General features: G+C 60.2%; 39 protein-coding genes and 1 pseudogene (1 of these 40 running past the window's edge). 19 read left to right on the plus strand and 21 right to left on the minus strand.

All coding sequences use genetic code 11. The features are described 5' to 3' along the window. Positions 1-103 precede the first annotated feature (103 nt). Together RYA97_RS19805 and uraH are read right to left on the minus strand one after the other, a co-directional pair. Entirely contained in the window at positions 104-856 is a 753-nt protein-coding gene (locus tag RYA97_RS19805) for a GntR family transcriptional regulator (RefSeq protein WP_002552803.1), read from the minus strand. A gap of 111 nt (positions 857-967) precedes the next feature. Beyond that, entirely contained in the window at positions 968-1,321 is a 354-nt protein-coding gene (gene uraH, locus RYA97_RS19810; RefSeq protein ID WP_117139965.1) for a hydroxyisourate hydrolase, read from the minus strand. A gap of 388 nt (positions 1,322-1,709) precedes the next feature. Between uraH and puuE the strand changes: the two genes are divergently transcribed. The 6 genes from puuE (at position 1,710) to RYA97_RS19840 (ending at position 7,400) form a co-directional block, all read left to right on the plus strand. Then, positions 1,710-2,639 (plus strand): allantoinase PuuE, encoded by a 930-nt coding sequence (gene puuE, locus RYA97_RS19815; RefSeq protein WP_004658400.1) that lies wholly within the window; start codon positions 1,710-1,712, stop codon positions 2,637-2,639. After that, positions 2,636-3,151 carry a 2-oxo-4-hydroxy-4-carboxy-5-ureidoimidazoline decarboxylase gene (gene uraD / locus RYA97_RS19820; protein ID WP_016982377.1) on the plus strand — a complete coding sequence of 172 codons (516 nt, stop codon included), beginning with the start codon at positions 2,636-2,638 and terminating at the stop codon, positions 3,149-3,151. Before puuE ends, uraD begins: the two co-directional genes overlap by 4 nt. A gap of 41 nt (positions 3,152-3,192) precedes the next feature. Further along, entirely contained in the window at positions 3,193-4,188 is a 996-nt protein-coding gene (gene alc, locus RYA97_RS19825; RefSeq protein ID WP_016982378.1) for an allantoicase, read from the plus strand. 242 nt (positions 4,189-4,430) lie between these two features. Next, a complete protein-coding gene (locus RYA97_RS19830; protein WP_004643995.1) occupies positions 4,431-4,943 on the plus strand; it encodes an ureidoglycolate lyase in 513 nt (170 codons plus the stop codon). 5 nt (positions 4,944-4,948) lie between these two features. Next, positions 4,949-6,223 carry a urate hydroxylase PuuD gene (locus RYA97_RS19835; RefSeq protein ID WP_016982379.1) on the plus strand — a complete coding sequence of 425 codons (1,275 nt, stop codon included), beginning with the start codon at positions 4,949-4,951 and terminating at the stop codon, positions 6,221-6,223. Positions 6,224-6,614: 391 nt separating this feature from the next. Further along, positions 6,615-7,400, plus strand: coding sequence for an outer membrane protein OmpK (locus RYA97_RS19840; protein WP_002552796.1), 786 nt, complete (start codon positions 6,615-6,617; stop codon positions 7,398-7,400). Positions 7,401-7,578: 178 nt separating this feature from the next. Here the strand turns inward: RYA97_RS19840 and RYA97_RS19845 are convergent, their stop codons facing one another. Both RYA97_RS19845 and RYA97_RS19850 read right to left on the minus strand, forming a co-directional pair. Then, positions 7,579-8,487: a DUF808 domain-containing protein gene (locus tag RYA97_RS19845; RefSeq protein WP_044294515.1), complete on the minus strand. Its 909-nt coding sequence runs from the start codon at positions 8,485-8,487 to the stop codon at positions 7,579-7,581. Between the two features lie 149 nt (positions 8,488-8,636). Further along, positions 8,637-9,143, minus strand: coding sequence for an Lrp/AsnC family transcriptional regulator (locus RYA97_RS19850; RefSeq protein WP_004658394.1), 507 nt, complete (start codon positions 9,141-9,143; stop codon positions 8,637-8,639). Positions 9,144-9,329: 186 nt separating this feature from the next. Between RYA97_RS19850 and RYA97_RS19855 the strand changes: the two genes are divergently transcribed. The 3 genes from RYA97_RS19855 to RYA97_RS19865 all read left to right on the plus strand — a co-directional run bounded on the left by RYA97_RS19855 (position 9,330) and on the right by RYA97_RS19865 (position 11,019). Further along, on the plus strand, positions 9,330-10,346 hold the full coding sequence (locus RYA97_RS19855; RefSeq protein ID WP_002552793.1) for a 1-aminocyclopropane-1-carboxylate deaminase: 1,017 nt from the start codon (positions 9,330-9,332) through the stop codon (positions 10,344-10,346). A gap of 159 nt (positions 10,347-10,505) precedes the next feature. Beyond that, positions 10,506-10,745, plus strand: coding sequence for a CopG family ribbon-helix-helix protein (locus tag RYA97_RS19860; protein WP_029241049.1), 240 nt, complete (start codon positions 10,506-10,508; stop codon positions 10,743-10,745). After that, positions 10,735-11,019 (plus strand): type II toxin-antitoxin system RelE/ParE family toxin, encoded by a 285-nt coding sequence (locus RYA97_RS19865; RefSeq protein WP_004658391.1) that lies wholly within the window; start codon positions 10,735-10,737, stop codon positions 11,017-11,019. Before RYA97_RS19860 ends, RYA97_RS19865 begins: the two co-directional genes overlap by 11 nt. A 36-nt stretch (positions 11,020-11,055) precedes the next feature. Here the strand turns inward: RYA97_RS19865 and RYA97_RS19870 are convergent, their stop codons facing one another. After that, positions 11,056-11,910: a LysR family transcriptional regulator gene (locus RYA97_RS19870; protein ID WP_016982382.1), complete on the minus strand. Its 855-nt coding sequence runs from the start codon at positions 11,908-11,910 to the stop codon at positions 11,056-11,058. Between the two features lie 74 nt (positions 11,911-11,984). Here RYA97_RS19870 and RYA97_RS19875 point away from each other — a divergent pair, with 74 nt between their 5' ends. After that, positions 11,985-12,917 carry a DMT family transporter gene (locus RYA97_RS19875; protein WP_016982383.1) on the plus strand — a complete coding sequence of 311 codons (933 nt, stop codon included), beginning with the start codon at positions 11,985-11,987 and terminating at the stop codon, positions 12,915-12,917. 30 nt (positions 12,918-12,947) lie between these two features. Here the strand turns inward: RYA97_RS19875 and RYA97_RS26625 are convergent, their stop codons facing one another. The 3 genes and pseudogenes from RYA97_RS26625 to RYA97_RS19885 all read right to left on the minus strand — a co-directional run bounded on the left by RYA97_RS26625 (position 12,948) and on the right by RYA97_RS19885 (position 16,272). Continuing rightward, positions 12,948-13,820: a methyl-accepting chemotaxis protein gene (locus RYA97_RS26625; RefSeq protein ID WP_371911635.1), complete on the minus strand. Its 873-nt coding sequence runs from the start codon at positions 13,818-13,820 to the stop codon at positions 12,948-12,950. Positions 13,821-13,853: 33 nt separating this feature from the next. Then, positions 13,854-14,876: pseudogene (locus RYA97_RS26630) on the minus strand (methyl-accepting chemotaxis protein); the annotation flags it as partial. 268 nt (positions 14,877-15,144) lie between these two features. Beyond that, the gene (locus tag RYA97_RS19885) at positions 15,145-16,272 is read right to left on the minus strand and encodes a saccharopine dehydrogenase family protein (RefSeq protein WP_016982384.1); all 1,128 of its coding nucleotides are present in this window, start codon (positions 16,270-16,272) and stop codon (positions 15,145-15,147) included. Positions 16,273-16,425: 153 nt separating this feature from the next. On the opposite strand from RYA97_RS19885, the gene RYA97_RS19890 reads away from it, so the two are divergent. Continuing rightward, positions 16,426-16,941: a GNAT family N-acetyltransferase gene (locus RYA97_RS19890; protein ID WP_005783120.1), complete on the plus strand. Its 516-nt coding sequence runs from the start codon at positions 16,426-16,428 to the stop codon at positions 16,939-16,941. Positions 16,942-16,982: 41 nt separating this feature from the next. Here RYA97_RS19890 and RYA97_RS19895 read toward each other — a convergent pair whose 3' ends face one another. From RYA97_RS19895 to RYA97_RS19910, 4 genes are all read right to left on the minus strand, one after another. Beyond that, positions 16,983-17,852: a TauD/TfdA dioxygenase family protein gene (locus RYA97_RS19895; protein ID WP_057405135.1), complete on the minus strand. Its 870-nt coding sequence runs from the start codon at positions 17,850-17,852 to the stop codon at positions 16,983-16,985. Between the two features lie 98 nt (positions 17,853-17,950). After that, complete coding sequence (locus tag RYA97_RS19900; RefSeq protein WP_198673259.1) at positions 17,951-27,106, minus strand: non-ribosomal peptide synthetase; 9,156 nt, start codon at positions 27,104-27,106, stop codon at positions 17,951-17,953. Then, complete coding sequence (locus RYA97_RS19905; RefSeq protein ID WP_316892975.1) at positions 27,106-31,218, minus strand: amino acid adenylation domain-containing protein; 4,113 nt, start codon at positions 31,216-31,218, stop codon at positions 27,106-27,108. The genes RYA97_RS19900 and RYA97_RS19905 overlap by 1 nt, the downstream gene beginning before the upstream one ends. Continuing rightward, positions 31,215-40,250 (minus strand): non-ribosomal peptide synthetase, encoded by a 9,036-nt coding sequence (locus RYA97_RS19910; RefSeq protein WP_316892977.1) that lies wholly within the window; start codon positions 40,248-40,250, stop codon positions 31,215-31,217. The genes RYA97_RS19905 and RYA97_RS19910 overlap by 4 nt, the downstream gene beginning before the upstream one ends. A 619-nt stretch (positions 40,251-40,869) precedes the next feature. Between RYA97_RS19910 and RYA97_RS19915 the strand changes: the two genes are divergently transcribed. Beyond that, positions 40,870-41,388, plus strand: a complete 519-nt coding sequence (locus RYA97_RS19915) for a GNAT family N-acetyltransferase (protein WP_002552781.1) — start codon at positions 40,870-40,872, stop codon at positions 41,386-41,388. Between the two features lie 25 nt (positions 41,389-41,413). On the opposite strand, the gene RYA97_RS19920 is transcribed toward RYA97_RS19915, so the two are convergent. After that, complete coding sequence (locus RYA97_RS19920) at positions 41,414-42,136, minus strand: haloacid dehalogenase type II (protein ID WP_002552780.1); 723 nt, start codon at positions 42,134-42,136, stop codon at positions 41,414-41,416. A 157-nt stretch (positions 42,137-42,293) separates the two neighbouring features. On the opposite strand from RYA97_RS19920, the gene RYA97_RS19925 reads away from it, so the two are divergent. Both RYA97_RS19925 and RYA97_RS19930 read left to right on the plus strand, forming a co-directional pair. Further along, a complete protein-coding gene (locus tag RYA97_RS19925) occupies positions 42,294-43,289 on the plus strand; it encodes an aldo/keto reductase (RefSeq protein WP_044320592.1) in 996 nt (331 codons plus the stop codon). A 288-nt stretch (positions 43,290-43,577) separates the two neighbouring features. Continuing rightward, entirely contained in the window at positions 43,578-45,218 is a 1,641-nt protein-coding gene (locus RYA97_RS19930) for a methyl-accepting chemotaxis protein (protein ID WP_005744289.1), read from the plus strand. A gap of 60 nt (positions 45,219-45,278) precedes the next feature. On the opposite strand, the gene RYA97_RS19935 is transcribed toward RYA97_RS19930, so the two are convergent. The 7 genes from RYA97_RS19935 to RYA97_RS19965 all read right to left on the minus strand — a co-directional run bounded on the left by RYA97_RS19935 (position 45,279) and on the right by RYA97_RS19965 (position 51,534). Beyond that, positions 45,279-46,478 (minus strand): MFS transporter, encoded by a 1,200-nt coding sequence (locus RYA97_RS19935; protein ID WP_029241050.1) that lies wholly within the window; start codon positions 46,476-46,478, stop codon positions 45,279-45,281. A 250-nt stretch (positions 46,479-46,728) separates the two neighbouring features. Next, positions 46,729-48,021 (minus strand): PQQ-dependent sugar dehydrogenase, encoded by a 1,293-nt coding sequence (locus tag RYA97_RS19940; RefSeq protein ID WP_016982392.1) that lies wholly within the window; start codon positions 48,019-48,021, stop codon positions 46,729-46,731. Beyond that, positions 48,018-48,446, minus strand: a complete 429-nt coding sequence (locus RYA97_RS19945; RefSeq protein WP_002552775.1) for a DUF2231 domain-containing protein — start codon at positions 48,444-48,446, stop codon at positions 48,018-48,020. The genes RYA97_RS19940 and RYA97_RS19945 overlap by 4 nt, the downstream gene beginning before the upstream one ends. Positions 48,447-48,592: 146 nt before the next feature. Beyond that, on the minus strand, positions 48,593-48,736 hold the full coding sequence (locus tag RYA97_RS19950) for a DUF2256 domain-containing protein (protein WP_004658371.1): 144 nt from the start codon (positions 48,734-48,736) through the stop codon (positions 48,593-48,595). Further along, entirely contained in the window at positions 48,733-50,271 is a 1,539-nt protein-coding gene (locus tag RYA97_RS19955) for a cryptochrome/photolyase family protein (RefSeq protein ID WP_042916473.1), read from the minus strand. Before RYA97_RS19955 ends, RYA97_RS19950 begins: the two co-directional genes overlap by 4 nt. A 253-nt stretch (positions 50,272-50,524) precedes the next feature. Next, positions 50,525-51,109 carry a glutathione S-transferase gene (locus RYA97_RS19960; RefSeq protein WP_316886881.1) on the minus strand — a complete coding sequence of 195 codons (585 nt, stop codon included), beginning with the start codon at positions 51,107-51,109 and terminating at the stop codon, positions 50,525-50,527. Further along, positions 51,106-51,534 (minus strand): VOC family protein, encoded by a 429-nt coding sequence (locus RYA97_RS19965; RefSeq protein WP_005731427.1) that lies wholly within the window; start codon positions 51,532-51,534, stop codon positions 51,106-51,108. Before RYA97_RS19965 ends, RYA97_RS19960 begins: the two co-directional genes overlap by 4 nt. Positions 51,535-51,649: 115 nt before the next feature. On the opposite strand from RYA97_RS19965, the gene RYA97_RS19970 reads away from it, so the two are divergent. Together RYA97_RS19970 and RYA97_RS19975 are read left to right on the plus strand one after the other, a co-directional pair. Next, a complete protein-coding gene (locus RYA97_RS19970; RefSeq protein ID WP_316886882.1) occupies positions 51,650-52,558 on the plus strand; it encodes a LysR family transcriptional regulator in 909 nt (302 codons plus the stop codon). Positions 52,559-52,743: 185 nt separating this feature from the next. Beyond that, the gene (locus tag RYA97_RS19975; RefSeq protein WP_316886883.1) at positions 52,744-54,912 is read left to right on the plus strand and encodes a TonB-dependent siderophore receptor; all 2,169 of its coding nucleotides are present in this window, start codon (positions 52,744-52,746) and stop codon (positions 54,910-54,912) included. Positions 54,913-54,962: 50 nt separating this feature from the next. Here RYA97_RS19975 and RYA97_RS19980 read toward each other — a convergent pair whose 3' ends face one another. Beyond that, positions 54,963-55,646 (minus strand): ArsR/SmtB family transcription factor, encoded by a 684-nt coding sequence (locus RYA97_RS19980; protein WP_117139958.1) that lies wholly within the window; start codon positions 55,644-55,646, stop codon positions 54,963-54,965. Between the two features lie 73 nt (positions 55,647-55,719). On the opposite strand from RYA97_RS19980, the gene RYA97_RS19985 reads away from it, so the two are divergent. The 3 genes from RYA97_RS19985 to RYA97_RS19995 all read left to right on the plus strand — a co-directional run. Further along, on the plus strand, positions 55,720-56,946 hold the full coding sequence (locus tag RYA97_RS19985) for an MFS transporter (protein WP_316892981.1): 1,227 nt from the start codon (positions 55,720-55,722) through the stop codon (positions 56,944-56,946). Between the two features lie 297 nt (positions 56,947-57,243). Continuing rightward, the gene (locus RYA97_RS19990) at positions 57,244-57,492 is read left to right on the plus strand and encodes a hypothetical protein (protein ID WP_002552767.1); all 249 of its coding nucleotides are present in this window, start codon (positions 57,244-57,246) and stop codon (positions 57,490-57,492) included. Positions 57,493-57,551: 59 nt separating this feature from the next. Further along, positions 57,552-57,671, plus strand: the 5' end (the start) of a protein-coding gene (locus RYA97_RS19995) for a beta-glucosidase (RefSeq protein WP_316892986.1). The gene runs 2,571 nt beyond the window's last position; the window shows 120 of its 2,691 coding nt (coding positions 1-120); its start codon is at positions 57,552-57,554; its stop codon lies off the right edge, out of view.

The following is a 57,671-nucleotide window of genomic DNA, read 5'->3' on the forward strand; positions in this document are numbered from 1 at the left end:
CCGCGTGGGAATGCGGGTCTCGACGCTCTGCGTCGCAAGAGGACGCGGAGCGTCCGGAACGGCATGCGACGCAGAGCGTCGCACGATAATTGTTCATCCAGCCTCAACGCCCGGTCTTTTTCCGACCCATGACGTGCGAGAACACCGCATGCAAATCGTCCGAGGCACTGTCCTGGTCGAGGTTGAGCTTGCCGTCAATGTGGTCCATGTGATGCATCATCAACTCGACGGCGAGCGGCGCATCGCGCGCTTCGATAGCGTCGATCAGCTGAGTGTGTTCGTCATAGGAACAATGTGTGCGGTTGCCGGTTTCGTACTGGGCAATGATCAATGAAGTCTGCGATACCAGGCTGCGCTGGAAGCTGATCAGCGGCGCGTTTCTGGCGGCTACGGCCAGTTGCAGATGGAATTCGCCAGAGAGACGGATGCCTGCACCTCGATCACCGCGGGCAAAGCTGTCGCGCTCGTCGCTGACCATCTGACGCAGTTCGGCCAGTTGCTCGGCAGTGGCGTGCGCGACTGCCAGTTCAGTGATTGCCTTCTCGACCATGCGCCGGGCAAAAAATACCTGGCGCGCCTCTTCGACGCTGGGGCTGGCGACCACCGCGCCACGATTAGGGCGTAACAGCACCACACCTTCATGCCCCAACCGCGATAGAGCGCGACGAATGATGGTGCGGCTGACACCAAAGATCTCGCCCAGCGCCTCTTCACTCAATTTGGTGCCCGGCGCCAGCCGCTGCTCCAGAATGGCATCGAAAATATGCTCGTAAACGACATCGTCCTGAGTAACGCTGCGGCTGGCGCTGGTCGTGCCGCGCGGCTGTTTCTTGAGAGGCAGGGACTGGTCGTTCATGGGCACTCGTGCGCAGATGGATTACGGCGTTGGGACTGGCGCATTGTACACAGGGCAAAACCGGAAACGCGCGCAAAAAAAGGCCCGCAGTGTGGGGCGGGCAAGAGGCACTTAGCTGCCCCGATACGTCGAGTAGCTGTACGGCGAGATTAACAGCGGTACATGAAAGTGTTCCTGACCTGCATCAATGCCAAAGCGCAGCACCACTTCATCGAGAAAGGCCGGTTCATTCAATACCACGCCTCGCGCACGGTAATAATCGCCAGCCTGAAAGTGCAGTTGATAAACCCCGGACTGATAAGTGTCTCCCTGCAACAGGGGCGCATCGCAACGTCCGTCGCTGTTGGTGACAGCGCTGACAACGTGCAGAAGCTGCTGGCCTTCGACCCGATACAATTCAACGCGGATGGCACTGCCTGGGCAACCGTGGGCAGCGTCCAGCACGTGTGTGGTCAATTTCCCCAAAACTTCACTCCTCACATCCGGCGATGGTGAAACAGTGCACCAATGAAGTGCTCTGCATGGTGCGATTGCGACCGATTAAGACACTTTCGCAAAAACCTGTACACAATAAAATCTTCAGTGGATTGCAGCTGACGCCTGTGCTGCTCGCCAATCGTCGAATTACCTGAAAAGAAAGGAAGCAAAGGAAAAATATCAGATTTTTTTCGATTAGCTGACCACTCAGGCAGGTTTCTTGCTTGCTTTATTTGAACCGGCACAAATCGGTAACGAAACCTACAGGGTTACAAGCCGAAAATAAAATTGTATACAATCTGCGCATTGCAGTGCCTTGTCTGCCATTCGCACCGCACCTGGCTTAACGCACATAACGCACAAAAGGAAGCTTGCAGTGAGCGCTGACTACCCACGCGACCTGATCGGTTACGGCAACAACCCGCCTCATCCACGCTGGCCGGGCAACGCGCGCATTGCCTTGTCATTCGTGCTGAATTACGAGGAAGGTGGCGAGCGCAATATTCTGCACGGTGACAAGGAATCAGAAGCCTTTCTGTCCGAGATGGTTGCTGCGCAGCCATTGCAGGGCCAGCGCAATATGAGCATGGAATCGCTGTATGAATATGGCAGCCGCGCAGGTGTCTGGCGCATTCTCAGGCTGTTCAAGCAGTTCGATATTCCCCTGACCATCTTCGCCGTAGCCATGGCCGCGCAGCGTCATCCCGAGGTGATCCGCGCCATGGTCGCCGACGGTCACGAAATCTGCAGCCACGGTTATCGCTGGATCGACTATCAGAACATGGAAGAAGCCGACGAGCGTGAACACATGCGCCAGGCTATTCAGATCCTCACCGAGATCAGTGGCGAACGGCCGCTGGGCTGGTACACCGGGCGCACCGGGCCCAATACGCGGCGACTGGTGATGGAGGAAGGCGGTTTTCTCTATGATTGCGACACCTACGACGACGACCTGCCGTACTGGGAGCCGAACAACCCCACCGGCAAGCCGCATCTGGTCATCCCCTACACGCTGGACACCAACGACATGCGCTTCACCCAGGTGCAGGGCTTCAACAATGGCGAGCAATTCTTTCAATACCTCAAGGACGCGTTCGACGTGCTGTATGCCGAAGGCGAAGACGCGCCGAAGATGCTTTCCATCGGTCTGCATTGCCGCCTGATCGGTCGCCCTGCCCGGCTGGCCGCGCTCAAGCGTTTCATTGAGTACGTCAAAGGCCATGAGCAGGTGTGGTTCACCCGACGTGTCGATATCGCCAGGCACTGGCACACTGAACATCCGTTTACCGGCAAGGCCGAGCAATGAGCACGTTTAAAACACTGACACCTTCAAGCCTGGGCCGGGACGCATTCATCGCAGCCTTTGCCGATATCTACGAACACTCACCGTGGATCGCGCAGCAGGCTTTCGACGAGGGTGCAGGCCCCGAACTGGATAAGGTCGAGGCCCTGCACGCCCGCATGAGCAAACTATTGCTCGGTGCCCCTCACGCGCAACAGCTGGCGCTGATCAATGCCCACCCGGACCTGGCCGGCAAGGCGGCTATCCAGGGTGAGCTGACTCAGGCCAGTACCGATGAACAGGCAGGCGCCGGTATCCACCACTGCACGCCTGAAGAGTTTCAGCGTTTTACCGAGTTGAACGAGGCTTACAAGGCACGTTTCGGCTTTCCGTTCATCATGGCGGTCAAGGGCAGCGACAGACATAAAATCCTGGCGGCGTTCGAGCAACGCATCCATCACTCGCCCGAGGCCGAGTTCGCTTGCGCCTTGGCCGAGATCAACAAGATCGCACTGTTTCGTCTACAGGCGCTTTGAGCGTCGCCGTTATCAACCTGTTCAGAAGGCAGACAAGAAGCATGAAAGTTTACGCCGCACCGTTCGAGAAGTTCGTGAACCTGGCCGACGCGCGCCTGGGCACCAAAATCCTTTCGGTCACCGATGACTGGTTCGCAGATGCCAACCGGTTGTTCCAGCCGACCCCGGCGGTCTGGAAAGAAGGCGTGTTCGACGACAACGGCAAGTGGATGGACGGCTGGGAGTCGCGCCGCAAGCGTTTCGAAGGATACGACAGCGCAGTGATCCGCCTCGGTGTAGCTGGCACCATCAAGGGTGTAGACATTGATACCTCGTTTTTCACCGGCAACTTTCCGCCTTCCGCTTCGCTGGAAGCGTGCTTTCTGGCCTCTGGCGAACCCGATGAAAACACCGCCTGGACCGAAGTGCTGCCGTCTGTGGAGCTGCAAGGCAACAGCCATCATTACCACGAGATCACCAACGATCAGGCGTTCAGCCACCTGCGCTTCAATATCTACCCGGACGGCGGCGTAGCGCGCCTGCGGGTCTACGGCGTGCCGCATCGCGACTGGTCGAAAGTCAGCGAGGACGAGCAGATCGATCTGGTGGCGGCACTCAACGGTGGCCGGTCGATTGCATGCTCGGACGAGCACTACGGCAGCATGAGCAACATCCTCAACCCCGGCCGTGGCGTGAACATGGGCGACGGTTGGGAAACCGCCCGCCGTCGCACACCGGGCAACGACTGGGTCATTGTGGCGCTGGGGCACAAGGGCGAAGTCGAGAAAGTCATTGTCGACACTCTGCACTTCAAGGGCAATTACCCGGACAGCTGCTCGATCCAGGGTGCTTTCGTCAAGGGCGGTACCGACAGCCAGATCGAAACCCAGAGCCTGTTCTGGCGCGAACTGCTACCAAGCCAGAAGCTGACCATGCACGCCGAACACGAGTTCGCCGAGCAGATCAGCGCCATCGGCCCGATCACCCATATCCGCCTGAACGTATTTCCGGACGGGGGCGTGAGCCGCCTGCGAGTGCTGGGCAAGGTGTCCAGGTAACAACGTGTGAACTCTCGTTCCCACGCTCCGCATCATACACAGGCCTGATTTGGATTCTGGCCGAAGGCTGTAGGAGCGAACTTGTTCGCGAAGGCTTTGTTCCAAACGGTACATCTTCAGGGGGTGTACCGGCCCTTTCGCGAACAAGTTCGCTCCCACGCCCTTCGGGCAGAAGCAGGCGAGAACCGTATTCCAGGCGCGCCAAGTGCGATAAACCCTGAAGCCATTGAAGAAGAATCCGCATGCGCAAATTGATAATCGAGCCACTGACCAAGGAAGCTTTTGCGCCATTCGGTGATGTGATCGAAACCGATGGCAGCGATCATTTCATGATCAATAACGGCTCGACCATGCGCTTTCATCGTCTGGCTGAAGTGCAGACCGCGCAACCGGATGACAAGGCGATCATCAGCATATTCCGCGCCGAAGCGCTGCCGATGCCGTTGACCATTGGCATGCTGGAGCGTCACCCGCAGGGCAGCCAGGCCTTCATCCCGCTGCTCGGCAACCCCTTTCTGATCGTGGTCGCGCCGGTTGGCGATGCGCCTGAATCAGAGCTGACCCGCGCCTTCGTGTCGAACGGCAGGCAGGGTGTCAATTACCATCGCGGCGTCTGGCACCATCCGGTGCTGACGATCGAAAAGCGGGATGACTTCCTGGTGGTTGATCGCAGTGGCGAAGGCAACAACTGCGACGAGCATTACTTTGCCGAGAGCCAGTTGCTGGTTCTCGATCCCAACCCACTGGAAGGGTAAAAACCGTGCTGGCACATATGATGGAATGGCTGAATCTGGGCGTACGCTGGATTCACATGATTGTGGGCGTGGCCTGGATCGGCGCATCGTTCTACTTTGTCTGGCTGGAGAACAACCTCAACCGCAGCAACCCGCGTGAAGGGTTGTCCGGTGATTTATGGGCGATCCACGGCGGTGGCATTTATCACCTGGAGAAGTACAAGCTCGCGCCGCCGACCATGCCGGAGAATCTGCACTGGTTCAAATGGGAAGCGTATTCAACCTGGCTGTCGGGCGTGGCCCTGTTGTGCGTGGTGTTCTACGCCAATCCGACGTTGTACCTGTTGGCGCCGGGCAGCAGCCTCAGTGGTGCCGAAGGCGTGCACATTGGTCTGGGTTCCTTGTTTGTCGGCTGGTTCATCTACAGTTTTTTGTGCGACTCGCCACTGGGCAAGCGCCCTGCACTGCTGGGCCTGATTCTGTTCCTGCTGCTGGTGGCCGCGGCGTACGGGTTCAGCAAAGTGTTCAGCGGTCGCGGTGCCTATCTGCATGTGGGCGCGATCATGGGCACCATCATGGTCGGCAACGTGTTCCGCATCATCATGCCAGCCCAGCGCGCCTTGGTGGCGGCAATTGCCGAGAACCGCACGCCTGACCCAAGCCTGCCCGCCAAGGGCCTGCTGCGCTCGCGTCACAATAACTACTTCACCCTGCCCGTGCTGTTCATCATGATCAGCAACCACTTTCCGAGCACATACGGCAGTGAGTACAACTGGCTGATTCTGGCGGGCATCGCACTGCTGGCGGTCCTGGTGCGCCACTATTTCAATACAAGACATGACAGCCATCGATTCGCCTGGACCCTGCCGGTCGCTGCGCTGGGCATGCTCTGCCTGGCGTACGTCACCGGCCCTGCGCAACCTCCCGCGAAAATCGTCTACCAACCGCTGCCCGGCACCGCAGTTGGCGGTCATCGGGCCGACGAGAAACCTCCGGAGCCGGTCACCGCGCCGGTCGAGGCCAAGCCTGCCAGTACCGGCGCGGACTTCGCCAAAGTGCATGAAGTGATTCAGCATCGTTGCACGGTGTGCCATTCGGCCACGCCTACCAGTCAGTTGTTCAGCGTTGCGCCTGCGGGAGTGATGTTCGATACGCCAGAACAGATTCAGCAGCAGGCCCCGCGCATCAAGGCGCAGGCCGTCACCTCGCCGATCATGCCATTGGGCAACATCACCCAGATGACTCAGCAGGAACGCGAACTGGTCGGTGCCTGGGTCGATCAAGGCGCACGCACTAATTGAGCCCCTCGCTAACCAAGCGCCCCTGAAAAGGGGCGCACTCGCCCCACTTTCGCTCCAGACGCCCTGCGCTGGAGCACTTGAGCCAGACAACGCAAGTCAGTATTCTCCGCCGCCGCTGCAAAACCGGACAACCGCTCCTTGTACGCTGACTTTGACCGAACAGCCAACTAGCTGACTGTACGGTCAGGACTCTGTCGACCCGGAAAAATGACTTGAAACCGACACGTTGATGCCGGTTTGGGGATTACTTCAACTTTTTTCGCTGTTTGGCGCAGCTCTTGCTAACAACACAAAGCTGACCAGACAGACAAATTACTGCAACCACAGACAAGGCGTCATTTAGAGAACGCCAGTCTGAAAAAATCACGATCTACTTCAAGGGACTCACCGCATGAACCGTACGTTTTCCAGCGTGTTACTGGCCAGCAGTCTGCTGGCCGCTGCGCCAGCCATGGCCGGGGATATCTTCCAGTGGCAGAGCAATAGCCTGACCTATCTCAATGGACGAGACTTTGCCGTCAACCCGGCAAACCAGCAGACGTTCACCTTTGAACATGCTGACAGCTGGAAGTACGGCGACAACTTCTTCTTCGTCGACAAGATCTTCTACAACGGCAAGGGAGACGCAACGGCTGGCGATAACACCTATTACGGTGAGTTCTCGCCACGCTTGTCGCTGGGCAAGATATTTGGCCAGAAGTTCGAGTTCGGCCCGATCAGCGATGTGCTGATTGCGGCAACTTACGAATTTGGCGAAGGCGATAACGAGTCTTACCTGATCGGCCCGGCGTTCGATTTGAAGATCCCGGGTTTCGACTACTTCCAGCTGAACTTCTACCAGCGCCAGACCGAAGGCAACCGTCCGGGCGATGGCGTATGGCAGATTACCCCGGTGTGGTCCTACACCATCCCCATGGGCAAATCGGATGTGCTGATCGACGGTTTCATGGACTGGGTAGTGGACAACGACAAGACGTCGCGTGGTACTTACCACTCCAACCTGCACTTCAACCCGCAGATCAAATATGACCTGGGCAAGGCACTGAATTACCCTGAGCGTCAGCTGTACGTCGGTATCGAATACGATTACTGGACCAACAAATACGGCATCAAGGACAGCCGCTCGTTCGACACCGACCAGAACACCGCGAGTTTGCTGGTGAAGGTGTTCTTCTAAGCACGATCCGGTTGTGACGCTCGTTCCCGCGCTCAGCGCGGGAACGCATTTCTGAAGCCCCTGCGCCCAACCTTGAGAGGGTGTTGCTGCGCAGATCTGTGACGCGGAGCGTCACGGGATGCATGCCAACGCGGAGCATTGGCACGATATTCAACTCCTGCGCGGCGCCCGCCTCCACTCACTCCCTAGCCGCTTTCCAGACCTTGCCAATCAGCGTTACGACCAACACCAGCACCGCGCCAGCGATAACCCCGGCGACCGCATCGATCAGCGTCGGGACGACCATCGACAGCCCGCCCACCGCACCGGCTGCAGCTTCGGTCACGCCTTCGACCCAATGGTGAGCAAATGGCAGACCGTGAACCAGAATCCCGCCGCCGACCATGAACATGGCCGCAGTACCGACAATCGACAGTACCTTCATCAATACCGGCGCAAGCCATAGCAAAGCACTACCGATTTTCTGCGCCGCAGAGCTTGCAGTCTTTTTCAGGTACAGGCCCAGGTCGTCAAGTTTGACGATACCTGCCACCAGTCCATAGACACCCACGGTAATCAGCACAGCGACAATAACCAGTACACCGACCTGATCCATGAACGGTCGGGCCGACACTACGCCCAGCGCCAGCACGATGATTTCTGCCGAAAGAATGAAGTCGGTGCGAATCGCGCCTTTGATACGGTCCTTTTCGAACGCCACCATGTCCACTGAAGCATCCGTGGCCGCCTGCTTGCGCTGATCATGCTCTTCGCCGGTTTCGGGATGCAGCCATTTATGGGCGATTTTCTCGAAACCTTCAAAGCATAGGAACGCGCCGCCGATCATCAACAAGGGAAGAATCGCCCAGGGCGCGAAGGCGCTGATCAACAGTGCCGCCGGAACCAGGATTGCCTTGTTGAGCAACGAGCCCTTGGCCACGGCCCAGACAACGGGCAGTTCGCGATCGGCTGAAACTCCGGTGACCTGCTGGGCATTGAGCGCCAGATCATCCCCCAGCACACCCGCGGTTTTCTTGGTGGCCAGTGCCACGTCATCCAGCAGGGTGGCAATATCGTCGAGCAGGGTAAGCAAGCTTCCAGCAGCCAAAATAAAAATCCTTGAGCAAGTAAAAAAAGGAAATAGCACTGATTGAATCATGCGCCAGGGTCAATCGTGTGGCAGTCAACAACTCTGACCTTCATCAGACGTGAACGTTTGACGCTGCGTAGTACAAGCAGGCCACGTCGAGCAACCGGTTAAATGGGTAATTGCGTGGTCGACACCACCTGACGCAGTCCCATGAACGAGCGGATCTGTCTGACACCGGGCAAGTACAGCAGCTGTTCGGCATGCAGGCGGTTGAAACTCTGACTGTCTTTGGTGCGCAGCAGCATGAAGTAATCGAACTCGCCGGTGACCACATGAAACTCCATGCAGCCGGACACCTTCTGCGCGGCTTGTTCAAATTGGGCAAATGAGTCCGGTGTCGAGCGGTCCAGCACCACACCGATCAGCACCACCATGCCCGCGTCCAGAACGTCGCCATTGAGCAACGCTACCACGCCCTTGATAACGCCCGCCTCCTTCAAACGCTCGACGCGCCGCAAACAAGCAGGCGGACTCAGCTTGACCTTCTCGGCGAGTGCCACGTTGGAAATCGAGGCGTCACGTTGCAGGGTCTTGAGAATGGCGCGGTCAATCCTGTCCAGCAGCGGTGCTACATCGCCAGCGGACTTTTTAGTGCGTTCATTTATTGCTTTCATGATGAATTTCACAAAATAAAAGTTTGTATTAGTGGCATGACACTAACGCTGATTTTGCAAATAGACAATTCTTTGCAACCACGATTATTCAGCTATTTCCTATGATAGGAACCACTTCAGGCACACCGTTCAAACGTCGAACTCATTCCTTGCAGGCCTGAATCAACTTATCAACGGAGCCCCGATATGAACCTGAGCAAGTTCAAGCGCTACCCTCTGACCTTCGGCCCCTCGCCCATCACCCCTCTGAAACGCTTGAGCGAGCATCTGGGTGGCAAGGTCGAGTTGTATGCCAAGCGCGAGGATTGCAACAGCGGTCTGGCCTTTGGCGGTAACAAGACCCGCAAACTGGAATACCTGGTGCCGGAAGCCATCGACGGCGGCTACGACACACTGGTGTCGATCGGCGGCATCCAGTCCAACCAGACCCGTCAGGTGGCGGCTGTAGCGGCGCATCTGGGCATGAAGTGCGTGCTGGTTCAGGAGAATTGGGTCAACTATTCCGACGCGTTGTACGACCGGGTCGGCAATATCGAGATGTCGCGCATCATGGGCGCCGATGTGCGCCTGGACTCGGCAGGCTTCGATATCGGCATTCGGCCGAGCTGGGAAAAGGCCATGGCCGACGTCGAGGAAAGCGGTGGCAAGCCGTTCCCGATTCCTGCGGGCTGCTCGGAACACCCTTATGGCGGCCTGGGATTCGTGCGTTTTGCCGATGAGGTGCGTCAGCAGGAAGAAGAACTCGGCTTCAAATTCGACTACATCGTGGTCTGCTCGGTGACCGGCAGCACTCACGCAGGCATGCTCGTCGGCTTCGCGGCCGATGGCCGGGCACAGCGTGTGATCGGTATCGATGCGTCGGCCAAACCGGAAAAGACCCGCGCACAAGTCCTGCGCATCGCTCAGAACACCGCAAAGCTGGTGGAACTGGGCCGCGAAATCACCGCCGAAGACGTGGTGCTCGACACCCGCTACGCCTACCCCGAATACGGCCTGCCGAACGATGGCACCCTTGAAGCCATTCGCCTTTGCGCGCGCCTTGAAGGCGTATTGACCGACCCGGTCTACGAAGGCAAATCCATGCACGGCATGATCGACATGGTGCGCAATGGTGAATTCCCCGAGGGCTCAAAAGTGCTCTACGCACATTTGGGCGGCGTACCGGCGTTGAATGCCTACAGTTTTCTGTTCAAGGACGGTTAAGCCATCCCGAAAGTTGCCTGAATGGCCCGCGAATTCGCGGGCCATTTTGCACCTGCTCAAAAAGCCGACAGACCTGAAACGGAAACTGCATCCACAGGTGTATTCACATGTATTACACTGCACCCTTATGTAATACAAATAACTACGTGTGAGGTGTATATGTCCACAATGTCTCTACGTCTGCCGGACGAAATGGCGGATACCCTTGCACACCTTGCAAAGGCGACCGGGCGCAGCAAGTCATTTTTGGCCCTCGACGCGCTCCGCGAATACCTGACTCGCGAGGCATGGCAGATTGCCGAAATTCAGCGCGCGATTGAAGAAGCCGACGCTGGCGAGTTCGCCAATACAGAGGACGTAAAAGCTGTCATGGACAAATGGTCTGGCAATGCAGGTTGAGTGGCTTAAAACGGCGCTAAAGAATCTGGATGAGGAGGCAGCGTATATCGCACAGGACAATCCAGCTGCTGCCGCAGCTTTCGTGAAAGCAATTCAATCAAGCGTGACGCAGCTCGCGAGCTTTCCCGCCATGGGCCGGGAAGGACGGATTGCCGGAACCAGAGAATGGCCTCTGCCAGACCTGCCTTACCTGATTCCATATCGCATCCGTAGCGGCCGGCTACAGGTTCTAAGGATTTTCCACACCAGAAGACAATCGCCCCCCGTGTGGTGAACCGCAGACACGTTTACTGTGCACACAGCTTCACTATCAAAGCCAAAAATACTTCTGCAGCGCCTGCGCCAGCAGGCTCACCGCCTCGTCGTTCTGTGACGACGGCGAGCGCAGGAAGACGATTTCGTGCTCGGGAATTTCAGGCAGGTCATCGAGAATCTGCATGGCTTCCGTGACTCCGCTCCGATCAATAAGGCTGATCGCCAGGCCCGCTTCCACACAGGCTTTGATCGCCTGATTGGACGGGCTTTCGAGAACTACACGGATTTTGCGGCCGTTGTCTTTGAGTGACGCCATCATGGCTTCACGATAAGGACATTGCGCTGCGTGAATGGCCAGCGGCAACGGGTCCGCAGGTCCCAGTGCGACGCTGGCCGGCCCGACCCAGACCGGCTTGGTAGATACCAGAAACTGCGTATCAGCACTTGGCTGCCCTTTGGGTTGCGCGATCACTGCTGTCTGCAACTTGCCGCGCGCAACCTGCTCGCGCAGGGTGTAGCTGGGTGCGGTTTTCAATTCCAGCACCACATTGGGCCAGGCCGCAGCGAACACCGGCAGGATGTCGCGGATGACATGAACGGCGTACTCATCCGGAACACCCAGTGTGATGCGCCCAGCCAGATGAGTCCCTTGCAGGTCAGCCAGCACGCGGTCATGGGTGGACAGCAATTCCGTCGTCGAGACCAGCAAACGCTTGCCCAGCGCAGTGAGAGACACCGCCTGGTTGTCCCGATTGAGCAAACGCCCGCCCGCTACCGCCTCAAGCCGCTGGATATGCACACTGACTGCCGCGGGGCTTTTGTGAAGTTGCTCGGCAGCCGCAGAAAACTTCCCTATTCGCGCCACGGCATGAAAAGTACGTATCAGTTCGATATCGAGAATTGCGCTCATGATTCATAAAACCTGAACAACTACTGCACTTAATTTTGATTTATTAGATTACGCTGACTTCGTAACCTGTGTCCATGAATCAGCACCTATCGATTTCTCCGAGCGTAACGCGGCCTGCCTGGCATCAGGCCATTCCCCTTATCTTGCTGGAAGCAGCCCTTGTCCTGACCTGGAGCTCGGGTTTCATCGGCGCACGGTTTTCGCTTAATTACGCACCACCATTGCTGGTGGTGTTCTGGCGTTGTGTGGTGGTCACGTTGATCCTGCTGCCTTTCGTCGCGAGGCAACTGAGATCGATACCGCCTGCCACGCTGTTGAAAAATGCGGGCATCGGTCTGCTGGCCATGGCGGGCTATGTCGCAGGCGTTACGCAGGGCATCGCGCTGGGCGTACCTGCGGGACTCGCGGCGCTGTTTGCCGACTTGTTGCCGATGGGCATGGCACTGCTGGCTGCCGCAGTGCTCGGGCAGCGGCTTGTCTGGCAAATCTGGGCAGGGCTGGTGGTCGGTCTGGTCGGCGTGGTGCTGGTCACGTACAGCGCGCTGGCGGTGGGAGATGCGCCATTGTGGGCCTACGGCCTGCCACTGCTGGGTATGTTATCGCTGGCCATTGCGACGCTGTGGCAGAAGCGTTCGACCCACATGCAGCCCATGGACCTGCTTCCCAACCTGTGGCTGCAATGTTTTATATCGAGCTTCGCGTTCGCCATCATCCAGGGAACACAGGGCAGCCTGGCCCCCATTCCCAGTACCGGGTTTGCGTTGAGCGTGATCTGGACAGTGGGGCTGGCGACGCTTGGCGGCTACGGACTTTACTGGGTGTGTCTGCGCCGCGCATCAGCCACCCGCGTTGCCAGCGTACTGTACCTCAGCCCACCGGTGACAATGCTCTGGGCCTGGGTGATGTTCAACGAGCCGCTGTCCTGGCAGATGGCGTCAGGCATGGCGGTGTCGGGTGTCGGTGTGTGGATGGTCGTACGGGCGGAAGCGCGGCAGGTCGCCTCGTGACCGAGTCACAAGGCGCCTGATGCAGGGAAGTTAAATCTTGAAACGCGCCACCATGCTCTGCAAATCGCTGCCCAAACGGGCCAGTTCTACAGTCGATGCGGCGCTTTGCTCGGTTGCCGAAGCCGATTGATCGGCAATGTCGCGCACGCTAAGCACGCTGCGGTTGATTTCGTCGGTCACGGCGCTCTGCTGCTCGGCCGCGGCAGAAATCTGCTGGCTCATCTGCTCGATCGTACCGATGGACTGATTGATCTCAACCAGTGCCTGCTCGGCCTGACGAGCCAGCACGACTGTGCCTTCGGTGCGTTGCAGGCTGGCATCCATCAGACCCGATGCGGCACCTGTACCTTTTTGCAACGCCTGAATCAGCGCTTCGATTTCCGTGGTGGAGTTCTGGGTACGCTGAGCCAGCGAACGTACTTCGTCAGCCACCACCGCAAAACCACGGCCCTGCTCACCCGCACGTGCAGCCTCGATGGCCGCGTTGAGCGCCAGCAGGTTGGTTTGTTCGGCAACGGCCTTGATCACGTCAATCACGCTACCGATCTTGCCACTGTCTTCGGTGAGGCGCTGCATGGCTTCGCCCAGCTGTTTCACTTCACCGGCCAATTGGCCGATTTCGCGAGTGGCGTGCTGCACCACACTGCTACCGTGAGCGGCACGTTCGCTGGCCTGTTTGGCCGCCAGCGAAGCGTCTTCGGTATTGCGTGCTACTTCCTGCACGGTCGACGCCATTTCGTTCATGGCGGTGGCAACCTGGTCGACTTCGTTTTTTTGCAACGTGACGCCGGCACTGGTCTGTTCGCTGACAGCAGACAATTGTTCGGCCGCCGTGGCGATCTGTGTCACACCGTTGCCGATGCCACCGATCAGGCCGCGCAGAGAAACCGTCATGTGCTGCATGGTGTTCTGCAACAGGCCCAGTTCGTCCTGGCGGGTGGTGCTGCTGTCATGGGTCAGATCGCCGTCGGCAATCCGGCGCGCCGCAATTACGGTGCTGTTCAACGGCACGGTAATCTGACGTGTGATCAGGAACGCAGCAAAGATGCCGACCAGCAGCACGACCAGCGCTACGCTCAGCAATTGCACCACAGCGGTTTGTTGTTCCTTCTTGGCACTGATGACCTGCAACGCCGCCAGATCATCGGCACGGGCAGCGGTCGCTATGGATTGCTGTTGCAGATCGGTACGGACTTGCTCGGTCTGCTGCAGCATGTCCGAAATCGACGACATCAGGACCTTGTATTGTTTCAACGCCACCAACGCGGCATCCACTGCAGCATTTGCCTCGACAGGCAATTGGCTGCGAGCGGCGTCCACTTGTGCGATCAGGGCGTCGGCGGCCTTATAGGTGGCCTGACGGTTGTCGGCATTCGGAACGCTCAGGTAGCGGCGAAACACCAGACGGAAATTGGTCATGCCGTTACGCAGGTCGCCAGCGATCTTGACCTGCCTGATGCCGGTTTCATTCGGCGAACGCAAGGTGTCGTCAATGGTCTTGTTCAGCAAATTCTCAAAGGTCGCGCTGACGTCATCGGACACCTTGATGATCGGTTTCAACGCCTCGTCGACTTTCTGATTGATGCCGACCAATTGGTCGAACGTCTGCTTCAGACCGCCCACCTGCTCCTTGATCTCGCGCAGCTTGGCCAGGTTGCTCGAGATCACGAACACCTGCAGGCCCTGATCCACACTGCGGCTCAAGGTATCCAGCGCGCTGGCGTAGTTCTGCACACCTGCGGCGGTAGGACCGGTCGCATAGGCTTGCGCAGCGATCCGGGCATTCAGGACGTCAGCCTTGATCTCGGCGACCTTGCTGCTTTTGCCCATGCGCTCGATCAGCAGGTTGGTGCTGGAGTAGCCGATGACGGTGACGGTCAGTACTCCGAGCAAAATAGCGGCAAAGCCCAGTCCGAGCTTCTTGCTGACTTTCAGATTGTCCAACCATTTTGCGCTCATTACGTGTGTGCCTTTGATTTTTCGGGATGCACGTGAATCGGCGCTGAAAGATTTAACTTGATAGTTAACGTTATCGGAATCACGCACGCGCCAATCGAAGGCACCCTGAAGCCCAAGAATTACGTGGCCGGAGCGCGATGATGAATATTTATTTAAATCGCCTGAGCAGAATTTTTCCGATGATTGGCACCGCGCGAAACCGGAAGATCACGCAATGAAACTGCCTTGATCTTCGCCTGTACGGAGCCATCGGAGATTGGCAACAGCGTCAGACGTTGCGGTCGGTGAAATGAACATCCAGCCGGATGTTTTCCGGCTCGTTGATCGCTGCCAGGTACTCGTCTACGGTGATTTCTCCGACGCAGGCCCGTGCGCCCGGTTGTGGGCGATAGCCACCGGCCATTTTGCCGCTCAGCGCGACGGCAGCACTGCCGGGGATCTCTGGGCCCTTGTCGTTCAGTGCAGTCAATTGCGCACGCATGTGCAGCGGCTGGCCGGTGAGGTCGACGCCATCGACATCGATGTACATCGCGCTCTTTCGATCACCCCAGTGTTCAAAGCGCGCGCCCCAACGGTACAGGCGCTCGGCCCACGACGCAGGATCGCGCAGCAGCCCACAGCGAATCGCCAGCGCCAGCAGCCAGGTCGCGATGCCGCCGGCCTTGAGCGCGGAGCCGGCCTTGAAGCTCAGATGCTGCGCGGCATAACGTGTCGCGAATACATCCAGGTCCGGGACGTCGACATTGGCCACCAGCCGTGTGCCCATGCCGGGCATCCGGCGCAGGGTCAGGTCCATCCAGCCATGGACTTCGTGGACCTTGCCGTTGCGCAGTTGCCTGATCGGCCGCCCGGCATTGGCCAGCACGCCACGCACGGTCGACAGACCGGGCATTTTCGCTGCCGAGGAGATGCCATGCTCTATCGAATCGATGCGCAGAAAACGCTGGCGATGCTGATCGATGATGGCCGCCGAAAGCGTCGGCACCGAGCTGCAACCGCTCAGCACACAGACGCCCGCCTCACGCGCTAAGGCATCCAGAGTGGCGATACCGGAGACGAAGGTCCGGCAATCCGACAGGTCGCAATAATTCACACCCGCCGCGATGCAATGCCGGGCCACGGCATACGACTGCCCCTGAAAAGGCCCCGCCGTGTGGATAAGCAGATCAATGCCCAATTCACCCAGCTCACTGCCCGCGCCGTCCTGCATGATGTCCACGCACCAGCTCTCGCAGAATCTGCCAGCCAGCGTTTGCAGTGCGGCAACCTTTTCCGCCAGCTTGCGCGGGTCGCGACCGGAGATGACCAGTTCGATGTCCGGCATCATCGCCAGATGATTGCAGATAAGGCTGCCGAAGTTGCCGTAGCCGCCGATGACCAATACGCGAAATGCCATTGACTCGTCCCTGAAATGCTGAAGGGTATGACCATGCCTTGCTACTCAGCGATTGCCGCGAGCGATGGCGATGAAATGCGCGTGCATTATTGATCATTGGCCGAATGCCGAGTACAAAACCCTGTGCCTTTTTGATCGTGCAAGGAGCAACGGATGCTGAAACTACACACCGAACGACTTTATCTGCGGACCCTGCTCGCCAGTGACTGGCCGTTGTTTCTGAGGCTGCACTCCGAGCCTCAGACCATGCAGTACGTCTTCGGGGAAATCGAAGAAGCACAAGTTCGCAAAGGCTTTGAGCATCGCCTTCCGGTGTGGACGCCAGAGTCCGATCACTGGCTGTGCCTGGTGGTCGTCGACAAGCAGAGCGGCGTGGAGCTGGGGGTCAGCGGCTTTCGCATCATGTCGCCAGGGCATGCCGAAGTAGGCTGTCTGTTGCTGCCGGAACATCAAGGCAAGGGCTTCGGCACCGAATCCCGCCGGGCAATCATCGACTACGCTGCCGCCATCGGCCTCGATTCACTGGAATCGACCGTGACCGATGGCAACATTGCCTCCTGCAAGGTGCTGGAGAAATGCGGTTTCTCTTTCGAACGCCGTGTCCCGCATGCCTATCAGATCGGCGATCAGTGGTTCGATGACCTGAAATATCACCTGCGACTGAGGTGACAAGCCCGCAGCCAAGCGTTAGCCAGGCTGCGGCAAGCGGCTCAGGCTTTGGGCCGCCCTCCCAGAATCGTCACTCGCTCGCCATAGCGCGAGTGCGGGAAGTAATCCCACACCGCGTGATGCTGGGTGCAGCGGTTATCCCAGAACACCAGCGTGTTGGGCTCCCAGCGCACGCGGCAACTGAGAGAGGGTTCACGGGCGATCAGGTCGAACAGCATGTTCAGCAGCGTGCGGCTCTCTCCTGCGGACAGTTGCACGATATGCGAGGTGAAACCGGAATTGACGAACAGGCTGCGGCGTCCGGTTTCAGGGTGGCGAGCCACCACAGGGTGCTCGCTTTTGGGAAGGTTGGCAGGCGGCTGATAGCCCTTCCACGGAATCTCGCCATCGTGAATGGCCGTCAGTTCGCCAAGAAACGCCTGCATCGCAGGCGAGAGCATTTCTATGGCCAGGTGCATGTTGGCAAACAGCGTGTCGCCACCGGTTCCAATGGCGGGCGTCTCTTTGACATACAGCATCGAGCCCATCGACGGCTCCAGGTCAGCGGTGCCATCGGTGTGCCACAGCTCGCCAGCAGCGAAGCGTGACTGGGCGTTGGCGCGCACCACGACCAGCTCCGGGTCATCGCCATCAATGCTTTCTACCGGCAAGGCACGTAACGGTCCAAACAGCCGGCCAAAGGCTTTGTGCTGCTCGACCGTCAGGTGCTGATCACGAAACACCAGCACGTGGTTTTCCAGAAAAGCGCGGCGAATTTCCTTCAGTTGCTCCGCACTGAGTGGCTGCGACAGGTCGACCCCGCCGACTTCGGCACCGATGATGGGTGTCAGGCGGTTGACCGTGATGCTGTGATACGGCGCGCGAGGCGCCCCCGCGATGCCTTCGATGGCCTTGAGTGCCATTTGATCCATGATCCCTCACCCTTGAATGGTTGGCATGGCCGATCACCATGTCCGTGGTTCGTCTACGGGAACGTCAGCCCCGCCTGAAAAACGTGCCGCTAACGCGCTCAGCCCTCCCCTGCTGGCAGGTCTGCGTTGATCATCTCGGCAATCAATTGCGCCCACGGCGCTGCGACAATGCCGTAATGATCAGTGTCCAGAGGCTGCCAGCTCAGCAGGTGCGGCAACAGGTCTTGCCAGGCACGCTGCAGGTCTGCCATTTGCCAGGCGCTGCCCATGCCATATGGATTGGGACGCGTAGCAATGAACAGTCGTGCCTTGGTATCAGGCAGTTGCGCGGGCCGATGATCAGCCATGCTCGCCATGTTGTTCTGGCAGCAGACAATCAGGCTTTGCAGGTAACGTGACGCGTCTTCGCTGGCCGTGCTGGCGGCAGTGTTGAGGGCCCGCCGTGCAGAAAACTCGCGCTGGAAGACCTGCTGAATACGTTCTTCGTCGATCCGCGCCAGCTCGGTCCCGGCATCCGGCGCAGGCGGATCGATCAGGTACAACAACGGCTGCTCGCAACCGTCCGCCAGCAGGTTGCACATCGCCTGCGCCACCCACGCGCCGAACGACCAGCCGGCCAGCCGCCATGCTGTGCCGTCGGGGTGATGGGCCTGCAACGCGTCGAGATACAGCTGCGCCCGTTCGGCCAGGCTGATATTCGGCAGCTCGGGCAGGCGCAAGGTCGGGTCGGCAATTACCCACACACCCAGATCAGGGTGCAGCGCCGAGGCCAGCTCGCGATACGCCTGAACATCGCCGCCCACCGGATGGATCAGGTACAGGCGCTCGCGGTCAACCCCCGCATGCCATTGGTCAATCCTAACCGCGTCGGTCCATTGGTCTTCGACTGCAGCCGCACCGCCCTGCGCTGACTGCACCAGCGCCAGTACCTCGCGCAGGCTGACCTTGTGGCTGAACTGTGACAACTGGAATACCACACCCGTCGCGGCCTGCAATTCGTCGATCAGGTCCAGCAAGGTCAGGGAATCAGCCCCCAGCTCGTACAGCGAGTCATCCGGATCCAGAGCGCTTACGCCAAGCCATTTGCACAGGCAGCCATGCAGACGCTCCGGCAGACCGGTTTCTGCCGCAACGGCTGGCGCAGTGTCGACCAGCGTCAAGCCAGCACCGCTATGACGAGCCGGGTAAAACTGGCGTGCGGTGTTCAGATCGGTCGTCGAAATCAACAATTGCGGCAGTTGTGCAGTCATGGCGGCGTCGAATACTTGGCAGCCCTCTTGCGCCGACATGCCGACCGCGAGATGCCGCTGATGCGCTTCATCACCGATGCCGCTGGCAGCGGCCATACCGGTTTCCCTCCAGATATCCCAGTTGATACCCAGGCGCACGCAGCCATTTTCGCCATTCGGGCGGTAATGGGCGAAGCCGTCGAGCACCGCACTGGCGGCGGCGTAATCCAGATGTCCGGCACCGCCGAACAGTGCCGACATCGATGAGCAGTACAGCACAAACCCTGGCGTCATCTGTTCGATCAACGCTTCGACCGCCAGCATGCCGCGGGTCTTGCTCGCCATCGCTTCAGACAACAGGTGAGCATCGCGCTGACGAATCAGGCTGCCCGCTCCGGTCCCGGCAGCATGGATTACCCCGTCGAAGTGTCCATAACGCTCGCGCAGTTGCTCAAGCACCTTGGGCCAGCGTGCCAAATCGGCGATATCCGCCTGAACGCTATCGATACGCGCGGCATAATCGCCCAGCTCCTGCGGACATTCCCCACGGCGCGACAGCAGCACTACCCGCCGCTGGCTTGATTGCAGCAAGTGTTCGCACAACGTACGGCCGATACCGCCTGTACCGCCGAGTACCAGAAACGTGCCGTTTACCGGCAACAGATTCGAAACGACCGTTGGCAGCGCGAGCGAGCTCGGCTGCAACTGTGGCTGCCACAGATAACCGTCACGAATGGCCATGCGCCGTGGCAGCGACGTCAGTTCGGCGAGCAGCGTCGCCAGTTGCCGAGCCTGTGTGCCCCATTGCGCAGTGGGCAGATCCAGCCAGTGACAGCGTATCGGGTACTCCTGCGGGGCCACTTCGGTAATACCTGCCAGCGCCGCCAGCTCCGGACGCATGACCTGACCATTTACCGGGCACGCCTGCCAGGACAGCAGCCAGAGTCGCAAAGCGGTCTTTTGTGCGCGTTGCCCCCAGGCCTGCAAAAACGCGCTGACCGTGTCCAGACACGCCCATTGCGCGGCGGCAAGGCTTTGCTCGTTGACCACCCCGCCAACCGAGAGTGGCAAGGCATGCAGCCAGTCGAGTTCGGTCGCCGCCTGCCCACTCTGATCAAGCTCGGTGATCAGTCGGCTAAACGCTAACGGGTCCAGTGGATCAAGCTCATAAAGGTTCGGGCCAAGCTGCTGATAACCATTACCGGCCTGCACCTCGATGACGTGTCGATAAACGCCCTGCAGGCAGCCAAGCAGTGCGGCATCAACGCGCTCGTGACTGCACACCACCAGCCTGTCGCGACGTTCGCCAATCGGTTGTGTGCCCAGACGACGCACACGCTGCCACTGGCGTTGATAAAACCAGTCCGCCATCAGCTCGCGCTCAGCGGTTTGCGGCGGCTGCGGCTCGACAGCGGCGGATGGCTTGAAGCGGAAGGTCTGTAAGTCGAACGCCGACGGCGGCAAGTTCCACGGTGGCGGTGCCGAACGCGTCGCCACCTCGATACTGGCCCCTGCATACCAGGCTTCCAGCAACGCCTGCGGCGAGTGTTCACTGGCCTTCAGACGCAGGTCCGAGATCGTCACCCGTTTGATCGAAGAAGGTTGCAAACGCAGCGTTTGACCCGGCTGGCAGATCACCGCAAAGCGCCAGGGCAATGCGCGTCGCCCGTTTTGCAGGTAACGCAGCAGCGCGGTCTGTTGTTCGGGAAAGGTATTGAGCCAAGCGTCGATTGCCGCGACGTCCCGCTCCAGCGCTGTACGGCTGTGTGCCGACAGCAACAGGCACGGCGGGCATTCCTCGGCGCTGTCTGCCTGCGATGGCGGCGCGCCGACAATCACATGCGCGTTGGTGCCGCCGATACCGAAACTGCTCACCCCGGCCAGCCGCCGACGGCCTTCGGGCCATGGCCGTGAGGTGGTGGGTATGTAGAACGGTGAGTGCTGCAGGTCGATTTGCGGGTTGATCCGGGCAAAGCCCAGATTGGGCGGGATCACACCATGAAATACCGCAAGCGTCGCACGAATCAGCCCGACCACACCCGCCGCCGCGCCCAGATGACCGACCTGGCTTTTCACTGACGCCAGAGCGCAACTGGCAGCGGGCGTTGCACCGAACGCCTTGCTGAGTGCGGCCACTTCAATAGGGTCGCCCAGCAGCGTGCCTGTGCCGTGGGCCTCGATGTAGCCCATGTCAGCCCCTGTGACACCCGCCTTGCGCAGGGCCTCGCTGATCACCGCGCTCTGCCCCGCCACCGAAGGCGCGGTGTAGCTCATCTTGGCCCGGCCATCGTTGTTCAGCGCAGAGGCCTCGACCAGCGCATAGATCCGGTCGCCATCGGCCTGGGCGCGGGCCAGCGGTTTGAGCACCACCACCCCGTAGCCGCTGGCCCCGATGGTCCCGCTGGCATCGTCACTGAAAGGACGGCACAGCCCGTCACGAGAGAAAATGTGTTGCGGGCGATAACGGTAGCCATCTGTCAAAGTCGGGTCGACGAGCACCCCGGCGGCCAGCATTACATCACTGTCGCCCTGGCGCAGCATCGCCGCCGCAAGGTGCACGGCAATCAGCGAACTGCCGCACGCTGCCTGAACACTCAGCGCCGGGCCGCCGAGGTCCAAGTGGTACGCCGCCTTGGTGGCCAGAAAGTCCTTGTCGTGGTGCAGCGCCATCTGAAAGCCGTCCAGCAGATCACCCTCAGCAGTTTCGCGCAGCATTTGCTGGAAATACGTGGTTTCGCCGCAACTGGCGATCAGGCCAATGCGTGGGCCATCGGCTGTGGGCGTGATTGCAGCATGTTGCAGCGCCTGCACACAGCCCATCAACAGGTGCCGTTGTTGCGGGTCCATCAGCCGTGCTTCCTGAAGGCTGATGCCGAAGTATTCCGGGTCGAAATCCAGCATCCCCGCCAATTGACTACGCGCGCCGACCAACCCATCGGCGGCGTCGAACAGCTCGATGCCCGACTCGTTTCCCTGGACCATTGCCCAGAACTCGGCGAGGTTGCCGGCCCCCGCCACATTTACCGACATGCCGATGATTGCCATCGGTTGCTCGCCAGCTACGGAGCCTTGCGCACGCGCCACTGAAACCGATGGCGAGGCCGAAAGATGCTGCGCCAGACGGCGCACAGTGACATGTTCGAACAGCGCTGCCATCGCCACTGGTTGTGGCAGTTGTTCGTTGAAACGGGCATGCAGGCGCATCAGGCCGAGGCTGGTGGCACCGGCCTCGAAGAAGGTCTGATCAAGCTCGATATCACGGCCGATGACCGCCACGAACAACTCGCTCAGTTGCTGTTCAAGCGCGCTCAGCGGCACTTGCGCAAGTGCACTGCGACGCCGTTGCAGTGCCTCGCCCAGCGAACTCAACGCCTTTCGGTCGATCTTGCCGCTGGGCGTACGCGGCCAGGCATCGACACAGCGGTATTCGTCGATACGCACATGCGCAGGCAAGTGCAGCGTGACCTGGCGATCCAGCTGCTGCACGTCAGGCGGCGTGCCTTCGACCTGCAACCAGGCCACCAGACGTGGCGGTTGGCCGTGCATGGCCACCACCGCATTGCTCACCTGAGCGTCCTGCACCAGTGCGGCTTCGATCTGCCCCAGCTCAAGACGCTGGCCACTCACCTTGACCTGTTGGTCGTCACGGCCAAGGTAGTGCAGGCAGGCATCGGCATCAGCCCGGGCGAGGTCGCCGGTGCGATAGAACAGCATGTTGCCCTCGGGCTGCGGCAACTCGACAAACCGCGCGGCATTCAGCGCCGGGTCGGCCAGGTAGCAGCGCGAAATCATCGGCCCCGCCACCAGCAGATAACCCCGGCTGCCACCTGGTACTGGCTGGTCGTGTTCGTCCACCAGCAGCAGCCGCGCGTTGTTCACCGCCAGCCCGATGGGCGCTCGCAGAGGCCAGTCCTGAACTGCCGCTGGCAAACGCCAGGCGCTGACCACGTGGGTTTCGGTCGGCCCGTAATGATTGAACAGACGCGCCTGCGGCATGCCCCCAAACCAGCTGCGCAGTGCATCGGTGCAGAGCAGTTGCTCGCCGGCCGTGATCACCTCACGCAACGCCTGCGGGTAAACGTCCTGGCTGACCGCCGTCTGCGCCAAGTGCTGCAAGGCCACGCACGGCAGGAACAGCCGCTCGATGCGCGCCTGCTGCAGATAGCTCAACAATGCCTGGGCATCCTGCCGCCAGCGTGGGTTGATCAGGTGGTAGCAGCCACCGCCGCAAAGCGTGCTGAAAATCTCCTGAAACGACACATCGAACGACAGCATGGAAAATTGCAGGGTTACCGATCTGGCTGGCAAATGACCTTGGTTACGCTGCCAGTGCAACAGGTTGCAAAGGGTTCGGTCCGGCACCTGAACGCCTTTCGGCGTACCCGTCGAGCCGGACGTGAACAGCGTGTACAAAGGTCGCTCGCCCGCATGATGGCGACGTTCGAATGACCGTGGCGCAGCGCTCAGGTCGACCCGATGACGGGCCACCCGACCAGCATTCAATTCATCCAGTGCCGCCTCGGTGACAGTGCTGTACAGCAGGCAACACGGCTGTGCCTGCTGCATGACCTGACGCTGCACCGCCAGTGGATAACCAGGGTCCAGCGGCACGGCCGTCAGGTTGAGTCTGGCCAGCGCCAGCAAGGCCACGATGTGCTCGACCGACGCTTCGAGGTACAGCACCACTTGCAGCGGTGCGTCATACCCTTCCGGTAATGGGCATTGCTCGACCAGAGTCGCCGCCAGGGTGTCGGCCAACGCATCCAGTTCGGCGTAGCTGATACGCTGCTGATCAGCGACCAGCGCCGGGGCATCCGGTGTGCAATTGACCTGATGTTCGAACCAGTCGGCCAGGGTTCCGAACGGCGCCGCATCGCTGCCACCCTGACTGGCGGGCGGCAGGCTGAAGCGGTACGGCGTGAGCAGATCGTCAAGGATGGCCGAAGGTTTTTCCAGAAGCAGATCAAGACCCTGTTGAAACACCTGATTGACGGAAGTCATTTGTGCGGCGTCGAAATAGCTGCACTGGTATTCCCACCAGCATTCCAGTTGCGAACCGACATCGACCACTGACAAGGTCAGCGGGCATTTGGCCTGCACGGTCTCGGTGAGTTCGAACGTCGCTCGCAAGCTGGTACGGGCGAGTCTGGCGTAGTCGGTATTTTCCAGCACGAACATGAAATCGAACAACGCACTGCTCGACGACAGCCGCAGGTCTTCGACCAGATCAGCCAGGGCGACGTCCTGCAAGGCCAGCACCTCGCGCACTGTGGCAGTCTGGCGGTGCATCTGCTGGTCGAGCGTCATGCTGTTGTCGAGCACCGTCGGGATCAGCACGGTGTTGGCAAACATGCCGATTGCGTCTTCGAACTCGGTCAATGGACGGTTGGAGACCGGGCTGGCGATTCGCGGCCGTTCGCAGCCGGTCAGCGCGTACACGCTCCAGGCATAAACGCTGAACAACACTTCATAGCGGGTGACGCGTTGCTGGCTGCAAAACCGATCCAGTGCGGCACTGCGCATGGCACCCAGCGGCTGGCGGTACAGCCGTGCCTGCGGGCCTGGTTCACGAACCGCCACCAGCGGTGGAGAACATGCTGGCTGCTGGCGATGCAACCCGGCCAAGGCACGGCGCTGGTCGCGATAGCGCGGGTCGACACGCCATTGCCGTTGCCAGAGCGCAAATTCCAGCGTGCCCAGCCCAGGCAAAGGCTCCGCATTTGCCCGCCCGTGCAGCGCATCGTCGTACAGTTGCACCAGATCATCGAACAACAGGTTCATCGACCAGCCATCGATGACAATGTGGTGCAGGTTCATCAGCAAGCGACAACTGCCATCGGCAAACGGCAATAGCCAGGCCTGGCACAGGGCTGATGTCGCCAGATCGAAGGGTGTATCGAACACCAGCGTCGCGAAGCTACGCCAGGTCTGTTCGCTGAACGCCCCCACAGCAAAGGTGCGGCACAGCACGTCGCGCTCGCAAACCTCCTGATAAAGCCCGTCAGCCCCGGACACGAAGGCCGTGCGTAACCCGCTGTGTCGGGCCAGCAGGCGCTGCACGGCTTCAGCCAGCGCGGGCAATTGAATGCCTGCCGCCAGGTGCAGAATGAGCGGCACGTTGTAGGCCGTGGCTTGCGGCGTGCGTTGCTGCATCAGCCACAAGCGGCTTTGCTCGGCAGTGGCTGGCGCACGCCCGACCCTGTTGACGGGTGGCGCGGGTGGATAGGCAGACGCAGCGCCCTGTTCATCGCTCAGGCGTTCGGCCAGTGCTGCGAACGATTCGCCCAGCACCGCGCCCAGCATAATTTCGCGTCGCCAGTGCGTGCGGATTGCAGAGCGCAGGCGCATGGCCTTGAGAGAGTCGCCACCACTGCCCAGCCAGTCATCCTGGCCGTTGAGGTCGGGCTGTGCCAACAGCCTGCGGGCCTGGGTCAACAGCCAGTCCAGTGCGGGCGAGTGCTGATCGTCAGGCAGTGAGCAGGCTTGCGGTCGCCATGGTTTCAAGGGCTGCTCCAGCAGCGCACGCTGATCGATCTTGCCATTGGCAGTCAGCGGCAGACGCTCAAGCAGAAACAGCTGATGCGGGCGCATCCATACCGCCAGGTGTTCACGCAGGTGCTGGTCCAACTCGCGATAGTCCAGGCCTTCGCGTGGCACGATGAACGCCAGCAACTGATGGTCTTCGGCCGCTTGCCTGCGGGTACAGACATGCGCCTGCGCTACCCGCGGATGGTCCAGAATGCGTTGTTCGACCTCCCCCGGCTCTATACGAAAACCGCGCACCTTCACCTGTCGGTCGATGCGGCCCAGGTACTCGATCAGCCCCTCGGCATTGACCCGTACCTGATCGCCGGTGCGGTAATAAAGTGTGTCTGCAGCGTCGAGCGCGGGCAGGCGCACGAAACTGTGTTCGGTCTCTGCGGGACGGTGGCGGTAACCCCGTGCCACCCCGCTGCCACTCAGGTAAAGCTCGCCCGCCTCGCCGACAGCAACAGGTCGCTGTTGCGGGCTCAGCACACGCACGCCTGTATCCGATAAAGGCCGGCCAATTGGCACTGTATCACCGGTAAAGTCTCGGGCAATGGGATGGCACAGCGCAAAGGTGGTGCATTCAGTGGGTCCGTAGGCGTTGAAAATCCGGCAGCGGCTGTCGGGATTGGCCTGATACCAGGCGCGCACCGCAGCGGCGCTGACTTGCTCGCCGCCGATCAGTAGCTGGCGCAGGCTGGCAAAACAGCCGGGGTCATCCGCACTCAGCGTGTTGAACAGCGAAACGGTCATAAACAGGTTATCGACCTGTTGTGTTTCCAGCACTGTGGCCAGCCGCCGTGCGTCCTGCAGGTCTGCGTCGGCAATGATGACGCAGCAACCGCCATTGAGCAGCGGTGCCCACAGTTCGAAATTACAGGCGTCAAACGCCGGGTTGGACAGGCAGCCAAAACGGTCGCCTGCACGAATCTCGATGTAGCTGTCGGCCTGGGCCAGACGCAACAGGCCGCGCTCGCCCACTTCCACTGCCTTGGGGGTGCCGGTAGTGCCCGAGGTGTAGAACAGAAAACTCAGCTCGGCGAAGTCATCAGGCACAGGTTGTGGCGGCTGATCAGGGTAATCCAGCAGCGCCTCGACGCTGATGTGCCAGCCACGCAGCGCCGACACAGCATCAGAATCTTGACCCAGGGTAACCAGCCCGACACACCCGCCATCTTCCAGCATCAATTCCCGACGCCGTAGCGGGCTGGCACGATCCAATGGCACCACGACGGCCCCCACCTTCAGGGCCGCCATGATTGTCGCCACCCACTGCCAGCCACGCGGCATGCACAGGGCAAGTGGATCACCGCGCCCTGCGCCTTGTGCCAGCAACCCCCTGGCGATGCGCTCGCTGGCGCTGGCCAGTTGCGCGTAGCTCAGCCTTACGTGCTGATCGATCACCGCCAGTGCCTCGGGATTGCGTCGCACCTGCTCGGCAAAGCGCGACAGCAGAGTCGCGGGGTGCCGGACCATACCCTCCTTGTGGCTGCTCATCATTGCGCCTCCTGCGTGTCGAAACGTTGCAATTCCTGCCTGAGCGTCTGCGAGACACGATGCACCTCGGCACTTTCCAGCATGTCCCAGTGCCCGCCGTGCACCAGCCGGGCCTTGTAACCGTCACCCGCGCGGCGACGCCAGAAGCTGCGCAGCTCATGCAACTGCGCGCGGCTGAAGCCTTCACGGGCCTGAATCAGCACGACGCGCCCGGCGTGCGGCTCGCATTCGTAAGCGGCCATGGCCAGACGGTTGTGGTTGTAGAGGTGGAAATAACGCTCGACCTGCGCGTCTTCGATACCGGGGTACATGCCGTTGAAGCGCACCAGCTTGTCGCGAAATTCAGCCATGTCGACGGTGCCGATCTGTTGCCGAAACCCCGGATCATCCGAGCCCTGGGTATCGAGCAGCACCACCGTGACCTGACGATTGCCAGCAGCCGTCAGGCGCCGGGCCATTTCGTAAGCCACCAGACCGCCGAACGACAGCCCGGTGAGTATCAGCGGTTGTGACGTCAATGGCGCGATGCGCCGCAGATAGGCGTCGGCCATCGCTTCGACGCTCGGCTCGGTGCTTTCTCCAGGGTTCAACCCCGGCGATTGCACACCGTACACACCGATGCTTTCCGGCAGCTCCTTGGCCAGCGACAGGTAGCAGAACGCAGTGCCGCCCGCCGGGTGAATGCACACCACGTTGCGTTGCCCGGCACCGCGGCGGAATTCGATCAGGTTGCCCTGCGCCGAAGTCAGGCTGGCCCCGGTACGCAGCCAACCGCCCAGCGCCTCGATGGTCGGATGGCCGATGATCACACGCACCGGCACTTCGACGGCGAAGACCCGGCCGATCTCGTAGGCCATCTTGATCGCCGCAATCGAGGTGCCGCCGACGTTGAAGAAGTTGTCGCGAATGCCAATCTGCGGCACCAGCAGCAGGTCTTTCCAGATCTGATACAGCGCCAGCTCGATATGGTCCCTGGGGCTGCCGAGGTTGACCTGCCGTTCGGCCAGGTCCTGATCGGCCAGTGTCGCGAGAGCCACACGGTCGACCTTGCCATTGACCGTCAACGGCAAGGCGTCCAGCCACAGATAAGTGCTGGGCATGACGGCGCTGGACAGGGTCGTCGCCAAGTGGGCCCGCAGCGCGGACTCGTCCACTGCGCCGTCGGCGACACAGCACGCCACCAGACGCTGGTTCTGCGCGGTATCGCCAACGATCAGTGCCACACTGCTACGGATGCCGGGAAACAAGTCGAGCCGCGCTTCGATTTCACTCAACTCCAGGCGGATGCCGCGCAGCTTGACCTGAAAGTCGTTACGACCGAGAAACTCCAGCTGACCGTCCGGGCGATAGCGCGCCAGATCACCACTGCGGTAAAGCCGGTCGCCAGCAACAAACGGGTTGTCGATAAACCGCTCGGCAGTGAGTTCGGCCAATCCCATATAGCCCCGCGCAACACCGACGCCGCCAATGTGCAACTGACCGGTAACACCGGCTGGAACTGGCGCATTGCGCTCGTCGAGCACATAAAAACGGGTGTTGGCGATAGGTCGGCCGATGGCCAGTTGGCGCGGCGGAACCTCTGCGCCAGGCTGCAGCGTCCAGACACTGCTGATCACTGTGGTTTCGGTCGGGCCATAGACATTGTGCAAGCGGGCATGCGGCAGACGCTTCTGAAACAGTCTGGCCACTGCGGGCGACAGCTCCCCGCCGCCACTGAACACATCCTTCAGGGAGTGACAGGCGCTGACCTCTTCGACCTCCAGAAACAGTTGCAACATGGCCGGCACGAACACCATCGCGGTGACGCTTTGTTCGCGTACCACCTGCGCTAGGTAACCGGGCTCGAAATGCCCGCCGGGACGGGCGATGACCAGCCTGCCCCCGGTAAGCAACGGCCAGAAGATCTCCCAGGCCGAAGCGTCGAAACCGAATGGAATCTTGTGCAGCATGCTCCCGCGTTCGCCGCAGAACTGCTGACACCAGAGCAGCAGGTTGCTCAGCCCGCGATGCGTGACCATCGCCCCCTTGGGCAGCCCCGTGGTGCCGGAGGTGTACAGCACGTACGCCAGATGGTCGGCGTTGACCCTGACACGCTGCGGGTCTGGATTGTCTGGCGAGCATTGAGCCCAGAGCACGGCATCAGCCTGCACATCGAGGATCGGCACCTCGCAGTCTGCACCTTGCAGGGCCTCGCGGAGAATCTTGCGCGTCGGCCCGAGAGCAAGCAACACCACCGGGCAAGTGTCGTCGATAATATGACGCAAGCGTCCTGATGGATAATCCGGGTCCAGCGGCACGTAGGCGCCACCGGCCTTGAGCACCGCCAATAAAGCCACCGGCAGTTCCAGCGAGCGCTCGATACAGACGGCTACGCGCACGTCCGGGCCGACGCCGAGGGTGAGCAAGTGCTGCGCCAGTCGGTTGGCCTGGCTGTTGAGCTGGCTGTAACTCAGTGACTGACCTTCGAAAATGACCGCGCACTCATCTTCGCGACGCGCTACCTGAGCTTCGATCAGGCGATGCACGCAATCGACACTCTGCGTCAGCGCTGCCGGGCTGTTCCAGTCGTGCAGAATCTGTTCACGTTCGGCTTCTGTGATCAGCGTCAGTGCGCCGACCGGCTGTTTCGGGTCCAGCGCAACCTGCTCCAGCAGGTGTCGATAATGCCCGCTCAGGCGCTCGATGCTGGCCTGATCAAACAGGTCGGTGTTGTACTCCACCAACAGGTTCAGCGCACCGTCGCGCTCGACCCATTCGAAGGCCAGATCAAACTTGGCCGTGGCACTGCCGGTGCCATATGGCGTCATGCTAAGCCCCGGCATCTGCACAGCGGTACCCGGGGTGTTCTGTAGCACCATCATCACCTGAAACAACGGCGAATAACCGGTATCACGCTGTGGGTTGACGGCCTCGACCACCCGGTCGAAAGGCACATCCTGATGGGCGTGGACATCCAGCAGCGTGGCACGTACCTCGCGCAACAGTTCAGCAAAGGTCTGCTGCGCATCGAGACGCTGGCGAATCACCTGGGTGTTGACGAAATGGCCGATCAGAGGCTCGATTTCAGGACGGCTGCGGTTGGCAAACGGCGTACCGATGCACAGGTCCCGCTGACCGCTGTGGCGCCACAGCAGCACGGAAAGCGCGCCGATCAACACGTTGAACAGCGTGCCCTGGGTTTGTCTGGCCAGTGCATTAAGACCGCGCAAGGTGCTGCCATCGACTGTCGAGCTGAAGGTCGCCCCAGCGTAACGCTGCACGGTCGGGCGTGGTCGGTCGGCAGGCATGTCGAGCAGCGGCGGCGCGTCGGCCAGCGTGCGCTGCCAGAAAGCCAATTGCCCCGCCAGCGCCTCGCCGCTCAGACGCTGTTGCTGCCAGCAGGCGTAGTCGGCGTACTGCACCGCCAGCGGTGCCAGACTGGACGCCTGACCGCGCAAAAAATCTCCATACAAGGTGGTCACTTCATGAAGGATCACACCCATCGACCAGCCATCGGCAATGATGTGGTGCACGCTGTACAGCCACAGATATTCGTCATCGGCCAGCCGCAGCAGCGAAGCCCGCAACAGCGGGCCGCAGGCCAGGTCGAATGGCGCTTTGGCCTCCCGATCGACAGCCATTCCGACCTGCACTTCACGCGCCTCTGGCGACAGGTCACGCAGGTCGACCTTCGGCATCGCCAGCGCCATCACCGGGTGCACGATCTGCCGTGGCTCACCGTCCACACTGGCAAACGTGGTGCGCAGCATTTCGTGGCGCATGATCAATTCGTTCAGCGCCTTTTCCAGCACCGGCACATCCAGCGTGCCCTTCAGCAAGATCGCAGTGGGCACGTTATAGAACGCATTGCCCGGTTCCATCTGGTCGAGAAACCACAGCTGGCGTTGCGAAAAGGACAGCGGCAGCGCCGTTAGCCCGACAGCACGACGGGGGATCGCCGCCGAGTCGGTGCCGCTCAGCAAAGCGATCAGCTCTGCCTTGTGTTGCTTGAGTGCCTGCAACATCTCGTCATTGAGAAACCCGCGCGGAGCCTTGCAACGCAGTTTTTCGCCGTCCACTTCAAGCACCACGGCATGACGACCGAACAACTCCAGCAATTGATAGGCATTCATATCTCTATCTCCTCCATGTCGCTGGCGTCGTCCGTTTGATCCGCAGCAGAAGCGAACGCCTCGATCTGCGTGCGGCGATGTTCATCAGCAGTGCGCAGGCCGCCCACCATCGAGTAGATCAACTGATGATTCGGTCCCAAGTCGAACAACGCCGACAATTGCTGCTCTTCGAGCGAGCCCATGCCGCACAGGCCAAGGCCCTGCTCCACCGCAGTCATGGTCAGCAATTGCGCCATGCCTCCGGCTTCGATATGGCAGAAGTCGCGACTGCGCTCGCCATACAGAGGCCGGATTGCGGCCATGTCGGCGATGAAGAACAGCGAGAACGCAGCGTTTTCGAACACCGGACGATTGACGAAGTAGTCGTAGGTGTCCGGGTCCAGCACGTCACTGTCCAGCCTCAGCAGGCGGTGCTGAACCGGGTCGTAGTAATAGGCACCCGCTGCGACATCGGTTACCCGCTGCGGCTTGACGTACAGGTAGCTCTGAATCGGGTACAGGCCGCCTGCGGACGGAAACTGGTACTTGATCTCTCCATCCAGTTGCCCCTGGGCCAGGCTGGCCAGCAAGCCGGCGAACGCCTCGGTCGGGATCGGCTGCGCAGCGAACTGACGTACCGAGCGGTAATCGCTGAAGCGCCGCACCAACGCCGGGTCATCCGGGCGCGCAAGGTCCAGCGCCGGAACCTGCGCGGTGAAGGTCCGACGCCCACGCTGATCGGCCTTGAAGCGCGCCCGCTGCTGCGGATCTTCAATCACCTGCTCGGGCGAAGCTGCCCGTTGTCGGATGCTGTCGACCACGCTGCCATCGGCCAGAGTCTGGCGGTACATGCCGAGCAGATTGAGCAGGGTCGGCTGCGCCAGCAGTTGCGCAACATTGGGGCGGAACTGCAGTTCGCCGGACAGCGCATTGCTGATCCTGACAATGTCGATCGAGGTTGCGCCCAGGTTCAGCAGATTGGCGTCGGCAGCAATCGAAGGACGCTTGAGCACGCCCTGCACAATCGTCACCAGTTGTTGCTCCTGCGGCCCTTCGACTTCAAGCGCGGGACCTGACGCCTGAGCCTGAGTCGGTTCCGGCAGGCGTTTCTTATCGACCTTGCCGTTGGCCGACAGCGGCCATTCCTGCACGAAGGTAAACGAGCTCGGCACCATGTAGGCGGGCAACTTGTCTGCCAGGTACTGGGCAAAATCACTGGCCTGCAACGAGGGATCGGCCTTGAGTACGTAGCCCGCAAGACGCTTCTCGCCCAGCGCTTCGCCCAGCACCCGCACCACAGCGCTTTGCACGCCGGGATGGCGATTGAGCGCAGCTTCGATCTCGCCCAGCTCGATACGATGCCCCTGAACCTTGACCTGGGTGTCTTCGCGACCGAGAAACTCGATATTGCCATCGGGCAACCAACGGCCCAGATCGCCAGTGCGATACAAACGCTCGCCGGTCAGCGGGTGAGCGAAGAAGCTCCCGGCACTCAGGGTTTCATCGCGCCAATAGCCCTTTGCCAGACCGATACCGCCGATATACAACTGACCGGCCACCCACGTCGGGCGAACCTGCAACGCATCATCCAGCACATAGAAGCGCTGGTGATCCAGAGGTTTGCCGTAGGGAATGCTGCGCCAGTGGGGATCGACCTGTTGCAGCGGATACAGTATCGACCAGATGGACGCCTCGGTCGCCCCGCCCAGGCTGATCAGCTGCAACGTCGGCTGCAACGCCCAGGCGCGTTCGGGTAGCGTCAAGGGAATCCAGTCGCCCGACAGCATCGCTACCCGCAGGCTCGACGGCAATGCACTGCGCTCGCCTTCGGCATACTCCAGCAACATGCCGAACAAGGCTGGCACCGAATTCCACAGGCTGACCTGATGCCGCTCGATCAGCGCCAGCCAGTGCGCCGGGTCGAGCGCCTGCTGCGGTTCGAGCAACACCACCGCAGCGCCCGCGGCCAGCGTGCCGAAGAAGTCATAGACCGACAGATCGAAACTCAGCGAAGAAATCGCCAGCACCCGGTCCGTGGTACCGACGGCAAAGCGCCGGTTGATGTCGAGCAACGTGTTGACCGCGCCGCGATGATCGATGACCACGCCCTTGGGCATGCCGGTCGAGCCCGAGGTGTAGATCACATAGGCCAGGTCGTCTGGCGTGAGCTCTATAGCGTGCAATTCAGGCTGATCGGGAATGGCATCGCCGGAAATGACCGGGTCGGTCACGCTGATGACCTTGATCTGCTCGGGCCATTCGATGCGTTGCAACAGTGCGGGCTGAGTCAGGGCCAGACTCGCTTCGGCACGCTGCAAAATGTGCTCCAGGCGCTCGGTTGGCAGCGCCGGGTCGAGCGGCAGGTAGGCACCGCCTGCGTACTGGATCGCCAGGGTTGCGACGACCTGTTCCCAGCCACGCTCCATGACCACCGCGACCAGCCTGTTGGGCACCACGCCCATACGCTGAAGCCGCGCCGCCAGCTGCCGCGCTTCGGCTCGCAGCTGTCGATAACTCAACTGGCGCTGCGTGCCGATCACCGCCAGCGCGTCCGGGGCAGCAAGCGCCTGACGGTCGAACAATTCGTGCATCAGCGCCGAGTCGACAGGACTGGCATCGGGCACAGGCAAGCGTGCCAGCGGTATCAGCTGCGCGGTGTTGGCGCTCCAGGCATCCGGCGCCAGCAGACGGTCCAGCAGCGCGTTGTAGGCGACGAACATCTGCTCGATCATGCCCACCGGAAACAATTCGTCGATGCTGTCCCAGTTGAACAGCAGGCGCCCTTCCAGCTCCAGCAACGTGTGGTCCAGCCACACCTGCGGGGTCTGGGTGATGCTGTGCATGTGCTCGGCGTTCAGGGCGTCGGCCAGATTGAATTCAGCCAGTTCCGGCGCGGCCTCCGACAGCGTGCTGTTGAAGACAACCGGCATGGCGGTCTGCTGCACACCACGGGCCTGGGACAGCTCTCGCAGTACCCGGACCCCACTGACCACTGAATGGTCGATGTCTTGCCACAACCTGGCCTGCACGGCGCGCGCCTTGTCAGTGAAGCTCGCTGCCGCTTCAAGGCTGACTTCGAGCAAGATCAGCGAGGTGAAGTCGCCGATGATGTCATCGACATCAGCGTGCAAGGGCATGCGGTTGAACAACGGCAGACTCAAGGTGAAGCGCGGCTGCCGACTCCATAGAGCCAGCACTTCACTGAACGCGGTCAGCAGCATCACCGACGGCGTCACGGCAAATTGTCGGGCCAGTTCCTTGAGTCGCGACCACTGCTGCACCGACAGTTCGCGGTCGCGGCGGGTAAAGTGCGGCTGGCTGATGCTTTCCGGCTGACACACCAGCGGCAGGTCCGGTGCGGGTGCCAGCGTGGCAACCTTCTCGCGCCAGTAGCCCAGCGCCTGTTCGTAGCGGCGGTCACTGCGCAGGCGCTGTTCGGCCAGCACGTAGTCGCGAAAGGTCAAACCCGGCTCAGGCAGTTGCAACTGCGGGTCGGCATAAAATGCCATCAGTTCGCGAGCCAGAATCTGCGTGCTCGCCGCGTCGACGATCAGGGCATCAAGGCTGATGTGCAGATGACTGATGCTGTCATCGAGCAACGACAGACTGAACTCGAACAGCGGCCAGCAACTGGCGTCCAGCACCTGATGGGACTGACGTTCGCGAGTGTCTTGCAGGGCCTGCTGCGCAGCGGCGACGGGCAAGCCGCGCAGATCACTGCGTGGCATCCGATACGTCGGCACGTCTTCCAAAACCTGCTGTGTGCCGTCGCTGCGAAACACCACGCGCAGCATGTCATGCCGCTGGATCATGCGGTTCAGCGCCTGCTCGAAACGTGGCACGTCGAGGCCGGGAATGCGCAGTTCTTCGTAGCCGTGGGCACTGACACCGCCGAGGCTGACCGAAGACTCGCGGCCAAACCAGTACGCTTGCTGGATATCGGTCAATGGAAAGGGGGCGTAACGTGCACCGCGATCAGCTTCGATGGGGGTAAACGGCGTTTCAACCGAATGACCTTCGCCACGCCCGAGCCGTACCTGCTCTGCCAGATCCACCAACACAGGCGTCTTGAACAGGCTGCTCAGGGACAACTGCGCGCCCATGCGCTGGTTGATCATGTAGACCATCCGCGTGGCCAGCAGCGAATGCCCGCCCAGGTCGAAAAAGTTATCGTGGAGGCCGACCTGCGCGCATTTGAGCACCTCGGCCCAGATCTGCGCCATCTGCCGCTCGGTCTCATCACGCGGGGCCACGTAAGTGCTTGCGTTCTGGCGCTCTGGCGCAGGCAGGGCTGGACGGTCAAGCTTGCCGTTGCGGGTCAGTGGCAGTTGCGCCAGAGAAACCCAGGCGGTCGGGACCATGTGTTCCGGCAGGTGGCGCTGCAGCCCGGCGCGCAGGGTTTCAGCGCTTGCCGGGCCCACCACGTAAGCCACCAGACGCTTGTCGCCCGGCACGTCCTCGCGCAGCAGCACGACCGCTTCCTGCACGCCCGGCTGTTGTTGCAGAAGGCTGTCGATCTCGCCGAGTTCGACGCGAAAGCCGCGCAGCTTGACCTGCTGGTCGATCCGCCCCAGATACTGCACGTTGCCGTCGGCGTGAAACCGCGCCAGGTCACCGCTGCGGTACATGCGCGCGCCGGGCTGCGGATCGAACGGGTTCGGCAGGAAGCGTTCGGCGCTCAGCGCCGAACGATTCAGGTAGCCACGGGCCAGACAGGTGCCCGCGATGTATAACTCTCCGGCCACACCGACCGGCACCGGGTTCAAGTCGCCGTCCAGCACGTACAGACGCGCATTGGCGATGGGCCGGCCAATCGGTGGCGCGTCCGGCCACTGTCCGGCTTCGTCACAGTTCAGACTGAACTGGCTGACCACATGGGTTTCGGTCGGGCCGTACTGATTGTGCAACTGTGCGCCGCCAAGGCCGCAAACAAAGGCACGCAGTTCATCATTGATCAGCAACGCCTCGCCGGCCGTGACGATTTCACAGCCATCCGCCGGACGCGCGGCATCGGACTCGCTGAGACCGGCCAGTTGCTGGAGCACGGCAAAGGGTAGAAACGCCCGTTGTACGCCTTCGGCCACCAGCGTCGGGCGCAGTGAAGCGAGGTCCTTGCGAGCAGTTTCGCTCATCAGCACCAGGCTGCCGCCCTGACACAAGGTGCTGCAGATTTCCTGAAAGGACACGTCGAAGTTCAAAGAGGCGAATTGCAACACCCGTTGCGAAACAGGTGCCTGTTCCAGTTGCCAGGCGATCAGATTGTCCAGCGCGGCACGGCTGTGCGCTACGCCCTTGGGCCGCCCGGTCGAGCCGGAGGTGTAGAGCACATAAGCCAGATTGCCGGAGCTGACGGGCACGTGTGGATTGCAATCCGAACACTGCGCCCACTGCTGCGCATCCACGTCCAGGCAGTAGATCGACAGCGTGTCGCGCAGCGGCGGCAGGTCTGCGCGCAGGGAGGCCTGAGTCAGCAGCAGGGTCGGTGCGGCGTCACCGAACATGAACGCCAGCCGCTCGGCCGGGTACGCGGGATCGAACGGCACGTAAGCGGCACCGGCCTTGAGAATGGCCAGCAAACCGATAACCATCTGCGGCGAGCGCTCCAGACACAAACCCACACGTTGCTCGGGCTTTACACCCTGCTGGATCAGGTAATGTGCCAGCCGGTTGGCAGACTGATTCAGCTCGGCATAGGTCAACGCTTGCTCATCGGCAAGCAACGCCACGGCATTGGGCACGCGCTGCACGATAGCCTCGAAGCGCGTTACACAATCGGGCTGCCGCGAGGTGTCGCGTTCAGTGCGGTTCCAGTCATGCACAATCTGGCGATGTTGCTCGGTGTTCAGCAAGGCGACCGTCGCAAGGGGCTGCTTACTGTCCTCGACCATCTGCGTCAGGATGCGACGCAGGTACTCGCCCATCTGCACCACGGTCTCGGGTTCATACAGGCCCGAAGCATATTCCAGACCGCCGACTATTTGCCCGTCACGCTCGCTGAGCGCCAGTTGCAGGTCGAATTTGGCCACTGGCTGACTGCTTTGCAGCACGCTAACGTCAAGCCCCGACAACGTCAGATCCGAATCCTGATGCTGCTCCCAGGCGAACAGCACCTGAAAGACCGGGCTGTAAGCCAGGCTGCGCGGCGGGTTGAGCACTTCCACCACCTGATCGAACGGCAAGTCCTGATGTTCCTGAGCTGCAAGCGCGACCTGGCGCGCCTGTTGCAGCCAGCTTGCCACTGTCGGGCTTGCGGAGCGGGTCATGCGCAAGGCCAGGGTGTTGACGAAGAAACCGATCAAGCCCTCCAGCTCTTGCTGGCTGCGGTTCGCCGAAGGCACACCGATAACCACATCGTCCTGCCCCGACAGGCGCATCAACAACAGCGACCAGGCGGCCAGCAGGTTCATGAACAGCGTGGTGCCTTGTTGCGTTGCCAACGCGCGCAGGCGTGCGGTCAGCGCGCGGTCAAACATCAGCGGCACGAAGCCGCCACGGTAATTCTGGACCGCTGGACGTTTGTGATCGGTAGGCAACTCCAGCAGTACCGGTGCACCGCTCAACGTTTCACGCCAGTAACGTCGCTGCGCTTCCAGCACTTCTCCAGACAACCACTGGCGTTGCCAGACTGCGTAATCCACGTACTGGATCGACAGGGGCGGCAATGGGTCGGCCTGTTTGTGGAGGGCTGCTTCGTACAACACCCCCAGCTCACGCGTCAGCACGCCCATCGACCAGCCATCCGAAATGATGTGGTGCTGGGTCAGCAGGAGCACGTGATCGTCTTCGGCCAGCTTCACCAGGCTGACGCGCATCAGCGGCCCGACCGCCAGGTCGAACGGCCTGCTGCCCTCCTCGCCCATCAGCTCAAGCAGACGCGCCTGGGCATCAGGCTCGCCATGCAGGTCGATGATCGGCAATGCAGCAATCGTCCCCGTCGCAGCAACCCGCTGCCGCCCCTCACCCTCGACGGCGATGAACGTGGTACGCAACGCCTCATGGCGGGCCACCAGCCGGTTGAAACTGCTTTGCAGTGCGGCCACCTGCAACGGTCCGCGCAGGCGCAGATTCAACGGCATGTGATAGGCCGCGTTGCCACCCTCCATCTGCGCCAGAAACCACAGCCGCTGTTGAGCAGACGACAACGCGTGTGCGCCGCAACGCTCTATGACTGTGATGGGCGGACGAGCGCTGCCCGAGGCGCTGCTCAGCTGCTCAGCAAACTGCTGCAGCACGGGGGCGGCAAACAGCGCAGACGGCGACACGTCCAGACGCAATGTCTGCCGAACCTTGGCCAGCACGCGCATCACCAGCAGCGAGTGGCCGCCAAGCGCAAAAAAGTGATCCTGACGACCGACCCGCTCCACGCCCAGCACCTCGGCCCAGATCGCCGCGAGTGTCGTTTCCAGCGGGCCCTGAGCCGCCTCGAACGCGTGTTGATCGAACGCATCGGCACCCGGTTCCGGCAATGCACTACGGTCCAGCTTGCCGTTGGCGGTCAGCGGCAGCGCGTCCATGCGCACAAACGCTGCGGGGATCATGTAGTCCGGCAGGCTGAGTTGCAGGTGCTGGCGAAGGCTTTTCGGCGTCAGCCCTGCATCAGCCTGTTCGCGAAAGTAGGCGACCAGCCTGGGCACACCGACGCTGTCCTCACGCAGCACCACCAGGTTGTCACGCACGCCGGTAACTTCGGCCAGACGCGCCTCGATTTCACCCAGCTCCAGACGCAGACCACGCAGCTTGGCCTGCGAGTCATTGCGCCCGAGAAATTCCAGGTTGCCGTCTGCGCGATAACGCGCCAGGTCGCCGGTGCGGTACAAGCGCTCACCGGCCACGAACGGGCTGTCGACAAAGCGCTCAAGGGTCAGTTGCGGCAAGTTCAGATAGCCGCGTGCGACACCTGCGCCGCCGATATATAGCTCCCCCGTAACACCTGGAGCAACCTGTTCGGCAAACGCATCGAGCAGGTAAATCCGCGTATTGGCCAACGCCCGCCCGATGGGCAGCACCGCATCAACGTGGCTGTTGCTATCGAACTCAAAACAGGTGCTGTCGATACTTGCTTCAGTGACCCCGTAGGCCTGAACAATCTGCACGCGCTCGCCACACAGCCTGCGCAGTTGCCGCGCGCTATGGGCAGTCCAGATGTCCGATCCGCAGACCACCGTGCTCATGAAAGACAGGTCGTGCCCCGTCTCTTGCGCCCAGACCAGCAACGGGTTGAGCACCGCAGGCACGAAGTCCGCAAAATCGATGCGCGCCTCGCTCAACAAGCGATACAGCGCGGGCGGGTCCATCAGCGTGTCGCGCGGGCACAGAACAAGCGTGCCGCCAAAGCCCAGTGCGCGAATCAGATCGGCGCTGAACACATCGAAGGAAAACCCGGCCATTTGCAGGTGATTGAGGGGTTTGTGCAGTACGTATAGCCGCTCCCATGCAGCGCTCACCGCCATCAGCCCGCGATGCTCGACCATCACGCCCTTGGGTGTGCCGGTCGAGCCCGAGGTGTAGATCACATAAGCCAGATGACGCGACGTGAGCCCGACCGCATGCAGGTCCGGATTGTCTACCGGTTGCGCTGCCCACAGCCGGGTATCGGCCAGATCAAGCAGCGGCGCTGATGCCGCACCACCCTCAAGCGCTGCCAACAACGCCGGACGCGCAGCTGCATGGCTCAGTAGCACGCGCGGTGCACTGTCCGCCAGCATGTGTGCCAGACGCGCTTTTGGGTAAGCGGGGTCGAGCGGTACATAAGCGCCGCCCGCCTTGAGTATCGCAAGCACGCCGACCAGCATGTCCAGCGAGCGCTCCAGGCACACACCGACGCGCACATCCGGTCCGACGCCGAGGCTGCGCAGGTAATGGGCCAGACGGTTGGCCTGGATATTGAGCGTCGCGTAGTCAAGCGCGTCCTGTTCAAAGCGCGCGGCTATGGCGTCGGGTTTGCGCCGCACCTGAGCCTCGAACAGGCCGTGTACACACCGGTTTTCGGCAAAGGGTTGCTCTGTATCAGGATAAGCGAAGCCCGTCCCGCGCGAGGAAGATTTGTCGACCATCAGGAACCACCGTCCGTGAGCAGATTATTTTTATGAACGGACAGAGGCACAGAGCGTCCCGCCCGTCAGGCACGGCATAGGAAATGCCGGATGTACCTTGAGACTCAGGGAGAAGGTGCGGCGCGTGCTCTTGCGCTCACGTCATGACCAGACATGGAAGCGCTTGGGGGGATCGCAGAGAAATGACGGGCGAACGCGGCAAGGCGCGACTCGCATACAGAAAGGGGGGTGGCTGGCTCGTTGACGAGACTGATCGCTCTGCCCTTGGAACTGACGTTTGCATACCGCGTGACCAATTGAAACCTCATCTTCCGTTTGAGGGTCAACGACGGGGAACGGCCTGCGCCGGGTGTCAGCGCCAGGGTGGACCCGATCGGCTGCGACTGCGGGGTTGTAGACCCATGGCAATCATTGACGCTGGGTTTTTGGCCCTGAGCGCCCGGGATAATAACCATGATTTTTGGCAGTGAGGCAAACAAAAAGTTACAAACCCCCAAAGTGTCCGTCAAACGGCACTGCTGCGCGAACCAGACATCTGTTTAAAACCCAGCGTGCGGTTAAGACTTTTCCCGCCTCCGGGTGCAATACTCAACGCTTGAGTCAGACGAATCCTGCTTTTATGACCCTTACTTACCGACGACTGACCCCGACCGATGCAGTGGCTTATCGCGCGTTGATGCTTGAGGCATATGATCGCCACCCAGACGCCTTTACCTCTGATGTGAAAGAACGTGAAACGCTGCCTGGCGAATGGTGGGAAAACAGGCTGGATAACAGCAATGCGTCGACCGAAGCAGTGTTTGCCGCCGTCGAAGACAACAAACTGCTGGGCGTAGCCGGGTTGTCCGTTGAAACCCGAAATAAGGCCCGGCACAAGTCAACCTTGTTCGGGATGTACGTGCCTCAGGCTCACAGAAACAGAGGCATTGGCTACCAATTGATGTGCAGCGTGCTCGAGCATGCCAGATCCCGTCCTGAGCTTCTAGTCGTACAGCTCACCGTCACGCAGGGTAATGCCGCAGCACAGGGGCTTTATGAGCGCGTGGGCTTTGTGACCTTTGGCGTTGAACCGCTTGCAGTTGCCGTAGGCAGCCGGTTCGTCTCCAAGGTGCATATGTGGAAGGATTTACGGGAGTAAGTTATCCCCTAGCCATTATCTGCGCTCAGCATCCGAGCGCCTCGGCTGCGTCGGTCAGAGAGTCGACAATAACGTCCCAATCCTGTTCGGCAGTAAGGTCAGACGTCTGGCCTGGCCCGTGCTCGGACGGGCGTCGGACGAATACCGTCTTGAAGCCATTCGCACGGGCAGCCGCGAGGTCGGAGTTATGCGCAGCCACCATCGCGACTGCTTGCGGGGCCAGGCCCACGGCGTCTGCCGATTTCAGGTAGGTCTGCGGCATTGGTTTGTAAGAGCCCGCGATTTGCGCGCCGACAATCACGTCCCACGGCAAGCCAGCGAACTTTGCCAGGTTGAGCATGCCGGCAATATGCCCGTTGGAAAGCGTGCCAATCGAGAACCTGCGCTTGAGCCGCGTGAGGCCGGCGACGGAATCGGGCCATGGATCAAGCCGTTCCCACGCCTTGTTGAGCTCGATGAGTTCGGTATCCGGAATGCTGCCGAAATCTACCTCGTGCCGTGCCAGCACGGTTTCCAGACTCTCCCGGTTGAGCACGTCAAGTGTCACGAAAGGACGCTCACCCGAGCGAACGCGCTGCATGGAAGGCTGGTAGAGCCCGCGCCATTGATCGGCAAAATCGAGGGGGTCGACGTTCACGCCATGACGCAGCAGAAAGGGCGCCGCGGCGCGTGCCACACCACCTCGCCAATCCACAACAGTGCCGAATACGTCGAACCCGAGAAAACCCACCTGTGCAAATCTGGCCATATTATCGCTCCGGTAATGTGTATCGTCGCTTATAGTTCTACACAAGCAGTCGCTCGGAGGACAGTCGTTTCCGGGCAGACATTGCCCTCGTTGAAGAGGTAATGAGTGATATCGAAACCGGTCGGCGACTGGCCAATCAACGATGGATGGAGAATTCATGAACTACGTGAAGCTTGGAAACACAGGGCTGGATATTTCCAGACTGTGCCTTGGGTGCATGACCTTCGGCGAACCTGATGCCGGAACGCATCCCTGGACACTGGGCGAAGAAGCAAGCAGACCGATCATCAAGCACGCCGTCGAGCAAGGCATCAACTTTTTTGACACCGCCAACAGCTACTCGGCAGGCACCTCGGAAACCATCGTCGGAAAGTTGCTGAAAGAGTTCACGCGCCGCGACGAAACCGTGATCGCCACCAAGGTGTTCTTCCCGGCAAACATGTGGGAAGGCTCGACAAGGCCCAACGAGAAAGGGCTCTCGCGCAAAGCCATCATGTCCAGTATCGATGCGAGCCTGACGCGGCTCGGCACTGATTATGTCGACCTGTACCAGATTCACCGCTGGGACTATGACACGCCCATCGAGGAAACCATGGAAGCCCTGCACGATGTGGTCAAGGCAGGCAAAGCCCGATACATCGGCGCCTCGTCCATGTATGCGTGGCAGTTCGCCAAGGCCCAGCAGGTCGCGGTCGCGCACGGGTGGAGCAAGTTTGTGTCCATGCAGAATTATCTGAATCTTGTGTATCGCGAAGAAGAACGCGAGATGATCCCGCTGTGTATCGATCAGGGTGTCGGCCTGATGCCCTGGAGCCCGATGGCGCGTGGCAGGCTGACCCGGCCCCATGGGCAGCAGACCGAGCGGACCAGGACCGACATTTCCGGTCAGTCGTTTTACCAGGCGACGGAAAAAGAAGACGGCCGGGTGATCGACGTTGTGGAACAGGTCGCAGCAGAACGGGGTGTGCCGATGGCGCAGGTCGCACTGGCCTGGGTATTGGCCAAACGAGGGGTTTCAGCGCCGATTGTCGGCGCGTCCAAAGCGTCCCAACTGGACGATGCCATCGCCGCACTGGAGCTGGTGCTCAGCGACGAAGAGATCCAACGCCTTGAGGCACCTTATGTACCGCATCTGGTGACCGGATTCGTCTGATCCGCACAGCAGAAACCCGATGCCGGCGAACGTTACAGCGTCGCCGGTAACCTGATGGACCGCAGTCATCCGATAGAACGGTGACCAGCAACGCTTAGATTACGAAGACAACATCACAGCACTCGTAACCGTCACACATTTCTGAAATAACACCTGTCTATCTCGCCGCACGCAAATATCTATTTGGCGACCGACCGGCTGCACGGTATTGTCTGACTATTCGCAATGAATGGCCGTTTGCCAGCGCTTGATTCGACTTTATCCACTTCCCCCGTTCGAGTTCCTTCCATGAAAAATCCGGTTTCTCTGGCTACCCGCATCGGCTTGGGGTTTGCCGCGGTCGTTTCACTGCTCATATTGATCACCGCTGTCGGCATTCAGCGGGTTGGCTTCATCGACAGCACCCTGGAAGACGTTGGAGACAATGCCGCAAAGGTGCAACGCTATGCGATCAACTTTCGTGGCAGCGTGCATAACCGGGCGATCGCCCTGCGCGATGCGGTGCTGGTCAACAATGATCAGGACCTCGCGCTCCATCTGGAAGAGATGACCCGGCTGGAAAAGGACTACATCGATTCGGCTGCACCGATGGATCAACTGTTCTCCAGGCCGACCGTAAGTGCCGAAGAGCGGCAACTGCTGCGTGGCATCAAGGAAATCGAACAGCAGACGCTGGGCTCTACCAAAAGCGTCATTGCCTTGCGCCGTACCGGTGACATCGCCGGTGCCCAGGCCCTTTTGCTGAGCCAGACATCGGGCGACTACAGCGAATGGCTGAAGCGCATCAACGCGCTCATCGACCATGAGGAAGCCTCGATCAGGGTTCAGCTGGATAATGTGCAGGCGACCGCCAGCCAGTTCCGTGGCCTGATGCTGCTGGCAACGGCTTTCGCCGTGCTGCTGAGCATCGTGCTGTCGGTTTTCATCATTCGCTTTGTGAAAAAGACGCTTGGCGCGGAGCCTGTAGAGGTTGCGCAGGCCATTCGAAGATTGGCGGCCGGCGATCTGCAGCAAACCATCACCACCGCGCATCCCGACAGCGTCATGGGCGTACTGAAAACCGCGTTGACTCGTCTCTCGGAAACCATCACAGAGGTGAGGACGGCTGCCCAAGAGGTCAGCCAATCATCCACCGTGCTGTCGGCGGCTTCATCTGCCAACAATACCCAGATCATGGTGCAGACCCGTGAAGCCGAACAGGTGGCGACCGCCATCAGCCAGATGGCCGCCACGGTCAATGAAGTCTCGGGCTATGCAGCACAGGCAGCGGACGCTGCACGTTTGGCAGACAGCGAAGTGGCGACCGGTAACCGACTCGTCGAAGGCACTACCACTGCCATCGAGCAACTGGCGGCCACGCTGACTGAAACAACAAATACTGTGGAGCAGGTGTCCAGGCACAGCGAGCAGATCGAAACGGTGATCGAGGTGATCAACTCGATTGCCTCGCAAACCAATCTGCTGGCGCTCAATGCGGCCATTGAAGCAGCCCGTGCGGGTGAGCACGGCAGAGGCTTTGCGGTCGTCGCCGATGAAGTTCGTTCCCTGGCGAATCGTACCCAGCAGTCGACCCAGGAAATTCAAAACATGATCAGCACGCTGCAAGGCGGTACTGAAACTGCGGCGCAGAACATGCGCGACAGCTGCGAACTGGTCAATCGCGCCGTTGACCAGACACGCAACGCACAAAGTGCTCTGTCCAGAATCAATCAGGAAGTGGGCGCGATCAATCACATGAATGCGCAAATCGCCAGCGCTGCGGTTCAGCAAAGCTCGGTGGCAGAAGACGTTGCCATGAACATCAACAGCATTCACGACTCGACACTCAAGTCCGCCAATGGATCGCAGCAGGTGGCAAGCGCCAGCGAAGAGCTGGCACAGCTTGCAGATCGCCTTACCCGCAAGGTCGCGTTTTTCAAAGCAGGCTGACGGTGTGAGCAGGTATTCGGCGATGGATGCTGCATCGCCGGATACCTCATTAGCGGCAAATCAGTCTGTGCAAATGACCGACCTGGAGCTACGTATCGCCAGCGCAACGGTGAACATGGACAGCGCGGCACATACCGCACCGATGACGATGGCGGCGGTAAAGCCGGCCCGACCGGACACCACGCCGCCGATGAACGCCCCACCGCCAATCGACAGATTCACCACACAGACCAGTAACGCCTGAACACCCTCCACGCGGTCATTGGAGGCCTCGAAACACCAGATCTGCGTGGTGATGGGGATCATCCCGAAAGCGAACCCCCAGACCAGAATCACCGGCCAGAGCAGCCACGGGTTGCCGACAAACATCAGCAATGCGGTCAACGATCCCAGCATCAGCAGGGTCATGATCAGCACCGAGAACGGCGCGCTTCTGGCTGCCAGGGCTCCCCCGGCCAGATTCCCTGCCACCGCTGCCAGACCGAAGGCGAAGAGCAATGCTCCCAGGGCCTGCCCTTGGATATGCGCGAACTCCTGCACGAAGGGCGCGAGGTAGGTGTAAGCCGCGAAGTGCCCGACGTAGATCAACAGTGCGGCGGCGAACATACGACGAATGCGTTGCTCGCCAGCCAGCGACAGCATCTGACTGATGCCGGCAGAGCGCTCGCCCGGTAACGCCGGTAAAAACGCTGCGATCAACAGCCCTACCGCAACCGTGACCACTGCCGCTGTTTCAAATGCCGCCCGCCAGCCGAAGGCTTCACCGATCAACGTGCCAGCCGGAATACCGGCAACAGTGCCGATCGAGACGCCCGCCAGCACATACGCGGTGGCCTTTACGCCCTCCTTGCCGGGCCTCAAGCGAGGCCCGAGCGAACCGGCAATCGTCCAGAAACCTCCCAATGCGAAGCCAAGCAGGACCCGGCCGGCAAGCGTCAGCCAGAAGTGCGTCGACAGCGCCACGATCAGGTTGGACGCCAGCAATATCGACAGCAGCCCCAGCAGCAGGCGCTTGCGATCAACATGACTGAACAGGGCAATACAGGAAGGTGCTGAAATGGCCGCGAGGATGCCAGGGACAGCCATCATCAAGCCCGCTTGGCTGATGCTGGTTCCCAGGTCACGAGCAATATCGGGCAGCAGCCCGACAGGGAGAAATTCAGTAGTGACGGTAGCGAATGACCCAAGGGATACACTGCCTACAGCCCACCATGAAGCGGGTTTTATTACGAGGTTTCCAGCAGTTTCAAAACGACTCACAGCGGTTCCAGAATTCGGGGATGTCAGCAGCTGACCCGTCGGGCCAGCGCGTGGATACGCGTAACCCTACCGTGTAAAGCCTTGACGAAGCCACCTTGCGAGAGAAATTCTGTGTCAACGACCCGCGATAATTTCTGCGGAAACTGGCTATCAGGCCGACGCTCTGCGTCGAGGTTTCGTCGGTGACGCAGAGCGTCACGAACGGCGTTCCCATGCAGAGCATGGGAACGCTCACACAGGCAGTCGTGACCTACTTGTTGCGGGTCACTCTCCAGACGGTGTTGGCCAGGTCGTCGGCGATGATGAGCGCGCCCTTCGGATCAACCGTCACGCCTACCGGCCGCCCGCGAGTCTTGCCATCAGCACCACGGAAACCCGTTGCGAAGTCCACCGGTTCACCCGCAGGACGTCCATTGCTGAACGGCACAAAGATGACCTTGTAGCCAACCGGATTATCGCGGTTCCAGCTGCCGTGCTCGCCAACGAAGACGCCGTCAGCGAACTTGTCACCCATGGCCGGGATGGAGAAATCCACACCCAGAGCGGCAACGTGCGAACCCAGGCTGTAATCCGGCTTGATCGCCGCAGCGACCTTGGCCGGATTCTGTGGCTGGGCACGCGTGTCTACGTTCTGGCCCCAATAGCTATACGGCCAGCCATAGAACGCGCCCTCCTTCACCGAGGTCAGGTAATCGGGAACCAGGTCCGGGCCCAACTCGTCACGCTCATTGACCACCGTCCACAACTGCCCGGTACCCGGCTGAATCGTCAACGCGGTCGGGTTACGCAGACCGGTCGCATAAGGCTTGTGGGCACCGGTTGCGGCGTCGATCTGCCAGACCATCGCGCGATCGATTTCGACTTCCATGCCACGCTCGGTCACGTTGCTGTTCGAGCCGATGCCAACGTACAGGGAGCGACCATCAGGGCTGACAGTCAGTGCCTTGGTCCAGTGGTGGTTGATCGCCGAAGGCAGATCGGTAACCTTGACCGGCTCACCGCCGGCCTTGGTCTGACCGTCCTGGTAATCGAAGCGAACCAGCGCGTCCTGATTGGCCACGTACAGCTTGCCATCGGCAAACGCCAAGCCATAAGGAGCATTGAGGTTTTCGGCAAAGACTGTCTTCAGCTCGTACTTGCCGTCACCGTCCGCGTCGCGCAGCAAGGTCAGGCGATTGCCGCCTTTGACCTTGGTATTGCCCTGGGCTTTGATGACGCTGGCAATCACATCCTTGGGCTTGAGCTTGGCAGCACTACCGCCGCGACCTTCGGCGATGAGGATGTCGCCGTTCGGCAACACGAGGGACTGGCGCGGAATGCTCAAGTCGGTGGCAATCGCAGTGATGCTGAACCCCTCGGGTACGGTCGGCTTTTGATCGCCCCATGCAACGGGCTCGGCAATCTTCATGCTGGGCAACAGGCCACGTTGCGGTTCCGGTAATTTCGGGTCCGGCCCGCGTGCCTGGGTACTGTCCGCTTCGCCACCACAGGCGCTCAGCAGCAGCGCCATGCTCAATACTGTCAGTGCGTGAGAGTGCTTCATTCTGCACCTCCCGAACGCAGGCTGGTCAGCCCTGTCCATGTCGCAACACCGGCCAGTACGGTCACGATAACCGACAGGATCAAGCCAGACGGCATGACCGCCCAAGCGTCTTTAGCATGCTCGAAAGCATTGACCAGACCCAGCACCCAGGTGACCAGCAACAACAGAAAGTACACCACGGGGCGACCGGCCTTGTGATCCGCACGCACTAGATTGACTAGCGCGAACAGCAACGCCAGCCCGCAGAACAGCAAGCCTCCGGCAATCAGCCAGGCGGCAAAGTTGCTCCACTGAATCTGAAAGGTCTGGTAGTAGGCGATGTCGCTCAGCAATCCGCCAAGAAACAGAGGAACGGTTCCTGCAAGCAGGGTCGCGTGTAGCGGGCCTGGCGTATATCGGTAGACGGGATGGGTGGTTACGGTCATGACGGCTCCTTTTCGTTCGGCGACCCTGGATCAATGCTCAGTGCGAATGCACTCGCCTGTCAGGGTCGCGCTGAATGCGCATAGAAAAGGATCATGCTGGCGAAGCGATAGTTCAGCACTTTTCATTTCGAAATATTTTGAAAACGCTACTGGCTTGCAGTGCGCTTGTTTCGCCGGCAACGCTCAGAGCAATAAAGCACCTCATCCCAGCAGCGCGCCCACTTCTTGCGCCAGGTAAACGGCAGCCCGCAGACCACACAGGTTTTGACCGGCAGTTCACTCTTTTTCAAAGTGCCTCTCCGGCATCGAGTCTGGCCAGCAATGCCTCGCCTCGCTCCCACAGCGCCTGCTGTTTGGGTTCAGCCATGCGATCAAGGTTCTTGTAAATAATGCCCATACGCTGGTTGCGCCGCAAAAGATCGCCATGGCGCATCAGAAAATGCCAGTAGAGCGCATTGAACGGGCAGGCATCGTCAGTCGTGCTTTCAGTGACCTTGTAAGCGCAGCCACGGCAGTAGTCAGACATGCGCTTGATGTACTGGCCGCTGGCGCAGTAGGGCTTGGAGCCCAGGTAGCCGCCATCGGCGTGCATGACCATGCCCAGCGTATTGGGCAGCTCGACCCAGTCGAAAGCGTCCATGTAAATCGCCAGATACCACTCGCAGATCTGGCTCGGCACGATACCGGCAAGCAGCGCAAAGTTGCCGGTCACCATCAGGCGCTGAATATGATGGGCATAGGCATGCTTGAGGCTCTGGCCGATCGCCTGACTCATGCAGTTCATCTTCGTTTCGCCGGTCCAGTAAAACTCCGGCAGCGGCCTGCTGTTACCGAACAGGTTGCCATCGGCATACTCGGGCATTTTCAGCCAGTAAACGCCACGCACATATTCCCGCCAGCCGATCAATTGGCGAATGAAACCTTCGGCGGCATTCAGCGCCACCCTGCCCGACCAGTACGCGGACTCAACGTCACTGCAGATCTGGCGCAGATCCAGCAGGCCGATGTTCAGCGCAGCGCTGATCCGCGCGTGAAACATAAACGGCTCATCAGTGGCCATTGCGTCTTGATAATCGCCGAAACAGGCCAGCCCGAAATCGAGAAAGTAGTCCCACAGCGCCTGAGCATCGACATGCGTCACCGGGTAATCGAAATCATCCAGCGAACCGTAATGACTGGCAAAACGTTCAGCTACCAGTGTCAGCACGTCGCGAGTGATCCCGTCTGCCGAGAAGCGCATCGGGTAAGGCGCAGCGACGCCCTTGGGCAGCGCCTTGCGGTTTTCCGCATCAAAATTCCAGGCACCGCCCACCGGTGTGCCATCGCCGTTCAACAGCAACCGGCTCTTGCGCCGCATCTCCCGGTAGAAGAACTCCATGCGCAACTGCTTTTTACCCTGCGCCCACGACGAAAACTCTTCGCGGGAACAGAGAAAGCGCGTATCGGCATACCATTGAATCGGCAACCCGCTGTCCTTGATCGACTGCTCCAGCCGCCAGTCACCGCACTCGGTGACGTGCAGCTCTTTGGCTTGCAGCAGGGCCTGCCAGCGCCGCAACTCACCCGGCACTGAGCCTGTGTTCTGCGGATCGTCGAGCGTGACGTACTGCACCCGAACGCCGCGCTCACGCAGCGCCTCGGCAAAATGACGCATGGCGCTGAAGATCAGCACGATTTTCTGCGGATGATGCGGCACATGGCTCGCCTCCTCCATCACTTCGACCAGCAGGACCGTATCGCGCTCGAGGTTCAGGTCTTTCAGGGACGCGAGATCGAAGGAAAGCTGATCGCCGAGGACAAGGTGGAGACGAGGGGGTTGAGTCAATGGAAGAGGCTCCGCATGGCGTCTGCAAGGATCTGAAAAGCTGTGGCGTCAGGCTGCAGCCAGCACATCAGGTCCAGCTATCCGATGCTCCGCAGCCATAAAACTTGTACCAATGTAATTTCATGTACAAGATTTTCATAGCGTTTTTCGATGAGTTACCTGTCATGGTTGTTGCAGGTACAGCTGCGGTGGCCGAGTGGTGTCCTGCAACTGGCAGGCACCTACACGATCAATGCCAGGCCACCGGCCCGAATCAAACCGACTCGTAACCCGCCAGCCCCGCCACCCGTTCAACCCACCGCAAAACACTCGGATACGCCCCCAGCTGCACACCGCCTTCCGGTGCCAGCACCACATACGGATAAACCGCACACTCGGCAATCGTAGGCCGCCCCATTGCCAGCCAGTCATGCTGTTCAAGGTGTTTGTCGAGTAGCCCCAACACAACAGACGATTTCTGCAGGGCCTCGGCCTTGTTCAGCGCAGCGCCGAATTTCTGCACCAGTCGCGCCGCGCAAAGGCTGTGCTGGATCTCGTTGCCGGCGAACGACAACCATTGGGCGATTTCGGCCTGGCCTTGAGGGTGAGCGGGCCACCACGCCAGGCCGCCATATTCGCCAGCGAGGTAAATCAGAATGGCCTGCGAGTCGCGCAGGACGACCGGACCATCTTGTAGAACAGGTAATTCGCCCAGAGGATTGAGGTCAGACAGTGGTGGCTTTTTATGCTCGCCGTTCAGAAAGTCCACCGCTACCACTTCAAGCTCGATATGGGCCAGGGCAGCGAACAAGCGGACTTTGTAGCAGTTGCCGGAGGCTTGCAGATCGTACAGTTTCATTGTGTGTCTCCATCGACGAGTTGATTGAATTCCAGAACGTTGCCATCGGGGTCGCGGATGAACAGTGCAATTCGTCGCGGGCCGATGGGGTGCGGCCCTTCAGTGACGACAATTCCCTGCGCGTCGAGCCAGCGCTCGAGCGCCTGCAAGTCATCGACGATAAACGCCGGGTGCGTCATGCCGGGTAGTTTCAGCGGGGCATCCAGCAACACGTTGTGAGCACGGGGCACGCGAACGCCATTGAAGATCAGGTTGATGCGCACGCCGTCCGGGCTGAGCATCTCGTTGGCTTCGTAACGTGGAAAACGCGCACTCTCGACAAAACCAAGCGCCTGATAGAAGGCCAGTGCGCGGTTTTGGTCGCTGACGCGAATACCGATGTGGTCGTATGCGAGAATCCGGGCGGGGTTGGGTTGCAGACTCATGAGGTTGAAACTCCGGTTGGAAGCAGTTTCGCAAGTGTCGGCCACGGCAGCGGTTTCACCTATGCTGCGGACCTCACAAGACCTATGCACTAATCGCACAAATCAGAAGGTGGCAATGGACAGGCTCAAGGCAATGGCCAATTTCGTGCGGATCGTCGACAGCGGCAGTCTGAGTTCGGCGGCGGATGTCACCGGGCAATCGGTTGCGTCGCTGGTCCGCTCGCTGGCCGCTCTGGAAAGTCATCTGGGCGTACGCCTGTTGAACCGCAGCACGCGGCGCATGGCTCTGACCGATGAGGGCGAGGAGTATTTGCACTGGACCCGGCGCATGCTCGCGGACTTCGATGATATGGAACAGCGCCTTGATGGCCGCGACGGAATCGTACGCGGCCTTCTTCGGGTGACGGCACCTGTCGAGTTCGGACAGCGTTATATCGCCCCGTTGGTAAACGCCTTTCTCTGCGAGCATCAGAACATCAACGTCGAGCTGAACCTCAATGACCAGATCGTGCCTCTGCTTGACGAGCGCCTTGATCTGGCGTTGCGCATCGGCCATCTCCCGGACTCGGCGATGGTCGCGCGCAGAATCGGTGCGACCCGGCTGGTGACCTGTGCAAGCCCGGATTACCTGCGCACCGCCGCGCTTCTGGACACCCCGAAATCCCTGCCTGAGCATGCGTGCATCACGCTGGCTTCGCATGGCCGGCAGTGGTACTTCCGACAGCAGAGCAAAGAGTTGATACAGGACATCACACCCAGACTGGTCTGTAATCAGGTCCGCGCCGCCAGCCTGGCCTGCGTACAGGGTCTGGGCGTGACCCGGCTGATGCATTACCAGGTTGCAGATGAACTGGCTGACGGTCGCCTGATCAGGGTACTCAATAACTTCGAAACGGCAGATCTGCCGATTCAACTGGTTTATCCGCACGCCTTGCAGCTCTCGCCACGGGTCAAGGCATTCGTCGAATGGGCAATTCCACAGCTGGAAAAATGCCTGCCTGATCCCTCTCTTCAAGACCGATAGCGCTGCCAAAAGCTCATCTGATGTACGGCACAGAGGAACCTGTGCTCGCAGTGGAAATGTGAAAATTTTGTTAACTATTTGTTCGCAGTGTCTTTTTCTGACAGAAACAACCTGCCACAATAATGCGAACAGTTATCAACATTATTATCATCCAGCCATGGACGGCTTCAGGGAGTGTCGGGTTCATGCCGGGCCAGCAATCGCAAAGCCGTTTTCTTTTTACCCCTGCCCTGCTGACAATGGGCATCTGGATCGCAACTTCTCACGCTGCCTACGGCGCTGAAACGCAAGCCACAGAAGCGTCATCGGCGACGACAATGGAGCTGGGCGCGACGCAAATCAGCAGCGACCAACTTGGCTCTACTACCGAAGACAGTCAGTCCTACACCACGGGCCCGATGCAGACAGCGACCAAATTGCCGCTGACCATCCGCGAAACCCCGCAGGCTGTGACCGTCGTCACTCGTCAGCGCATGGACGACCAGGCCATGACCAGCATCAACGACGTGGTGAAATACACCCCAGGTCTGTTTTTGGACCAGTCCAGCGGACCGGGTCGGCAAACCTACACCTCTCGCGGTTTCGACATCGACAACATCATGTACGACGGCCTGCCCGCCTCCTACTCGGGCTACACGGCAGGCGTTCAACCCAACCTGGCCATGTTCGATCATGTCGAGGTGATCAGAGGCGCTACAGGCTTGGCGACAGGGTCTGGTAACCCTTCAGCGGCGATCAATATGGTGCGCAAACGTCCTACCGCCGTTCCACAAGTCACCCTCACCGGCACGGTCGGGAGCTGGGACGACTACCGCGGCGTATTCGATGCCTCCGGACCACTGAACGATAGCCGCACGGTACGCGGCCGAATAGTCGGTTCCTACCAGGATGCCAACAGTTTCCGCGACAAGGAAAAAAGCGATCACGGCGTTTTCTACGGGGTGGTCGAGGCCGATCTGAACGATGCCACGACCGCCACTCTGGGCTTGTCTCGTCAGGAAGATCAGACCAATTACTTCTGGGGCGGTCTGCCCCTCGGCACTGACGGCCATCACCTGAACCTGCCGCGCTCGACCTATTCCGGCTCGGATTGGGAAAACAAGAAAATCCGCATAGACACCGTGTTCGGTGAGCTGGAGCACCGTTTCGACAACGACTGGAAACTACGCGTAGCAGGCTCGAGCTCGTCGCTGGACGGTCTGTTTTCAGGTACTTACCTGTCGCGCTACAACGGCCCGCTGGAAACGACGGCCTATCAGTCCAAGCCTGAGGAGCAGCAGACTGCGTTCGATGTCTACGCCAGCGGACCGGTCGAAGCGTTTGGGCGCACCCATGAAGTGGTGGTCGGCACCAGCAGGCGCGTGTACGACAAGACCAGCAAGGAATACAGCCCCTACGACACAGGACTGCCGATTGGCGCGCCGAAGCCGGACTTCGTCCGCGATGGCAAGACGCATAGCATCGCCACTCAGGACGCGATTTACCTCACTACACGTCTGAGCCTGGCCGACCCGCTGACCCTGATCCTCGGCGGCCGTCTGGACTGGTACGACTACGACGATCGCTCTGGCGATGAAGACTACAAGGTCACCCGCAATCTGACCCGCTACGCTGGGCTGATCTACAAGCTGGATGAACACCATTCCCTGTACACCAGCTACACCGATGTCTTCCAGCCACAGAGCGCGCAAAGCTTGTCTGGCAAGGTGCTAGACCCCGTCGTGGGCGAAAACTATGAAGTCGGCATCAAGGGCGAATATTTCAACGGCGCCCTCAATGCCAGCCTGGCAGTGTTCCGGATCGACCAGAAAAACCTCAAGACCGAGTCACCGACCCAGGCGGGCTGCGCGGTCCTGACCTGTTACGACGCAGCCGGTCTGGTACGCAGTCAGGGCATCGAGATGGAACTGCAAGGCGCGCTGACCGAGAACTGGCAAGTCGGCGCAGGCTACACCTATGCCCGCACCCACTACCTCAAGGACACCGATCCGGCGAACAAGAACCAGCAATTCAACACCGACACACCTGAGCACCTGTTCAAGGTATCGACCGTCTACCGCCTGCAAGGCGCACTGGAAAAGATGCGCGTCGGCGGCAACGTCTACTGGCAGAGCCGCATGTACAACGACATCGCGCTCACCGATGGAAGCTATCGCCTGGAACAAGGCAGCTACGCCGTTGCTGATCTGATGGCGGGGTATCAAGTGAGCAAGAACCTCGACTTGCAACTGAACGCCAACAACATCTTTGACCGCACCTACTACACGGCGATTGGCGCAAGCTCGGTATGGGGCTCTACCGACGTCTACGGCAACCCACGCAGCTATGCGTTGACGGCCAAGTACAGCTTTTGAGCCTGAGCCACGCTGCTATCAGGCATGCTCGGTAGCAGCGTGGTTACGTCTCACACCCCAAACACCTTCGCCATACCGCCCACCCCTTTGGCCGTCAGCTTCAGTGCTCTGGAGTCCAGATGGCGGCTTACCCAGCCGCGCGTGAGCATCAGCTCCAGCAGCGCCGCCCCCAGAGCGCCACCAATGTGCGGGGCGCGTTCGCTCCAGTCCAGGCAGGCGTAGGCCAGACGTCTGCGTTGCTGACGTACTGCGTCTACGTCGATGCCCAGCGCATTCAGTGATTCGACACCCCGCTCACTGATCACATAGTCCTTGCCCTGCTCATTTAACCAGCCGGCCTTCAGTAAGGCATCGTGTAACTTGACGGCGACTTCACCGGCGCAGTGGTCGTAACAGGTTCGAGCCTGTCGCAAGGCCGAAGGCGTGTTGGGTTTGAAGGGCACGGCGCTGTGTTGAGTCAGTAACAGCAAGGCTTCCAGCGCTTGCGCCACCTGCGCATTGGCCAGTCGATAGTAACGATGCCGGCCCTGTACGAGCATTTCCACCAGCCCCTGCTCACGCAAACGCGCGAAATGGCCGCTGGCACTCGATGCGCCTATATCGGCCAGCGCCGCCAGCTCGGTCGCGGTTCGTGCGCGCCCGTCCAGTAGCGCGCAAAGCATTCGGGATCGTGCTGGGTCAGCAATGGCACCCGCCACTGCCGCCAGCGAGAGGTCTGCTGCTTCAACATCCATAGTTCAGCCATCCCTGAAGTGTTCTCGTAGGCGGTCATCATACTGCTGCCAAACCACTTGAAGGGATTCACCCATGCATCAATCGAGTTTTTTTGGCAGAAAAGTCGTCGCTGCTACATTTCTGATGGCTGTGTTTGGCTGGGGCATCGGCTTTTACGGTCCGCCGATATTCATGTATGCCGTGATTCAGAGAACCGGCTGGTCGACCGCGCTGTGCTCGGCTGCGGTCACGGTGCATTTTCTGGCAGGTACGTTGGTCGTGGTCAACCTGCCTGCGTTGTACAAAAGGTATGGCCTCCCGTGGATTACGGTTTCAGGGGCGGCAACCCTTGCTGTCGGTGTGTACGGCTGGTCGATCGCCAATCAGCCCTGGCAATTGTTCATCGCCGCGGCGCTGAGCGGATTCGGTTGGGTAACCATGGGCGCGGCAGCGGTCAACGCTACCATCTCGCCATGGTTTGTCAGCAAGCGTCCTGGCGCATTGGCGATGGCCTATAACGGCGCGAGCATCGGCGGTGTAGTCTTTTCATCGGGCTGGGTGTACCTGATTGACCGGTTCGGGTTCAGCCTTGCTGCGGTCGTGGTGGGTGTGCTTTCAACAGGTGTGATCGCGCTCCTCGCTTTCGGTGTGTTCCGCTTCAGGCCTGAACATCTGGGTCAGCACCCCGACGACATTCTCCAGATAACCACTGAGCTGCCTCCATTCCAGGACACTGCGCCCATAACGTTACGGAGTAACCGACCATTCCTCACGCTGGCGGCAGCCATGTCGCTCGGGCTGTTCGCACAGATTGGCCTGATCAGCCAATTATTCCTGCTGCTGATTGATCACGTCACACAGCAGACCGCAGGTATGGCCATGGGTGTCGCTACCTGCAGCGCTATCTTCGGCAGGTCTCTGTCCAGCAGGCTGTTAGCGCCAGGCACCTGTCGACGCCACATCGCCTGCCTGAGTTACGCCTGCCAGTGCCTGGGCTGTGTGGTGCTGATGTTTATAGGCACAAGCTCTGCCCTGTTATGGGCCGGCATGATTCTTTTCGGTGTGGGTATCGGCAATGCGACATCACTGCCTCCGCTAATTGCCCAAGCGGAATTTCCCAGGCATCAGGTTGCGCGCGTGGTGACGTTGATCGTCGCCATCGCTCAAGGCTGCTACGCCTTTGCGCCAGCACTCTTCGGTGGTGTCCGGACTTTATTCAACGGGCCTGACAGCGACCTGATAGCGCTGGCACTTGCTGCCAGTATTCAGGCGGCAGCGATACTTGTCCTCATCAGCACGCGGCCACATGGAAAACCGTAGCCAATGCCAAAAACAGAGTGAGCACTCTGCTTTTAAAAAAGAATATTAATTTCCATAAAATAACAAAAAACACTAATTTATTGCCTTAAATATGAATTTTATGGGATTAAATAAAAGTTAAACCCGTATAATTGATACCTGAATTTACATACCATCAAATATATAAAATTGCATTCGTGTATTTTACCGTTCAGCAATTTTCTGCTTGTCACGCACGTTTTGAAGAACCTGTCGGCCGCCCCGAGCTGCCGACTTGCCTGTCTGCCTGTTTCATATTTCTATTTGGAGACTCTCCCGATGGCCAGCCCCCTGCTGCCTGTTGTTGCCACTTTACTGATGTCCCTTGCCGCCCTGCCGGTGTCTGCCGCTGACAGGCAGAACCCGCTGCCATCCACGTCGAGCGAGCGCCGCGCAGAGGTCGACGCTCAGCGTGAGCAGATCACCGGTGCCGACGCTGCCGTACAGAAAACGCCCAATGGCGCGCAAACGGTGGTGGATGCGCCGATCGACACTGCTGACGCCCCTGCCGGCAATGAAGACCACTGAGTGACCCACTGACTGCAACCGATCAACCTATGAATGACGTAAGGAATAACTCCGTGTCCATGATCAAACAAGGCCTGGGCCTGAGCCTGTTGGCGCTCGGTATCGCCCAGGCAGGCAGCGTGTTCGCTGTGACGCCGATGACAGGCAATGAAGTCGAAGCGCGCGTAGGCGCAATGCTC

Origin of the sequence: Pseudomonas syringae group sp. 26L6 (assembly GCF_032587815.1) — a bacterium.
Classification (GTDB): domain Bacteria; phylum Pseudomonadota; class Gammaproteobacteria; order Pseudomonadales; family Pseudomonadaceae; genus Aquipseudomonas; species Aquipseudomonas amygdali.

Bases quoted from the DNA above. Each gene is read 5' to 3' on its own strand.
- RYA97_RS19805 (WP_002552803.1), bottom strand. From the start codon at position 856: ATGAACGACCAGTCCCTGCCTCTCAAGAAACAGCCGCGCGGCACGACC.
- uraD (WP_016982377.1), top strand. From the start codon at position 2,636: ATGAGCACGTTTAAAACACTGACACCTTCAAGCCTGGGCCGGGACGCA.
- alc (WP_016982378.1), top strand. From the start codon at position 3,193: ATGAAAGTTTACGCCGCACCGTTCGAGAAGTTCGTGAACCTGGCCGAC.
- RYA97_RS19830 (WP_004643995.1), top strand. From the start codon at position 4,431: ATGCGCAAATTGATAATCGAGCCACTGACCAAGGAAGCTTTTGCGCCA.
- RYA97_RS19840 (WP_002552796.1), top strand. From the start codon at position 6,615: ATGAACCGTACGTTTTCCAGCGTGTTACTGGCCAGCAGTCTGCTGGCC.
- RYA97_RS19850 (WP_004658394.1), bottom strand. From the start codon at position 9,143: ATGAAAGCAATAAATGAACGCACTAAAAAGTCCGCTGGCGATGTAGCA.
- RYA97_RS19855 (WP_002552793.1), top strand. From the start codon at position 9,330: ATGAACCTGAGCAAGTTCAAGCGCTACCCTCTGACCTTCGGCCCCTCG.
- RYA97_RS19860 (WP_029241049.1), top strand. From the start codon at position 10,506: ATGTCCACAATGTCTCTACGTCTGCCGGACGAAATGGCGGATACCCTT.
- RYA97_RS19865 (WP_004658391.1), top strand. From the start codon at position 10,735: ATGCAGGTTGAGTGGCTTAAAACGGCGCTAAAGAATCTGGATGAGGAG.
- RYA97_RS19870 (WP_016982382.1), bottom strand. From the start codon at position 11,910: ATGAGCGCAATTCTCGATATCGAACTGATACGTACTTTTCATGCCGTG.
- RYA97_RS19875 (WP_016982383.1), top strand. From the start codon at position 11,985: ATGAATCAGCACCTATCGATTTCTCCGAGCGTAACGCGGCCTGCCTGG.
- RYA97_RS26625 (WP_371911635.1), bottom strand. From the start codon at position 13,820: ATGCAGCACATGACGGTTTCTCTGCGCGGCCTGATCGGTGGCATCGGC.
- RYA97_RS19885 (WP_016982384.1), bottom strand. From the start codon at position 16,272: ATGGCATTTCGCGTATTGGTCATCGGCGGCTACGGCAACTTCGGCAGC.
- RYA97_RS19890 (WP_005783120.1), top strand. From the start codon at position 16,426: ATGCTGAAACTACACACCGAACGACTTTATCTGCGGACCCTGCTCGCC.
- RYA97_RS19895 (WP_057405135.1), bottom strand. From the start codon at position 17,852: ATGGATCAAATGGCACTCAAGGCCATCGAAGGCATCGCGGGGGCGCCT.
- RYA97_RS19900 (WP_198673259.1), bottom strand. From the start codon at position 27,106: ATGAGCAGCCACAAGGAGGGTATGGTCCGGCACCCCGCGACTCTGCTG.
- RYA97_RS19905 (WP_316892975.1), bottom strand. From the start codon at position 31,218: ATGAATGCCTATCAATTGCTGGAGTTGTTCGGTCGTCATGCCGTGGTG.
- RYA97_RS19910 (WP_316892977.1), bottom strand. From the start codon at position 40,250: ATGGTCGACAAATCTTCCTCGCGCGGGACGGGCTTCGCTTATCCTGAT.
- RYA97_RS19915 (WP_002552781.1), top strand. From the start codon at position 40,870: ATGACCCTTACTTACCGACGACTGACCCCGACCGATGCAGTGGCTTAT.
- RYA97_RS19920 (WP_002552780.1), bottom strand. From the start codon at position 42,136: ATGGCCAGATTTGCACAGGTGGGTTTTCTCGGGTTCGACGTATTCGGC.
- RYA97_RS19925 (WP_044320592.1), top strand. From the start codon at position 42,294: ATGAACTACGTGAAGCTTGGAAACACAGGGCTGGATATTTCCAGACTG.
- RYA97_RS19930 (WP_005744289.1), top strand. From the start codon at position 43,578: ATGAAAAATCCGGTTTCTCTGGCTACCCGCATCGGCTTGGGGTTTGCC.
- RYA97_RS19940 (WP_016982392.1), bottom strand. From the start codon at position 48,021: ATGAAGCACTCTCACGCACTGACAGTATTGAGCATGGCGCTGCTGCTG.
- RYA97_RS19945 (WP_002552775.1), bottom strand. From the start codon at position 48,446: ATGACCGTAACCACCCATCCCGTCTACCGATATACGCCAGGCCCGCTA.
- RYA97_RS19960 (WP_316886881.1), bottom strand. From the start codon at position 51,109: ATGAAACTGTACGATCTGCAAGCCTCCGGCAACTGCTACAAAGTCCGC.
- RYA97_RS19965 (WP_005731427.1), bottom strand. From the start codon at position 51,534: ATGAGTCTGCAACCCAACCCCGCCCGGATTCTCGCATACGACCACATC.
- RYA97_RS19970 (WP_316886882.1), top strand. From the start codon at position 51,650: ATGGACAGGCTCAAGGCAATGGCCAATTTCGTGCGGATCGTCGACAGC.
- RYA97_RS19975 (WP_316886883.1), top strand. From the start codon at position 52,744: ATGCCGGGCCAGCAATCGCAAAGCCGTTTTCTTTTTACCCCTGCCCTG.
- RYA97_RS19980 (WP_117139958.1), bottom strand. From the start codon at position 55,646: ATGGATGTTGAAGCAGCAGACCTCTCGCTGGCGGCAGTGGCGGGTGCC.
- RYA97_RS19985 (WP_316892981.1), top strand. From the start codon at position 55,720: ATGCATCAATCGAGTTTTTTTGGCAGAAAAGTCGTCGCTGCTACATTT.
- RYA97_RS19990 (WP_002552767.1), top strand. From the start codon at position 57,244: ATGGCCAGCCCCCTGCTGCCTGTTGTTGCCACTTTACTGATGTCCCTT.